The 55,537-nt window shown below is 67.9% G+C and carries 54 protein-coding genes (1 of these 54 cut by a window edge); 29 read left to right on the top strand and 25 right to left on the bottom strand.

The window, feature by feature from the left end; all coding sequences use genetic code 11:
- A protein-coding gene (locus DBV10_RS16205) for an SPFH domain-containing protein (RefSeq protein ID WP_124514643.1) crosses the window boundary here: on the bottom strand, window positions 1–298 show its 5' portion. The gene continues 1,052 nt to the left of window position 1, outside the view; the window shows 298 of its 1,350 coding nt (coding positions 1–298); its start codon is at window positions 296–298; its stop codon lies beyond the left edge, outside the window.
- Between the two features lie 229 nt (window positions 299–527).
- On the opposite strand from DBV10_RS16205, the gene DBV10_RS16200 reads away from it, so the two are divergent.
- Window positions 528–1,226, top strand: coding sequence for a response regulator transcription factor (locus DBV10_RS16200; protein WP_124514642.1), 699 nt, complete (start codon window positions 528–530; stop codon window positions 1,224–1,226).
- Complete coding sequence (locus DBV10_RS16195) at window positions 1,223–3,412, top strand: HAMP domain-containing sensor histidine kinase (protein ID WP_124514641.1); 2,190 nt, start codon at window positions 1,223–1,225, stop codon at window positions 3,410–3,412. The genes DBV10_RS16200 and DBV10_RS16195 overlap by 4 nt, the downstream gene beginning before the upstream one ends.
- A 35-nt stretch (window positions 3,413–3,447) precedes the next feature.
- Here DBV10_RS16195 and rpe read toward each other — a convergent pair whose 3' ends face one another.
- Entirely contained in the window at window positions 3,448–4,131 is a 684-nt protein-coding gene (rpe, locus tag DBV10_RS16190) for a ribulose-phosphate 3-epimerase (RefSeq protein WP_063462344.1), read from the bottom strand.
- An 87-nt stretch (window positions 4,132–4,218) separates the two neighbouring features.
- Between rpe and apaG the strand changes: the two genes are divergently transcribed.
- The 4 genes from apaG (at window position 4,219) to DBV10_RS16170 (ending at window position 9,180) form a co-directional block, all read left to right on the top strand.
- A complete protein-coding gene (apaG, locus tag DBV10_RS16185) occupies window positions 4,219–4,626 on the top strand; it encodes a Co2+/Mg2+ efflux protein ApaG (RefSeq protein ID WP_124514640.1) in 408 nt (135 codons plus the stop codon).
- Window positions 4,627–4,631: 5 nt separating this feature from the next.
- A complete protein-coding gene (locus tag DBV10_RS16180) occupies window positions 4,632–6,632 on the top strand; it encodes a site-specific recombinase (protein ID WP_124514773.1) in 2,001 nt (666 codons plus the stop codon).
- A gap of 174 nt (window positions 6,633–6,806) precedes the next feature.
- Window positions 6,807–8,066, top strand: coding sequence for a cation:proton antiporter (locus DBV10_RS16175; protein ID WP_124514639.1), 1,260 nt, complete (start codon window positions 6,807–6,809; stop codon window positions 8,064–8,066).
- Complete coding sequence (locus DBV10_RS16170) at window positions 8,056–9,180, top strand: YbdK family carboxylate-amine ligase (RefSeq protein WP_063462448.1); 1,125 nt, start codon at window positions 8,056–8,058, stop codon at window positions 9,178–9,180. Before DBV10_RS16175 ends, DBV10_RS16170 begins: the two co-directional genes overlap by 11 nt.
- 18 nt (window positions 9,181–9,198) lie before the next feature.
- Here DBV10_RS16170 and DBV10_RS16165 read toward each other — a convergent pair whose 3' ends face one another.
- Together DBV10_RS16165 and DBV10_RS16160 are read right to left on the bottom strand one after the other, a co-directional pair.
- Entirely contained in the window at window positions 9,199–9,597 is a 399-nt protein-coding gene (locus DBV10_RS16165) for a tautomerase family protein (protein WP_124514638.1), read from the bottom strand.
- Window positions 9,579–9,809 (bottom strand): hypothetical protein, encoded by a 231-nt coding sequence (locus tag DBV10_RS16160; RefSeq protein ID WP_124514637.1) that lies wholly within the window; start codon window positions 9,807–9,809, stop codon window positions 9,579–9,581. The genes DBV10_RS16165 and DBV10_RS16160 overlap by 19 nt, the downstream gene beginning before the upstream one ends.
- A gap of 150 nt (window positions 9,810–9,959) precedes the next feature.
- Between DBV10_RS16160 and DBV10_RS16155 the strand changes: the two genes are divergently transcribed.
- The 4 genes from DBV10_RS16155 to DBV10_RS16140 all read left to right on the top strand — a co-directional run bounded on the left by DBV10_RS16155 (window position 9,960) and on the right by DBV10_RS16140 (window position 12,816).
- The gene (locus DBV10_RS16155) at window positions 9,960–10,856 is read left to right on the top strand and encodes a LysR family transcriptional regulator (RefSeq protein ID WP_124514636.1); all 897 of its coding nucleotides are present in this window, start codon (window positions 9,960–9,962) and stop codon (window positions 10,854–10,856) included.
- Window positions 10,857–10,950: 94 nt separating this feature from the next.
- Window positions 10,951–11,925: a thiamine-phosphate kinase gene (thiL, locus tag DBV10_RS16150; RefSeq protein WP_124514635.1), complete on the top strand. Its 975-nt coding sequence runs from the start codon at window positions 10,951–10,953 to the stop codon at window positions 11,923–11,925.
- Between the two features lie 125 nt (window positions 11,926–12,050).
- A complete protein-coding gene (locus DBV10_RS16145; protein WP_010466405.1) occupies window positions 12,051–12,254 on the top strand; it encodes a DUF2892 domain-containing protein in 204 nt (67 codons plus the stop codon).
- A 10-nt stretch (window positions 12,255–12,264) separates the two neighbouring features.
- Window positions 12,265–12,816, top strand: coding sequence for an RNA polymerase sigma factor (locus tag DBV10_RS16140; RefSeq protein WP_124514634.1), 552 nt, complete (start codon window positions 12,265–12,267; stop codon window positions 12,814–12,816).
- Window positions 12,817–12,839: 23 nt separating this feature from the next.
- On the opposite strand, the gene DBV10_RS16135 is transcribed toward DBV10_RS16140, so the two are convergent.
- The 3 genes from DBV10_RS16135 to DBV10_RS16125 all read right to left on the bottom strand — a co-directional run bounded on the left by DBV10_RS16135 (window position 12,840) and on the right by DBV10_RS16125 (window position 16,574).
- Window positions 12,840–14,156: a ferric reductase-like transmembrane domain-containing protein gene (locus DBV10_RS16135; RefSeq protein ID WP_233589951.1), complete on the bottom strand. Its 1,317-nt coding sequence runs from the start codon at window positions 14,154–14,156 to the stop codon at window positions 12,840–12,842.
- 154 nt (window positions 14,157–14,310) lie between these two features.
- Window positions 14,311–15,498: a twin-arginine translocation pathway signal protein gene (locus DBV10_RS16130; RefSeq protein ID WP_124514632.1), complete on the bottom strand. Its 1,188-nt coding sequence runs from the start codon at window positions 15,496–15,498 to the stop codon at window positions 14,311–14,313.
- Window positions 15,499–15,533: 35 nt separating this feature from the next.
- Entirely contained in the window at window positions 15,534–16,574 is a 1,041-nt protein-coding gene (locus DBV10_RS16125) for an NAD-dependent epimerase/dehydratase family protein (protein WP_124514631.1), read from the bottom strand.
- A gap of 142 nt (window positions 16,575–16,716) precedes the next feature.
- Between DBV10_RS16125 and DBV10_RS16120 the strand changes: the two genes are divergently transcribed.
- From DBV10_RS16120 to DBV10_RS16090, 7 genes are all read left to right on the top strand, one after another.
- Window positions 16,717–17,601 (top strand): LysR family transcriptional regulator, encoded by an 885-nt coding sequence (locus DBV10_RS16120; protein ID WP_124514630.1) that lies wholly within the window; start codon window positions 16,717–16,719, stop codon window positions 17,599–17,601.
- A gap of 90 nt (window positions 17,602–17,691) precedes the next feature.
- The gene (locus DBV10_RS16115; RefSeq protein WP_124514629.1) at window positions 17,692–19,368 is read left to right on the top strand and encodes a DUF4139 domain-containing protein; all 1,677 of its coding nucleotides are present in this window, start codon (window positions 17,692–17,694) and stop codon (window positions 19,366–19,368) included.
- A 29-nt stretch (window positions 19,369–19,397) separates the two neighbouring features.
- A complete protein-coding gene (locus DBV10_RS16110) occupies window positions 19,398–19,931 on the top strand; it encodes a phosphatidylglycerophosphatase A (RefSeq protein ID WP_124514628.1) in 534 nt (177 codons plus the stop codon).
- Window positions 19,928–20,455: a CinA family protein gene (locus DBV10_RS16105; RefSeq protein WP_124514627.1), complete on the top strand. Its 528-nt coding sequence runs from the start codon at window positions 19,928–19,930 to the stop codon at window positions 20,453–20,455. Before DBV10_RS16110 ends, DBV10_RS16105 begins: the two co-directional genes overlap by 4 nt.
- Before the next feature lie 74 nt (window positions 20,456–20,529).
- On the top strand, window positions 20,530–21,432 hold the full coding sequence (locus DBV10_RS16100; RefSeq protein WP_124514626.1) for an alpha/beta fold hydrolase: 903 nt from the start codon (window positions 20,530–20,532) through the stop codon (window positions 21,430–21,432).
- A gap of 34 nt (window positions 21,433–21,466) precedes the next feature.
- The gene (locus DBV10_RS16095; protein ID WP_124514625.1) at window positions 21,467–21,955 is read left to right on the top strand and encodes a nuclear transport factor 2 family protein; all 489 of its coding nucleotides are present in this window, start codon (window positions 21,467–21,469) and stop codon (window positions 21,953–21,955) included.
- 165 nt (window positions 21,956–22,120) lie between these two features.
- The gene (locus DBV10_RS16090; RefSeq protein WP_124514624.1) at window positions 22,121–23,146 is read left to right on the top strand and encodes a phosphotransferase enzyme family protein; all 1,026 of its coding nucleotides are present in this window, start codon (window positions 22,121–22,123) and stop codon (window positions 23,144–23,146) included.
- 208 nt (window positions 23,147–23,354) lie between these two features.
- Here the strand turns inward: DBV10_RS16090 and DBV10_RS16085 are convergent, their stop codons facing one another.
- A complete protein-coding gene (locus DBV10_RS16085; RefSeq protein ID WP_124514623.1) occupies window positions 23,355–24,209 on the bottom strand; it encodes a YecA family protein in 855 nt (284 codons plus the stop codon).
- 227 nt (window positions 24,210–24,436) lie between these two features.
- Between DBV10_RS16085 and DBV10_RS16080 the strand changes: the two genes are divergently transcribed.
- Together DBV10_RS16080 and DBV10_RS16075 are read left to right on the top strand one after the other, a co-directional pair.
- A complete protein-coding gene (locus tag DBV10_RS16080; RefSeq protein ID WP_124514622.1) occupies window positions 24,437–26,179 on the top strand; it encodes an FMN-binding glutamate synthase family protein in 1,743 nt (580 codons plus the stop codon).
- The gene (locus DBV10_RS16075) at window positions 26,176–27,012 is read left to right on the top strand and encodes a hypothetical protein (protein WP_124514621.1); all 837 of its coding nucleotides are present in this window, start codon (window positions 26,176–26,178) and stop codon (window positions 27,010–27,012) included. Before DBV10_RS16080 ends, DBV10_RS16075 begins: the two co-directional genes overlap by 4 nt.
- 13 nt (window positions 27,013–27,025) lie before the next feature.
- On the opposite strand, the gene DBV10_RS16070 is transcribed toward DBV10_RS16075, so the two are convergent.
- From DBV10_RS16070 to DBV10_RS16050, 5 genes are read right to left on the bottom strand one after another with little or no spacing between them, the layout of a single operon-like run.
- Window positions 27,026–27,340 carry a CcdB family protein gene (locus DBV10_RS16070; RefSeq protein ID WP_124514620.1) on the bottom strand — a complete coding sequence of 105 codons (315 nt, stop codon included), beginning with the start codon at window positions 27,338–27,340 and terminating at the stop codon, window positions 27,026–27,028.
- A gap of 3 nt (window positions 27,341–27,343) precedes the next feature.
- Window positions 27,344–27,583: a type II toxin-antitoxin system CcdA family antitoxin gene (locus DBV10_RS16065; RefSeq protein WP_124514619.1), complete on the bottom strand. Its 240-nt coding sequence runs from the start codon at window positions 27,581–27,583 to the stop codon at window positions 27,344–27,346.
- Window positions 27,584–27,616: 33 nt separating this feature from the next.
- Window positions 27,617–28,096, bottom strand: a complete 480-nt coding sequence (locus tag DBV10_RS16060; RefSeq protein ID WP_124514618.1) for a putative toxin-antitoxin system toxin component, PIN family — start codon at window positions 28,094–28,096, stop codon at window positions 27,617–27,619.
- A complete protein-coding gene (locus tag DBV10_RS16055) occupies window positions 28,093–29,385 on the bottom strand; it encodes a class I SAM-dependent RNA methyltransferase (RefSeq protein WP_124514617.1) in 1,293 nt (430 codons plus the stop codon). Before DBV10_RS16055 ends, DBV10_RS16060 begins: the two co-directional genes overlap by 4 nt.
- Window positions 29,382–29,864 carry a thioesterase family protein gene (locus DBV10_RS16050; RefSeq protein ID WP_124514616.1) on the bottom strand — a complete coding sequence of 161 codons (483 nt, stop codon included), beginning with the start codon at window positions 29,862–29,864 and terminating at the stop codon, window positions 29,382–29,384. The genes DBV10_RS16055 and DBV10_RS16050 overlap by 4 nt, the downstream gene beginning before the upstream one ends.
- A 216-nt stretch (window positions 29,865–30,080) precedes the next feature.
- On the opposite strand from DBV10_RS16050, the gene DBV10_RS22790 reads away from it, so the two are divergent.
- Window positions 30,081–30,560, top strand: a complete 480-nt coding sequence (locus DBV10_RS22790; protein ID WP_158616826.1) for a glutaredoxin family protein — start codon at window positions 30,081–30,083, stop codon at window positions 30,558–30,560.
- Between the two features lie 56 nt (window positions 30,561–30,616).
- Here the strand turns inward: DBV10_RS22790 and DBV10_RS16040 are convergent, their stop codons facing one another.
- The 6 genes from DBV10_RS16040 to argS all read right to left on the bottom strand — a co-directional run bounded on the left by DBV10_RS16040 (window position 30,617) and on the right by argS (window position 36,885).
- On the bottom strand, window positions 30,617–32,212 hold the full coding sequence (locus DBV10_RS16040) for an RNA polymerase factor sigma-54 (RefSeq protein WP_124514614.1): 1,596 nt from the start codon (window positions 32,210–32,212) through the stop codon (window positions 30,617–30,619).
- Window positions 32,212–32,994, bottom strand: coding sequence for an LPS export ABC transporter ATP-binding protein (gene lptB / locus DBV10_RS16035; RefSeq protein WP_124514613.1), 783 nt, complete (start codon window positions 32,992–32,994; stop codon window positions 32,212–32,214). Before lptB ends, DBV10_RS16040 begins: the two co-directional genes overlap by 1 nt.
- The gene (lptA, locus tag DBV10_RS16030) at window positions 32,991–33,656 is read right to left on the bottom strand and encodes a lipopolysaccharide transport periplasmic protein LptA (RefSeq protein WP_124514612.1); all 666 of its coding nucleotides are present in this window, start codon (window positions 33,654–33,656) and stop codon (window positions 32,991–32,993) included. Before lptA ends, lptB begins: the two co-directional genes overlap by 4 nt.
- A 109-nt stretch (window positions 33,657–33,765) precedes the next feature.
- Window positions 33,766–34,422, bottom strand: coding sequence for a thiol:disulfide interchange protein DsbA/DsbL (locus DBV10_RS16025; protein ID WP_124514611.1), 657 nt, complete (start codon window positions 34,420–34,422; stop codon window positions 33,766–33,768).
- Window positions 34,423–34,500: 78 nt separating this feature from the next.
- Entirely contained in the window at window positions 34,501–35,160 is a 660-nt protein-coding gene (locus tag DBV10_RS16020; protein ID WP_124514610.1) for an SPOR domain-containing protein, read from the bottom strand.
- A 15-nt stretch (window positions 35,161–35,175) separates the two neighbouring features.
- Window positions 35,176–36,885, bottom strand: a complete 1,710-nt coding sequence (gene argS / locus DBV10_RS16015; RefSeq protein ID WP_124514609.1) for an arginine--tRNA ligase — start codon at window positions 36,883–36,885, stop codon at window positions 35,176–35,178.
- A 111-nt stretch (window positions 36,886–36,996) separates the two neighbouring features.
- On the opposite strand from argS, the gene DBV10_RS16010 reads away from it, so the two are divergent.
- Together DBV10_RS16010 and DBV10_RS16005 are read left to right on the top strand one after the other, a co-directional pair.
- Entirely contained in the window at window positions 36,997–37,521 is a 525-nt protein-coding gene (locus DBV10_RS16010) for a hypothetical protein (RefSeq protein WP_124514608.1), read from the top strand.
- A gap of 108 nt (window positions 37,522–37,629) precedes the next feature.
- Entirely contained in the window at window positions 37,630–37,923 is a 294-nt protein-coding gene (locus tag DBV10_RS16005) for a PsiF family protein (RefSeq protein WP_124514607.1), read from the top strand.
- A 126-nt stretch (window positions 37,924–38,049) separates the two neighbouring features.
- On the opposite strand, the gene DBV10_RS16000 is transcribed toward DBV10_RS16005, so the two are convergent.
- Window positions 38,050–38,496, bottom strand: coding sequence for a DUF2214 family protein (locus DBV10_RS16000; protein WP_124514606.1), 447 nt, complete (start codon window positions 38,494–38,496; stop codon window positions 38,050–38,052).
- Window positions 38,497–38,657: 161 nt separating this feature from the next.
- Window positions 38,658–40,031, bottom strand: coding sequence for a dicarboxylate/amino acid:cation symporter (locus DBV10_RS15995; protein WP_124514605.1), 1,374 nt, complete (start codon window positions 40,029–40,031; stop codon window positions 38,658–38,660).
- A gap of 267 nt (window positions 40,032–40,298) precedes the next feature.
- Between DBV10_RS15995 and DBV10_RS15990 the strand changes: the two genes are divergently transcribed.
- Both DBV10_RS15990 and DBV10_RS15985 read left to right on the top strand, forming a co-directional pair.
- Window positions 40,299–41,570 (top strand): ABC transporter substrate-binding protein, encoded by a 1,272-nt coding sequence (locus DBV10_RS15990; protein ID WP_124514604.1) that lies wholly within the window; start codon window positions 40,299–40,301, stop codon window positions 41,568–41,570.
- Window positions 41,571–41,878: 308 nt separating this feature from the next.
- Entirely contained in the window at window positions 41,879–44,557 is a 2,679-nt protein-coding gene (locus DBV10_RS15985) for a hybrid sensor histidine kinase/response regulator (RefSeq protein ID WP_124514772.1), read from the top strand.
- 49 nt (window positions 44,558–44,606) lie between these two features.
- Here DBV10_RS15985 and DBV10_RS15980 read toward each other — a convergent pair whose 3' ends face one another.
- From DBV10_RS15980 to DBV10_RS15965, 4 genes are all read right to left on the bottom strand, one after another.
- Complete coding sequence (locus DBV10_RS15980) at window positions 44,607–46,100, bottom strand: PIN domain-containing protein (protein ID WP_124514603.1); 1,494 nt, start codon at window positions 46,098–46,100, stop codon at window positions 44,607–44,609.
- Window positions 46,101–46,176: 76 nt separating this feature from the next.
- Window positions 46,177–46,821: a response regulator transcription factor gene (locus DBV10_RS15975; protein WP_124514602.1), complete on the bottom strand. Its 645-nt coding sequence runs from the start codon at window positions 46,819–46,821 to the stop codon at window positions 46,177–46,179.
- Window positions 46,822–46,850: 29 nt separating this feature from the next.
- Complete coding sequence (locus DBV10_RS15970) at window positions 46,851–47,783, bottom strand: LysR family transcriptional regulator (protein ID WP_124514601.1); 933 nt, start codon at window positions 47,781–47,783, stop codon at window positions 46,851–46,853.
- 151 nt (window positions 47,784–47,934) lie between these two features.
- Entirely contained in the window at window positions 47,935–49,860 is a 1,926-nt protein-coding gene (locus DBV10_RS15965) for an acyl CoA:acetate/3-ketoacid CoA transferase (protein ID WP_124514600.1), read from the bottom strand.
- A gap of 225 nt (window positions 49,861–50,085) precedes the next feature.
- Here DBV10_RS15965 and DBV10_RS15960 point away from each other — a divergent pair, with 225 nt between their 5' ends.
- From DBV10_RS15960 to DBV10_RS15940, 5 genes are all read left to right on the top strand, one after another.
- Window positions 50,086–52,296 (top strand): malate synthase G, encoded by a 2,211-nt coding sequence (locus DBV10_RS15960; protein ID WP_124514599.1) that lies wholly within the window; start codon window positions 50,086–50,088, stop codon window positions 52,294–52,296.
- A gap of 161 nt (window positions 52,297–52,457) precedes the next feature.
- Complete coding sequence (locus DBV10_RS15955; RefSeq protein WP_124514598.1) at window positions 52,458–52,709, top strand: cysteine-rich CWC family protein; 252 nt, start codon at window positions 52,458–52,460, stop codon at window positions 52,707–52,709.
- A gap of 36 nt (window positions 52,710–52,745) precedes the next feature.
- The gene (locus tag DBV10_RS15950) at window positions 52,746–52,934 is read left to right on the top strand and encodes a 4-oxalocrotonate tautomerase (protein WP_100408854.1); all 189 of its coding nucleotides are present in this window, start codon (window positions 52,746–52,748) and stop codon (window positions 52,932–52,934) included.
- 60 nt (window positions 52,935–52,994) lie between these two features.
- Window positions 52,995–54,452 carry an MFS transporter gene (locus DBV10_RS15945; RefSeq protein WP_124514597.1) on the top strand — a complete coding sequence of 486 codons (1,458 nt, stop codon included), beginning with the start codon at window positions 52,995–52,997 and terminating at the stop codon, window positions 54,450–54,452.
- Between the two features lie 97 nt (window positions 54,453–54,549).
- Window positions 54,550–55,317, top strand: coding sequence for a class II glutamine amidotransferase (locus DBV10_RS15940; RefSeq protein ID WP_124514596.1), 768 nt, complete (start codon window positions 54,550–54,552; stop codon window positions 55,315–55,317).
- Window positions 55,318–55,537: the final 220 nt, after the last annotated feature.

Raw genomic sequence — 55,537 nt, 5'->3', positions numbered from 1 at the left:
CGGTGAACTGGTTCAGGCGCACACCCAGGTCACCTTGCGCCAGGTGTTGCACCGGGGGGTTGCGGTAGACCATCAGGCCTGCGGCGGCCACCACAGCGCCAGCGGTCAGCCAGCGCACGGTGCGGGCGGTGGGCAGCAGGTAGGCCCAGTTCAGGCGAGGGGCATCGGCACCGCATGCATCGGCTGCCACAGGGCTTTGCGATTCAGCGTCCAGCACGGGGTCCGTGCCGGCTTCGGACAACGGGGTAGAGCGGCGGCCCTTCAGGGTCTGCACGATGCGGTTCCAGGTGGCTTTCATGGTGTTTCTCTCTCGGGTTGGTTCGGTGTTGTTGTCGGTTCTGAGCCGCCGCCGTGGCTGGCTCATTGAGGACCGATTGTTCGGATCCCCCCCGGAAGCAACAATGCAGCGCGGCCCCCAATGCGCTCACACCGCCCGCACGAACCTTCCGGCCCCGGAAGAAAAACTCACACCGCCCGGAACGGGCCGCCGGGATAATCCGCCCACCCCTCCACTGCCCCGCCAGCCCATGACCCGCATTGCCGTGATCGAAGACGACCTGCCCACCAGCAACCAGTTGGCCGGGTGGATACGCAGTGCGAAGAGCGGCATCGTCATCGACCAGTGGTTCACCCGCGACGAGGCCGAGGCCGCGCTGGCCCGCGAGCACTACGACGCCGTGGTGCTCGACATCGAACTGGGCCGCGAGCGCCATGCGGGCGTGGCCCTCATCAACGCCATCAACAAGCTGCGCCAGGGCACGCCGGTGCTGGTGGTGTCGGCCATGCCGGCGGCCATCTACCGCAGCATCATGAAGGCACTGGACGCGTGGGACTACCTGCAGAAAACCACGTTCGAAGAGGCAGACTTCATCGAGACCTTTCTCGACATCCTGCGTACCACACAGGCACAGGCCCCGGCCAGCGCAGCCCCCGCCCCGGTGGGCGATGCGCTGGTGCTGGACCCGCTGTGGCAGCGCACCCCCACCTGGCGCGGCGAGCGCATCAACCTGCCGCTCACGGCCCAGCGCATCCTGGCCACGCTGCACCAGCGCAGTGGCGAGGTGGTGTCTTACGACGAACTGTTCGAGGTGGTGAAAAGCGGGCGCAACCGCGACAACGTGCGCAAGCATGTGAGCACCATTCGCGAGGCCCTGCGTGAAGTCGATCCTGGCTTTGAGGGAATAGAAAACGTGCCCATGCGAGGCTTCCGCTGGGCCGGCAAATGAAGCGCCTGCTGCGCCCAGCGCTCGAAATCTCCCGTCTGGAGATGCCCCGCCTGGGCCTGCCCGCGTTCCGCCTGCGCATCCTGGTGCGCGGCGTGTTCGTACTGCTGGCCCTGGCCACGGTGGCACTGAGCGTGGTGGTGCTCAAGGACGAAAAAGAACGCGCCTGGCAGGCCTACCAGCATGGCTTTGTGCGCAGCCAGGCCGAGGTCATGGCACGGCTGCGCCACCCCTCGGGCCAGTTGGCGCTGCTCAACGCCAGCCACCTCGGCCAGGGCGTGACGCCGCTGGCGCCGCTGCTGCTGCCCTATGCCGCCATCGACTTTGACGATCCGCAAAAATCACAGCAGGCTGTGGAGATGGCGGGCTGCTCCGTGCAGTACCCCGATGGCGCCTCGGTGTGCGCCGCGATTGGCAACAACCCCTATGCGGGCGGCTTCATCTACCTGGTGGGCAGTTTTTATGCCGGCGAGCTGACGCCCCGCGAGCGCGGCGCGCTGGTGGCCGCTGAAGCGCACCGTGCGCGCATCAGCCTGGACATGCGGGGCACCACCTACCGCTGGATTGCGCCGTATGAGGCCATGCCCCCACAGGGCGGCGCGGCTGTGCGCGGGCGCCTGACGGGGTTTGTGGACAACGGCACGCCGCAGCTCGACGCCCGCGCGCGGCCGGTGCGCGACTTCCGCGGCTGGCTGTGGCAAAACGGCCAGTGCCGCGACCTGCCGCACCCATCGGCCCAACAGCCTTCTGGCGGGGCCGCCATCACCCCCGACTGCCTGCGCCGCACGCACTACTCCATCCGCCTGCCGGTCGAGCTGTTCCGCGAAGCCCTGTTTCGCAAGGACGAGCGCCTGGTCTGGCCGCCGGAAGACTTGGGGCAGATGCGTGTGCGGGTGGAGATGCTGGCGCCGGGCGAAGACGCCAAGCCCCTGTTTGACAGCGACGCGCCCGGCGCGCAGCTGGCCGCCTCGCTGAACGACCTCTCGCGCAGCCTGCTGCCGGGCGAGCGCGTACAGATCCGCAAGCTGGGCAGCGACGAGGCCAGCGCCATCACCCTCAAGGGCATTGAGGTACAGGCCGAGCCGTCCGCGCCCTGGCTGCTGCGCCTGATCCGCTGGCTGCCGCTGGAGGCCGCAGGCGTGGGCCCGGCAGCAGCCACGCCCGCCGCCCCCACGGCCCTGGACATTCTGGACACCCCCACCGGCAACTACGTGGTCAACTTCACCGGCCACCTGCGCGGCGTGGAGCAAGGCCTGGCCGCTGTGGCCACGCGCCTGTCGTGGTACCTGGGTGCCATGCTGGCCGCCATTGCGCTGGCCTGGCTGGTGGTCGAGGTGGGCCTGATCCGCCGCGTGACCGCCCTCACCCGCCGCGCCGCCGCCGTGTCGTACAACGTGCAGCCCGGCCACACCGGGCCCCGGCTGGGCGACCTGGATGTGTCGGACCTGCGCGGCTCGGACGAGCTGGGCATTCTGGCCGGGGGCCTGGCCGACCTGCTGCAGCGCGTGAAGGACGACCTGCAGCGCGAGCAACTGCGCGCCCAGCAAGAGCGCGACATGTGGCACGCCGTGGGGCACGAGATCATGTCGCCCCTGCAATCGCTGATGGCGCTGAACGGCCCGCAAGACCCCGGCCACCGCTATGTGCAGCGCATGCAGCAGGCCATCCATGTGCTGTATGGCACAGCATCGCCCGCCGAGGCACTGCAGGCCGCCAATGTGCCCGAGGGGCGGCTGGACCTGGATGCATTCCTGCGCAACGTGGCCGACAACGCCCACTTTGCGGGCATCCTGGATGTGGTGTATGCCCCAGGTTCAAGCAACGCAGGCCCGGTCATCGTGCGGGCCGACGAGTTTGCGCTCGAAGACGTGGTGACCCACATCCTGCGCAATGCCGACCGCTACCGCCCCATTGGCAGCCCCATCAGGCTGACGCTCACCGCGTCGGAATCCACCGCCAGCGCCACGCTGCACAACCAGGGTTCGACCATTGCCGAAGACCTGCTGGAGCGGATTTTTGAGCTGGGCGTATCAGACCCGGACAGCCCCACCCCGCTGGGCGAAGGCGAACACCGGGGCCAGGGCCTGTTTGTGGCCAAGACCTACATGGCCAAGATGGGCGGCACCATCAACGCCCGCAACACCGAGGGTGGCGTGGCGTTTGTACTCACCTTTCAACGGTTGGGGTAGCCCGCACCGGGGACGGTGCGACACCCCATCCGCCATCAAGCAGCCAGCTGCACGCGCATGGCGTCGATCACGCCCTTGTAGTCAGGCTTGCCAAAAATCGCGCTGCCCGCCACGAAGGTATCGGCGCCCGCATCGGCCACGCGGCGGATGTTGTCGGCCTTGATGCCGCCGTCCACCTCCAGGCGGATGTCCTTGCCCGAGGCGTCGATGCGCTTGCGCACGGCTTCGATCTTGCGCAGGGCCGAGTCGATGAAGCTCTGGCCGCCAAAGCCGGGGTTCACGCTCATGATCAGGATGAGGTCGATGTCGTCGATCACCCAGTCCAGCACATCCAGCGGCTCGGCCGGGTTGAACACCAGGCCGGGCTTGACGCCCTTGGAGCGGATGGCCTGGATGCTGCGGTGCACATGGCCCGAGGCATCGGGGTGGAAGCTGATGTAGTCCGCACCCGCGTCGGCAAACGCAGCGGCCAGGGCGTCCACCGGCTGGATCATCAGGTGCACGTCGATCGGCACGGCCACGCCTGCTGGCGTTTTGGCATGGGGCTTCAAGGCCTGGCACACCATGGGGCCGAAAGTGAGGTTGGGCACGTAATGGTTGTCCATCACGTCGAAGTGGATCCAGTCGGCGCCAGCGGCAATGACGTTGCGCACTTCTTCGCCCAGGCGGGCAAAGTCGGCAGAGAGGATCGAGGGGGCGATTTGGAAGGTGCGGCTCATCCCCCGATTGTCGCAAAGCGCAGAGCGCGTGGGGGTTTGGGGGCCGCAAGCCCCCATGAACGGGGACTGCGGCGTTACCATTCGCCCATGCCAAAGCACCAGTTTGACGTGGAAGTGCTGCCCGAATACCTGCCCGAGCAGTCCGCGCCGGACTCCGGGGTGTTCAGCTTCGCCTACACCATCACCATCACCAACGCCGGAGAGGCGCCCGCACAGCTGATCTCCCGGCACTGGATCATCAGCGACGCCCGGGGCCACACCGAAGAGGTCAAGGGCCTGGGCGTGGTGGGGCAGCAGCCCCTGCTCAAGCCGGGCGAGTCGTTCCAGTACACCAGCGGCTGCCGGTTGCGCACCGCCAGCGGCACCATGCACGGCACCTTCCACTGCGTGGCCGAAGACGGCGCGCCCTTCGACACCCCTGTGCCCCTGTTTGTGCTGGAGGCCCTGGGCCACGGCCCCTCGGGCAGCCCCCTGAGCGGGCGGGTGCTGCATTGAAAGCGATTTCCCCCGCGACCGACCTGGCCAGCCTGCTCACGGCCCTGGACCCATCGGCCGACCTGGCCCACCGCCACCTGTGGCTCATCCACCTGCTGGACTGGGTGCGTGGCCCGCGCGACTCGGTGCCTGCCTCGCTGGAGCGGGTGCAGCTGTTTCTGGACACGGTGGCTGCCCGCCCCGACACCCAGCAGCGGCTGCAGGCCTGGTGGTCCACGCTGGTGGACCAGGTGGACATCACCACCCTGCTGGCCGACTTCGGTTTTGCCCCCCGCACCGCACTGGTCAGCGAGGTGGCCGAACGGCTGCGCACCAAGCTGCTGCCCGGCAGCCCTGAGACCATCGACGCGTCCGAGCTGTTCATGCTGGCGCTACCCAGCGCCTTTGATGCCCAGTGGCTGGCCGCGCTCGACGAGGCTCAGCTCAACCGGCTGGTGGAGTTGCTGGCGCCCGCCGGTGGCGACGAAAGCCCGGGCGGTGCCACGCGCTGGCACCGGGCCTTGCTCGATGCCATCACCTACTGCGCGGGCCAGATCCTCTCGACCGGCTTTGCCCCCGAGCTGCGGCTGCGCATGAGCGAAGCCGCGCGCGCAGGCCAGCCCTTCCATGCGCTCATCCGCGACGTGGAAAGCCTGCACGTGGAGGTGCTGCACGCGCTGCGCACGCCGGACCGGCTCCACGAGTCCGCCCAGCGCCTGCGCGAGCGGCTGGAGGCCTGCCGCGCGGCCGCCGCCACCGTGTATGCGCACTTCGAAGACAACGGCATTTCGGTGGGCCTGGTGTTTCGCCTGCGGCAGCTGCGCGAGCGCATCCTGCGCGTGCGCGAGCTGCTCGACTGCCTGCTGTCCCCCAAGCCGGCGGTCACCGCCGCGCGCCTCATGGCGCGCCTGGTGATGGTGGGGCAGGAGCGGCGCAGCCTGCGCGCCTTGCTGGCGGCCAACTCTTCGCTGCTGGCCGCCAAGGTGGCCGAGCGCAGCGCCGAAACCGGCGAGCACTACATCACGCGCACCGGCAGCGAATACCGCGCCATGCTCCAAAAGGCGGCGGGCGGCGGCGCCCTGATGGCCTTCACCACGATGGCCAAGTTCGGCCTGTATGCGCTGGCACTGTCGGCGTTCTGGAGCGGGTTCGCGGCGGGCATCAACTACGCCGTGAGTTTTGTGCTGATCCAGCTGCTGCACTTCACCGTGGCCACCAAGCAGCCCGCCATGACGGCGCCCGCCATGGCGGCCAAGCTCAAGGAGCTGGGCACGGGCGATGCCATTGCATCGTTCGTGGACGAGATCACGCACCTGGTGCGCTCGCAGGTGGCGGCCGTGCTGGGCAATGTGCTGGTGGTGTTCCCGGCCGTGCTGGCGCTGGCCACGGCGATTGCGCTGGCCACCGGCGCCCCGGCCATCAGCGAGAAACAGGCCGAGCATGTGTTCGAGTCTCTGCACCTGCTCGGCCCTTCGCTGTTGTTTGCAGCCTTCACCGGGGTGCTGCTGTTTGCGTCGAGCATCATCGCGGGCTGGACGGAAAACTGGTTCGTTCTCAACCGCCTGGACTCGGCCATGCACTACAACCCGCGCATCACGCGGCTGCTGGGGGCCGGGCGCGCGGCGCGCTGGGCCCGCTTCCTGCGCGAGAACCTCTCGGGCTTTGCGGCCAACATTTCGCTCGGCTTCATGCTGGGCCTGGTGCCGGCCTTTGCCGCATTCTTCGGCCTGGGGCTGGACGTGCGCCACGTCACGCTGTCCACCGGCCAGGTGGGTGCAGCCAGTGCGGTGCTGGGCCTGCAGGTGCTGCACATGCCCGCCTTCTGGTGGGCCGTGGCCTCGCTGCCGTTCCTGGGGGCCCTGAATGTGTCGGTGAGCTTCTACCTCGCCTTCCGCCTGGCGCTGCGCGCTCAGAACGTGAGCGGCGTGGACCGCTCGCGCATCTATGCGGCCCTGCGCGCACGCGTGCGCACAGCACCGCTGAGCTTTTTCATGCCCGCGCGCACCACACCCACCAGCGCTTCCTAGCGGCCAGGCCAGCCACGGCAACCACCGCCCCTGTCCTACACGGGCGATGTGTTTCCGCCTGTAAATTCAAGGGACCGCCCCCAGCGCACCCCCTCCCATTGGCGGAGGGCTTGTGCGCCAGCCCCTTCACACCACCGGGCATCCGTTGCCCGCCTGACGCAGAGGTCCCAAGACATGAATGAAATCCTGAGCTTTTGGGCGCAGTGGCTGCGCCCCTCGGCCGGGCTGCCCACGGTGCAATGGTCGCTGCTGCTGGCCGTGGCCGCCATGGCCGGCTATCTCACCCAGCGCCACACCGGCCTGCCCAAGGTGGTCGGCTATTCGCTGGTGGGCACCGTGGCGGGCCTGGCGGGCTTCAGCGGCGCCGTGTGGCCGCTGCAGGGCATTGGCCTGTTCCTGCTGGAGCTGGGCGTGGCCATCGTGCTGTTTGAATGTGGCGGCCGCATCCCGCTGCGCTGGTTCCGCCACAACCCCATGGTGCTGGTGCAGAGCATTGCCGAATCGGTGCTGACCTACTTTGCCGTGTACTGGGTGCTGGTGTGGCTGCAGCTGCCCACGCAGGTGGCCGGCCCGCTGGCACTGGTGGCGCTGGCCGCATCGCCCGCCGTGCTCACCCGCGTGGTGGCCGACACCCGCGCCGCCGGGCCGGTGACGGAGCGCGCCATTGTGCTCACCACCTTGTCCACGCTGTATGCGCTCACGCTGGGCAGTGCCAAGGCCGAGCTCATCAACCGCCCGAGCCTCACGGTGCTTGAAACCGTCTCGCCCGTGGTGGTGGTGCTGGGCGTGTCGATCGTGGTGGCGGCTGTGCTGGCCCTGGTGCTGCGCATGGCGCTGCGCTTGATGAGCCCCACGAGCGAGAACACCGCCATGCTGTTCCTGGCCCTGGTGGCCGCCGGCACGGCCGTGGCAGCGCACATGGGCGGCTCGGCGCCGCTGGCCGCACTGCTGGCGGGCATGCTGCTTAAGCAGCTCAACCCGCGCCCCTGGGCCTGGCCACGCCAGCTGGGCAATGCGTCCTCGCTGCTCACCATGCTGATGTTCGTGCTGGTCTCCACGGTGGCCGCACAGGCCGACTGGAGCGCCCCCGTGGCCGGTGTGGTGCTGGCGCTGATTGCCGTGCGCCTGCTGGCCAAGGCCCTGGGCGTGGCGCTGGGCAATGTGGGCAGCGGCGCGAGCTGGAAGCAGGCGCTGTGGGTGGGCTGTGCGATGACGCCCATGTCCTCCATCGCGCTCTTGATCGCCTCGCAGTTCGTGCTGGCCTCGCCCTCCACCGGCCATGTGATTGCCGGGGTGGCGCTGCCCGCGATTTTGCTGATGGAGGTGTTTGGCGCCGTCATCGCCACCGTGGCCATCTACCGTGCGGGCGAAAGCTCCAAACCCTGGGCGCCGCTGACCCGTGCCAACCATGGAGACAACCACCGTGAGTCTTGAAGCCTTCAACCATTCCGAACCGCTGACGCTGGGCGTGGAGCTGGAGCTGCAGCTCGTCAACACCAACGACTACGACCTCGCGCCCTACGCCGAGGACATGCTGCGCCTCATGAAAAAAACCCCGCTGCCCGGCAGCGTGGTGCCCGAGATGACGAACAGCATGATCGAGATCTCCACCGGCATCTGCCATTCGGCCAGCGAGGTACTGGGCCAGCTCACACCGATCCGCGATGCGCTGGTGAAAAGCGCGGACAAGCTCAACATCGCCGTGGTGGGGGGCGGCACACACCCCTTCCAGCAGTGGCATGAGCGCCGCATCTACGACAAGCCGCGCTTTCGCGAGCTGTCGGAGCTGTATGGCTACCTGTCCAAGCAGTTCACCATCTTCGGCCAGCATGTGCACATTGGCTGCCCCGACGCGGACGCCGCGCTCTTGATGCTGCACCGCATGTCGCGCTACATCCCCCACTTCATCGCGCTGTCGGCCTCCAGCCCCTACGTGCAGGGGCAGGACACGGCGTTCGACTCGGCACGGCTGAACTCGGTGTTCGCGTTCCCGCTGTCAGGCCGCGCGCCCATGGCGCTCACCTGGACGGATTTCGAGGCCTACTTCGACAAGATGACGCGCACCGGGGTGGTGAAGAGCATGAAGGATTTCTACTGGGACATCCGCCCCAAGCCCGAGTTCGGCACCATCGAGATCCGCGTGTTCGACACGCCGCTCACCATCGAGCGCGCCGCAGCCCTCGCAGGCTATGTGCAGTCGCTGGGCGCCTGGTTCCTGGCCGACCAGCCCTTCATGCCCGAAGAGGACGACTACCTCGTCTACACCTACAACCGCTTCCAGGCCTGCCGCTTTGGCATGGACGCGGTGTATGTGGACCCGGCCACGGGCGATCACATGCCGCTGCGCGAACACATTCTGCGCACCATGGACAAGATTGCGGGCCACGCCGCCGTGCAGGGCGCTTCGAGCGCCATGCACATGCTGCGCACCGAGGTGGAAGCGGGCCAGAACGACGCACGCTGGCTGCGCCAGCGCCAGAGCGAAGAGCAGTTGCTGGCCGAGGTCAGCCGCCAGGCAGCGCAGCGCTTTCGCGGCGCGCCCGCCTGACCCAGCGGTTGCACACCATCACGCCGCCAGCGCCAGCTTGCGCGCCTGCTGCGTGCGCCCGCCGTAGCCCCAGTCGCTGGCGGGCAGCTCCCGCACCACCACGTAGCTGGCCGGGGCCAGCGCGCCGTCACCGGCCAGCTGACGCTGCAGTTCGGCAAACGCAGCGTGGATGAAGGCGGCCTTCTCTTCCGGCGTGTTCGTGCCCTGCGTGATGCTGATCTCCAGCAGCGCCGTGGGCTGCGCCACCGGTGCACCACCGATGTGCCAGCGTGCGCTGGGCAGGTCGTCGATGACCACCGCCGTCACCTCACGGCGTTTGCCGAGTAGCTGAACCGTGAGGTCGGTGAGCGCGCCGGCGAGTTGCCGGTAGCGCTCGGGGTTTTGCAGCGGGGCGAGTTTCAGAACGAGGGTTGGCATGGTGTTGGGGGATGGAGGGTGGATGAACGGGATGGCACGGCCTGGGGCCGGCCGAAACGAAGCAGGCCGGCCATCCGGCGCACGGCGCGCACCACCGCGCACGCCAGCCAGGCGGGGGCTTCGCGGATCGCCTGCTGGCGCAGTTCCAGTGCTTGCAGCTTGGCCAGCTCGCGCAGGCGCTGGTAGTCATCGGGGGGCATGTGGGGGTGCATGGCGGCTCCTTTCGAGGGTTGGACAAAGGGTGAAGCGACTGTAGGCAGCGCCCCGCCGCCCGGAAACCGCCCGCAGCGCAACAGCGTTTTGCGCCGATTGCAAGGGCGCCTCGTGCAGAGGCTCCCGGGCCCCGCCGTTACCATTGCCCGATGCGCGACATCCGCTTTGAAGACATGCACCTGTTCGCCCGCGTGGCCGACCTGGGTTCGCTGTCGGCCGTGGCGCGCGAGCGCAATGCGCCCGTGAGCCAGGTCTCGCGCACGCTGGCGCGCATCGAACAATCCTGCGGTGCGCGGCTGCTCCACCGCAGCACGCACGGGCTCACGCTCACGGCCGAGGGGCAGACCTTTCTGGACTACTGCCGCCGCATCACCGGCACGCTGGACGAGCTGGAAGGCGAGTTCGCCCAGCAAAGCGGCCAGCCCAGCGGCTGGGTGCGCGTGGCCTCCAGCTCGGTGGTGGCCGAGCACCTGCTGATCCCCAGCTTCGAGAGCCTGCAACACAAGCACCCGCAACTGCGCGTGGAACTGCTGGTGGACGACCGCATGGCCGACATGGTGCAGGGTGGCATCGACATCGCCATCCGCACCGGCCCGCCGCTGACCGACACCGTGGTGGCGCGCCCGCTGGGCACGCTGGCCCGCGCCCTGTATGCCACGCCGGGCTACCTGCAAGCGCATGGCGTGCCCCAGCGCCCCGACGATCTGCGCCAGCACCGGCTCATCACCAACAGCGCGGTGGCGTTTCTGAACCACTGGCCCTTCCTGATCGACGGTGCGCCGCATGTGCTGGTGGCCGACGGCCACTGGCGCTCGGGCAGCACCGCCATCACCGCGCGCATGGCGCTGCAGGGCCTGGGCATTGCACGCCTGGCCACCGTGGTGGCCGACCCCCTGGTGCGCCAGGGCCTGCTCGCGCCCGTGCTGGCCCCGTTCGTGGACCTGCAGCCCAGCCCCATCCACGCCATCACCCTCACCCGCAGGCACCGGCTGCCCAAGATCCAGGCCTGCATCGACCACTGGGCGCAGTGGTTTGACCCGCGCTAGCGCCCCGCCCGCTTCATTTTGCTGCTCCACATGTTTTCTGATTTTTGCTGCCCTTCGGCACACCGCACACACCCCGTCCCCACAAGGCACCGCCATGGGTGAGTTCGACCTGATCGCCCGCTACTTCACCCGCCCCGTGCGCAAGGCCGCCCTGGGCGTGGGCGACGACTGCGCGCTGCTGGCGCCCGCACCCGGCATGCAGCTGGCCGTCTCCAGCGACATGCTGGTGGAGGGCCGCCACTTCTTCGCCGATGTGGACCCCGAAGCCCTGGGCCACAAGGCGCTGGCCGTGAACCTGTCGGACCTGGCGGCCTGCGGTGCGCGCCCGCTCGCGTTCACCCTGGCCTTGTCATTGCCCCGGGTGGATGAGGCCTGGCTTGCAGGCTTCGCGCGCGGGCTGCTGGCGCTGGCCGACGCGCACGGCTGCGAGCTGGTGGGGGGCGACACCACGCAGGGCCCGCTCAACATTTGCATCACCGTGTTGGGCGAGGTGCCCCCTGGCCAGGCCCTGCTGCGCAGTGGCGCCCAGCCCGGCGACGACATCTACGTGAGCGGCACGCTGGGCGATGCTCGGCTGGCGCTGGAAGCCCTGCTGGGCCACACCCCATTGCCCGCCGACACGCTGGCCCGCGTGCGCCAGCGGCTGGAGCGCCCCACCCCCCGCGTGGCCCTGGGCCAGGCGCTGCGCGGCGTGGCCAGCAGCGCCATGGACCTCTCCGACGGCCTGCTGGGCGACCTGTCGCACATCCTCAAGGCCTCGGGCGTGGGCGCGCGCATCGACACCCACATCACTTCCAATTTGATAGCTGAGAGCGCTTATCCATCCAGCGCAACAGCCCTATTCGATGCGGAACTGATTCGCCAATGCACCCTGGCAGGGGGCGACGACTACGAGCTGGCCTTCACCGCCCCACCCGCGCGGCGTGACGCGGTGGCCGCCGTGTCGCAGGCCAGTGGCACGTCCGTCACCCGCATTGGCACGGTGCTGGCCGAGCCCGGCCTGCAGCTGGTGGATGCGCAGGGGCAGGCGGTGGAGCACCGCTATGCCTCGTTCGACCATTTCCGGTAACAGGCAGCAGTGACGGGCTGCGACTTTTTTCGCGAACCATGAATCCTTTTGCGCAACCCGTCGCTCTTGGTAGGGGAGGCGCCCTGTGCTGGCACCTCCTTCCCCCCACCAAGGAGCTATTCACCATGCTGTACCGCAAGAACATCACCCGCCCCGAAAGCCTGCTGCGCGTTGTTGGCGGGGTCGCCCTCATCGCCGCCGGCCTGTGGTGGCTGGCCGCTTCGCCCCTGGGCCTGGCGCTGGCCGCCTCGGGCGTTGGCAGCATCCTGAGCGGCGCGTTTGGCTACTGCCCCGCCTGCGCCATGGTGGGCCGCAAGCCTGTGGAATAAACGAACCCACATGACCGCAACCACTCCACCCCTCACCGTGGCCCAGTTGCTGCCCGCCGCGCGCAGCGGCGACGCCCAGGCCATGGAGCAGCTGCTGCGCCTGACCCGCCCCGACATCCGCCGCTATGCGCTGCGCCACTGCGCCGCCACCACGGCCACCGACGACGTGGTGCAGGAGGCGCTCATCATCGTCTACCGCCGCGTGGGCGCGCTGCGCGAGGTGGCGGCGTTTGGCGGCTGGGTGGTGCGCATCGTGCAGCGGCTGTGTATGCAGCCCATGCTGGCCTGGCTCAAGGGCGAGCCGCTGGCACAGGTGGAAGACAACCTCGCCTGGTCGCACCGCCCCGACCACGAACTGCGCCATGACCTGGCCCTGGCCATCGACTCGCTGCCGCCCCTGTACCGCGAGGCCCTGCTGCTGCGCGACTTCGAGGAGTTGACCATCGAAGAAATGGCGCAGCGGCTGGGCGTGACGCGCGAGGCCACCAAAAGCCGCCTGCACCGCGCGCGGGCGCTGGTGCGGGAGTACCTGGTGCCCACGGACCGCACCAGCACGGCATAAGGCGCTGGCGCCAGGCATCCGCCTCAGCGCATCTGGAACAGCTCTTGATGAAAGCGTGCAGGCGAGCGCCCCAGGCGCTGCATGCCCTGGCGCACCGCCTCGGCAAAGCCCTGCGGCCCGCAAAACCACACGCTCGCCGCCTCGCTGGTGCCTGCGAGCAGCGCTGCCGGCGTCACCGGCCCAGCGTCGTCGCTGTAGTGCATCTCCAGCGTCACGCTGGGCAGGCCGGCGCACAGCGCGGCCATGCGCTCGGCAAACACCGCTTCACCGGCATGGCGCACGCAGTAATGCAGGTGCACCCGGGGAGCCAAGGCGGGCGTGGCCTGCAGGGATTCGAGCCAGGCCATGAACGGCGTGGCGCCAATGCCGGCGGCCACCCACACCTGTTCGGGTGCGCTGTCGTGGCGGAAGTCGAAGCGGCCATAGGGGCCCTCAATGCTCACCGGCTGCCCCAGCTGGACTTGCAGGGGCAACTGGCCGGTGTGGTCGCCCAGCGCCTTGATCGCAAACCGCAGCGTGCCGTCGCCCTGGTCGGCATTGAGCAAGGTGAAGGGATGCGCGCCCTCGGCACGGCCAAAGGTGACAAACGCAAACTGCCCCGCCGTGTGCCGCCAGGCGCTGGCAGGGCGGACTTGGCACGCCACCTCCAGCACACCCGCCCCTTGCGGCACCACGCTCAGCACGCGGGCCGCATGGCGGCGGCTGCGCCCGATGGCCCCGGCCAGCGAGCGCACGGCGCACAACACCCCCACCAGCGTGCACAGCCCCACCAGCGCGCCCGCAGGCTGCGCCCACCAGGCGGGCGGCGTGAGCACCACGGCATGGAAGGCCAGCACCAGGTACACCCCGGCCAACAGCTTGTGCAGGTAGCGCCACAGGTGGTACGGAAAGCGCTGCCACAGCGTGATGACCAGCATGGCCGCGAGGAACCACACGGCCCACTCCCCCATCTCTTCGGCCAGATGGCGGAAGGTATTGAGCCACCAGTCCGCCCGGGGCGTGCGCACCGGGCGGCCCACCCACGCGGCCAGCAGGCTGCGCGACAGCTGCAGCCCGTAGTGCACCAGCCCCAGCACAATCGCGCCAATGCCCGCCCACTTGTGCAGGCGGTAGCCCTTGTCCAGCCCGCCCAGTGGCCGCTCCAGCCACTGCGGCCGCACGGCCAGCAGCATGATGAGCGACATCAGCGCCCAGGCCGCAACACCCGTGAGCAGGATCAGCTGGTTGCGCCACCACCAGAGGTTGCCCCATGCGGGCGCCGCGGGCTGGGGCACCCACAGTGCCAGCAGCCACGCCGCCCCTGCCAGCGCCAGGGAGCCCCCCAAAACCTTCTTCCACATCACCAGCCCCAACCATTTATTGCAATGCGGCAAATATAGAAAGCCACGATGAACGCCACCTGAACGGTGTGTGAAGCAACGGCAAAGCGCGGCGGCTTGTGGCCGGGGGTTGACCTGCATCAGCCCTCTGGGCGGGGGGCGGCCTTCCTCGGACTCAGGTTCGTACAAAGCGCGCCAGGGGCCGGCGGGGCGTGGCGGGCGCCATGTCCGGCGGATAGCCCATACGGCACAGCATCTGCACCGTGGCGTCGTGGGACGTGCGGGGCGCGGGCTGGCCCAGCACCAGCTGGTGCGCACGCTCGCAGTGCGGGGCCATCTCGGCAAACTCCTGCAGGGCCTGGCTCATGGGGTGCATGCCCACGCCCAGCGCCGTGGCCTGCAGCTGCAGGCGCACGTAGGCGCGCCCGGCCTGGACCTGGTCGCTGCGCGTGTTCGCGCCGGTGATCCACACAAAGCCCATGGCCGTGCGGCTGTGGCCTTCAAAGCGGCCCATGGCGCTTTTGTAGGCCGCGCTGCCTTCGGCGGGTGGCGCGCTGCGGTCGAACAGGCCCAGGGCCGCCACGGCGCGCACAAAAGGCGTGTTGATCGAAATGCCGTCGCGGTGCCGCAGGATCTCGGACGGGCCCACGCGGGTGAGGTGGATGCTTTCCATCATGGTGCGCGGCGTGAGCAGTTCGACCTGGGCCGACTCCCAGCACAGCGTGCGCAGCGCGGGCAACTGGTCGGCGGCCACGGTGCCGCCCACGCGCAACGGGGTCTGCCCGGAGGCTGGGGCGCTGGCCAGCAGGCGCGCCAGCAGCTCGGGGGCCACGGGGCGGGTGGTGTCGAAATCGGACTTGGGCGTGCGGCGCAACAGCACCTGGGCGAACAGCGGGTCGGGCTGGCCGCCGGGTTGGAGCCTGATGCGCGCCACGGGGCGGTCGTCCCATTCCCGCAGCGCCAGGGGCAACGCACCTTGGGGCCAGAGCTGCACCTCGCAGCCCATGCCCTGCTGCGCGAGCGCCATCACCAGCAGCTCCAGGAAGGCGCCATGGCCGATCAGGATTTGGCGCCCCCACGGGTCGGTGTGGGGCAGCACCCGCTCGCGGTCGGTGCGCAGGGTGATGACGCCCTCCTCACGCAGGTCCGCCAGCCAGGGCTGCAGGTTGTGCGGGTTGGGCGCCGTGATGGCGTAGGCCACGGCACGGCGGCGCGGGTCGGTCTCGCCCACGGGGCCTTTCCAGGCCTCCACGGCTTCGGCGGGGTAGTGGGAGCCTACGGCGCCGCACGCGGCCAGCGTGCCAGCGGTGGCGGCGGCGATGGTGCCGCCACCGGCCAATCGGATGAAGTTGCGTCGGTGCATGGTGAAGGTCCTTGCGGGGGGAGTGGAGCCAGGGTTCAGGCCAGGGCGGCGCGGGGTGCGTGCACCGCCAGCATCCCCAGGTCGGCCAGGGCCTGGCGCACGGCCTGGTCGAAGGGGGTGCGGGGCTCGTCGCCGATGAGGGCGCACAGGCGGGCGTTGTCCAGCCGGTGGGGTGTGGTCCACAGGTAGCGCATGGCCGCCAGCGCGGCAAACGTCGGGGCCACCAGGCCCGCCAGCCGCAGCAGCGGCCAGGGCAGCGCGCCCACCCGCAGCGCCCCCGCGTCCGGCAGCCAGCCCTGCTCCGCCGCGATGGCGGTGAAGCTGTGCAGCCATTGCTGCGCGGTGACCTGGTGCCCGGCGACATGCAGGCACTCGAACGCGGCCAGGCGCTCCCGCTCCTGCGCCACACGCACGAAGGTGCGCGCCAGATCGGGCAGGTAGGCCCAGGGCGTGGCCACATCCAGCGGGCCGGGCCAGGTGACGCGGCCCTGGGGCAGGTCCTTGGCGATGGCCTGGTCGAGCCAGCCGCCGGTGCCGCTGCCGAAAAAGTCGCCGGCGCGCAGCACCACGGCGCGCAGGCCGCCGTCCTGCGTGGCCGCCTGCAGGCGCTGCTCCAGCTGCACCCGCAGGCGGCCCTTGAAGCCCGTGGCGGCCTGGGGCGTGTCTTCGCGCAGCACGGCGGGCATGTGTTCGCCAAAGTTGTAGACGTTGCCGGGCAGCATCAGCGTGGCGTGCAGCGCGCGGGCCACGGCAATGGCGGCCTCCATCAGCGCGGGGGCCTGCTCGCGCCAGGCCCTGTGGGTGTAGGGCGGGTTGAGCGCATGCACCACCACCTGCGCGCCCTGCGCCTGGGCGGCCAGCGCAGCGGTGTCGTCCACCGCCACGGGCATCCACCACACACCCTGTATTGCCGGCAATGCAGCGGCCCGCGCGCCCGGCCGCACCTGGGCCAGCACCTGCCAGCCGGCCTGGGCAAAGGCCCGTGCGGCCGCCAGGCCCAGCCGGCCCCGGGCACCCAGGATCAGCACGGTGGAGGGCTTGTCGGTACCGGTGGGGAGAAAGGAATGCGGGGTCATGTCAGGGCTCCATGCAAAAGGGATGGAGTGATTGTGAAAACGCAGGCACCGTTACACAATTGCCTAACCATTCATATCAGCAATGCAAATTTGAATACCTCTTCACCCCTGGTCTGCGCCTTGCCGCAGGCACACCGCCCCCATGAACCACCCCTTTGACTGGAGCCTGGTGCAGTCCTTCCTGGCCGCGCTCGACCAGGGCAGCCTGCTGGGCGCAGCGCGGGTGCTGAAGGCCAGCCAGCCCACCATCGGCCGCCACATTGCCGAGCTGGAATCGCAGCTGGGCGTGGTGCTGTTCGAGCGCACGGGGCGCGGCCTGCTGCCCACGGCCACCGCGCTGCGGCTGGCCGAGTCGGCCCGCGCGATGGAGGCCGGCGCCCACCAGCTGGCGCGCAGCGTGTCGGGCGCCGAGGCGGGCGTGAGCGGCACGGTGCGCATCACCGCCAGCCAGCCCGTGGCCTGCATGCTGCTGCCGCCGGTGCTGGCGCGCATGCGCGAGGTGCTGCCCGAGGTGCAAGTGGAGCTGGTGGCCAGCAACGAGGTCACCAACCTGCTGCGCCGCGAGGCCGACATCGCCCTGCGCATGGTGCGCCCCAGCCAGGCCAGCCTGGTGGCCAAACGCATCGGCGTGGTGACGCTGTGCGCCTGCGCCCACCGCGACTACCTGCGCCGCAAGGGCACGCCCCAGCAGCCGCCCGACCTGCTGCTGCACGAGCTGGTGGGCAACGACCGGCACGAGGACATCGTGCAAGGCTTTGCTGCCATGGGCTACCCCGTGGAACGCCAGCACTTTGCGTTTCGCACCGACGACCTCATGGCGTACTGGGCGGCGGTGCGCGCGGGCCTGGGCATTGGTTTTGTGGGCCACTACATGGCCCGCACCGACCCCGGCGTGGTGCCCGTGCTGCCCATGCTGCCCCTGCCCGAGCTGCCCATCTGGCTCACCGTGCACCGCGAGATCCGCACCAGCCGCAAGATTCGCGCGGTGTATGACTTTCTGGCGGCAGAGGTGCCAGGGGCGCTGTAAAGAGCCTGTTCAAGACACCCCCCGGGGGCAAGGCAGGCCACGCGGCTGCTAGCATCCCAGTCCCGTTGTCCACCGCGCCCAAGGAGCCCCATGCGCCCCGCGAGCCCCACACCAGTCCTCCCCCTTTTGCGCACGCCCCCTGCCCTGCGGGCGCTGGGCTTGGCAAGCCTGGCCATCCTGGCCCCCTTGTCCACGGCCGCCCAGGAAACCTCCCGCATCGCCCGCGTCACCGTCTACCCCGGCAGCGCCACGGTGGAGCGCGTGGCCAAGGTGGCTGCGGGCGCGCGCAGCCTCACGCTCGGTTGCCTGCCCGCATCGCTGGATGCGCAAAGCCTGCAGATCAGCGCGGACCCCGCTGTGCGCGTGGGCGAGTTCAACGTGCTCACCGAAGACCGCGATGTGGTGAGCGCCTGTGCCAGCCCGCTTGACGGCCGCATCCGCGAGCTGGAGGACCAGATCGCGGGCGTGAAGGCCGAGGCCTCGGCCCTGCAGCTGGTGGATGGCTACCTGCGCAGCGTGGCCCGCGCCACCCCCGGGGACGATGCGCCCCAGGCCCGCCCCGCCAGCCCCACGCCCGCGCAGATCACGGCCACGGCCGAGGTGCTGCGCAAGTCCGGGCAGGACGCCTTCACCCGCACCCATCAGCTGCAGCGCAAGCAGGAGGCCCTGGAGCTGGCCCTCAAACCCCTGGTGGCCGAGCGCGACCGCGTGGCCAGCCAGCGCGCGCGGGTGGTGTCCGTCACCATCCACCTGGCCACCGAGCGCGAGGCCGAACTGCGCCTGTCCTACCAGGTGCGCGGCCCGGGCTGGCAACCCAGCTACCGCGCCACGCTGGATGCGACCCAGGCCACGGTGCTGCTCGAGCGCCAGGCGCTGGTGGCACAGAACAGCGGCGAGGACTGGAGCGGCGTGCAGCTCACGCTGTCCACCGGCCAGCCGGGCCACGCCACGCAGGGGCCGCTGCCGCGCCCCTGGTGGCTGAATGTGGCGCCACCGCCGCAAGGAGCGGGCACACAGGCCGCCGCCATGGCCATGGCGCCCGCACCAGCGCCAGCCATGGCACCGCTGTCCCGGTCCCGCCATACCGCCGAGGAGGCCATGCCCACGTTCGACGTGAGCACCCTCGACAAGGGCTTTGCCTCCGAGTTCGCCGTGCCCCAGCGCATCACCGTGCCATCGAGCGGCCAGCGCGTGACACTGGCACTGGGCAGCCACAGGGCCCCCGCCACGCTGATCACGCGCACAGCGCCGGCCATGGAAGAGGCCGCCTACCTGGTGGCCCACATCGCCCCGCCACCCGGCGTGTGGCCTGCAGGCACAGCGGGCCTGTACCGCGACGGCGCCTTTGTGGGCAACGGCCGCATCGACTTTGGCGCGCCCAGTGCAGGCGCCCCGGCGGGCAGCACCAGCCTGTCGTTTGGCCGCGATGAACGGGTCACCGTGCGGGCCGAACCCGCGCAGGACCTGACGGGCAGCGCAGGCTTTACCGGCTCCCGCACCGAGCGCAAGACGCGCCGCACCTACAGCGTGGAAAACCGCCACGCCACCGCCATCACGCTGCAGGTGCTGCATGCAGCGCCGGTGTCGCGCCACGAGAAGATCGAGGTCGAATCGCGCTACCAGCCCCACCCCGCCGACCTGGCCTGGAACCGCAGCCCCGGCACCGTCGCCTGGCAACAGCCGGTGGCGGCGGGTGCCACGGCACAGTTCAGCGCCGAACACACCATCCGCCATCCCAAAGACATTGAACTGCTGGAAAGGCAGTAGGCAGCGCCCCCTGAGCCGCTTCGCGCCCCATGACACCCGTTCCTCCCCCCTCCCCCACCGACTCCGCCCCCCGCGGCCCCACGGTGGCATTCCTGCTTGCCCACCCAGCCCACTTCATCGCCCTGGGCTTTGGCGCCGGCCTGTCGCGCGTGGCGCCCGGCACCATGGGCACGCTGTGGGCCTGGCTGGCCTATCTGGCGCTGCAGCAATGGCTGTCGCCCCTGCACCTGGGCCTGCTGATCGCGGCCAGTACCGTGATGGGCTGGTGGGCCTGCACCACCACCGCGCGCCACCTGCGCGTGGCCGACCCCGGCTGCATCGTGTGGGACGAGGTCGTGGCCTTCTGGCTGGTGCTGTGGCTGGCCATGCCCATGGGCTTTTGGGGCCAGCTCACGGCGTTTGCGCTGTTCCGCTTCTTCGACGCGGCCAAGCCCGGCCCCGTGGGCTGGGCCGACAGCCTGTTCAAGGGCTTTGGCTGGCGCGGCGGCTGGGGTATCTTGTGGGACGACTTTGTGGCAGCCTTCTGCACCTTGCTGGTCATTGCACTGTGGAGGTTTTTATGACAACCGCGTCGCTATCAAACAAAGAGCTGCTAGCGCTTGATACATCTGCGCTAGAGGCCAATTTGACCCAGATTTCTCTGGAGCTGCTCAAACACCGGCACCTGCTGGCCACCGCCGAAAGCTGCACGGGCGGCATGATCGCGGCGGCCTGCACCGACCTCGCGGGCGCCAGCGACTGGTTCGAGCGCGGCTTCGTCACCTACTCCAACACCGCCAAGACCGAGATGCTGGGCGTGCCCGCCACACTCATCGAACAGGAAGGCGCCGTGAGCGAGGCCGTGGCCCGCGCCATGGCCGACGGGGCGCTGGCCCACTCCCAAGCCCACGTCAGCCTGGCCGTGACCGGCGTGGCCGGCCCCACGGGCGGCAGCGATGCCAAGCCCGTGGGCACCGTGTGGTTTGCCTGGTGCGTCAATGGCGAAACCCACAGCGAGATGCAGCACTTTGTGGGCGACCGCACTGCCATCCGCGCGGCCACGCAGCGCTATGCGCTGCAGCGGCTGCTGGGCCACCTGCTCGCCTGAACCCCGCCTTGTCGGCGCCAGCGCAAGCAGCACCGCAAGCTTGCCGCGCCCCACCACCCACACACCTCTTGCCCATGACCGCCACCGCCTGGTTTGAAGGCTTCACCCCCCACCGCATCGCCACCACGGGCGCCGAGATTTTTGTGCGCACCGGCGGCACCGTGGGCGCGCCGCCGCTGCTCCTGCTGCACGGATTTCCACAAACCCACGCACTGTGGCACCGCGTGGCGCAGCAGTTGGCGCGCGACTACTTCCTGGTGCTGCCGGATTTGCGTGGCTATGGCGACTCGTCCCACGCGCCCGGCCTGCCCGACCACAGCAACTACAGCAAACGCGCCATGGCCCAGGACATGGCCGAAGTGATGACCGCGCTGGGGCACGACAGCTTCTACCTCTGCGGCCACGACCGGGGCGGCCGCGTGGCCCACCGCCTGGCGCTGGACCACGCCGCACGCGTGAAGAGGCTGTGCGTGATCGACATCGCCCCCACGCTCGACATGTACGCGCGCACCGACATGGACTTCGCGCGCGCCTACTACCACTGGTTCCACCTGATCCAGCCCGCCCCGCTGCCCGAGACCATGATCGGCGGCAACGCACTTGCCTACCTGCACGCCAAGCTGGGCGGCTGGGGCAGCGCCGGCCTGGCCCACATCGAGCCCCTGGCCCTGGCCGACTACGAGCGCTGCTTTTGCACGCCCGAAGCCATCCACACCGCCTGCGAGGACTACCGCGCCAGCGCCGGCATCGACCTGGACCACGACCGCGAAAGCCGCGCGCGCGGCGAGAAAATCGCCTGCGATACCCTGGTGATCTGGGGCGCACACGGCGTGGTGCACCGGCTGTTTGACCCAATGGCGCTGTGGCAGGCGCAGTGCGCAGGCGTGGTGACCGGGCAGGCGGTGCCTGCGGGGCATTTCATCCCCGAGCAGTTGCCTGGCGAGACCGCCGATGCGCTGCGCGGCTTTATGTGCTGACCTCCCCGTTTCATCCACCTTACCGGACGCCTTCATGCACCCCAACGCCCAGACCCTGCAGCGCTTCTACACCGCGTTTGCGCAACTCGACCACGCCACCATGGCCGCCTGCTACGCGCCCGATGCCACGTTCGACGACGAGGCGTTTTCGCTCAAGGGCCGGGACGAGGTGGGCGGCATGTGGCGCATGCTGTGCACCGCGACGAAGAAGCCCGGCGCCGCCGAGCACTGGAAGCTGGAGTTCAGCGGCATCGACGCCGATGCCCAGGGCGGCAAGGCGCACTGGGAGGCGCACTACCGCTTCAGCGCCACGGGGCGCCAGGTGCACAACATCATCGACGGCACATTCACCTTCACGCCCGACGGGCTGATCGCCACGCACCGCGACCGCTTCAACTTCTGGCGCTGGTCTCGCCAGGCGCTGGGCGCGCCGGGGCTGCTGCTGGGCTGGTCGCCCTCGCTCAAGCGCAAGGTGCGCAGCACGGCAGCGGGGAATTTGAAGAAGTTTTTGGCGCAGGGATGATGCGGAGTCTTGTCGGGAGCCATGGATGCCATGGTGCTGGGGCGGCGCTGACAGCTCAACGCATTTGGAACTTCATTTTTTGACCAGAAGCGGGCGTTTGTCTGCCCCACAATCTCAATACCTCTGGCGCGTGGTCAGTCTGCATGCGCTGTGTCCTAGCCATTTATGACCATCCAACCGGCGATAGACCCGGGTCTGATCCACGCCCACACAACCGCAGCACCTTCATCGGTGATTCACTGGATGAAGCAGCACTACGGCTTGAATGTGCAGCGGTGCCACCTGATCCGGCGCGGCTTGAATGACAACTACGCCCTGCTCGGTTCCGACGGTACCCGGTATGTGGCAAGGCTGTACTCCATACGCCCACGTGGCGAGTTCAACATCGACTTTGAGACGTCGCTACTTGAACACCTTGCAGCCAGACAGATTGGTGTGGCGGCACCGCTGAGGTCCGTCGACGGCTCAAGCCATGCGCGACTCCAGTTTCCGGAAGGATTACGGGCGTTGGCAGTCTTCTGCCATGCGGACGGCGTCGCGCCAGAAACGCTGGACGAATTCGAATTGACCGGACGCACACTCGCACTGATTCACGTGGCATCGCGTGACTACGCGGGGCCTGCGAGCCGCTATACCCTGAATGGTCACCATCTCGTTGGAAGGACGTGGAAGTATTTGCAGGACTATCCGGAGTTGGAAATAGAGTTGCTGGATGCCTACCAACAGCGAATACAGGCCCTCCAGGAAGAACTGTCCAGCCTAGAGAGCGACCTGACCAAGGTGATCTGCCACGGCGATACCCATGGGTTCAACAACCACGTGTATGCAAATACCGCAGGCGACAAAAAAGCCGTTTTCTTTGACTTTGACGACGCGGGCCCGGGATATCTGGCCTACGACATGAGCGTGATGCCTTGGTCATACCTGGCGCGGAAGATGCTCAAGGAGCCGGACGACGTGCTCCAGGATCGGTGGAAGCACTATTTGCACGGCTATCGCGCAGGTGGCGGCGAGATCAGCGAGGCCGACCTCGTGTCATTGCCAATGTTCCTGCAACTGCGACACCTATGGAATCTGGGTGAAGCCGTCGGTCGATTGAATCATTGGGGTACAAGCATGGCTCCTGCGGACTGGCTCCACAAGCAGATCGACAGAATGGAACCATGGAAAAAGCTCGACCTGCGCGCCTAAAAGGCGAGCGGCCACGCCTACGACTTCTGCTTAGATGTCGGGTATGGGCCCAACGCGCCCATCACGGCACTCGACAAACGGTAGGCAGCCACCGGCCCTGAGCATCGCCCACATCTGCTGCGGGCAGCTGCAAACAATCAAACCAAACTGACCTATAGCGCTTAACCCATAAGCGCTAGCAGCTATCAAATTAGTAGTATTTACTACCTCACGCCCCGTGGCACTTCTTGTACTTCTTGCCGCTGCCGCAGTGGCAAGGGTCATTGCGCCCCGGCTCGGGCGCCTTGCGCACCGTCTCCACGCGCGGGCCCATGCTCTTCCAGAGCTGGCGCAGGTCGTACACGGCCCAGATGGCTTCGCCAAAGGCCTCGACACGCGCCTGGCTGGTGCTGGGGGCGCCGTCTTCGTCGTACATGCAGACTTCGGGCTTGCCGGTGTCGTCTTCGGTCAGGGCGACGATGCTGTCCAGTGCATCGTCCAGCCACTTGGCGGCTTCCTTGTCGCGCGGGGCGGCCCAGTCTTCGGGCCAGTTTTCAACCGCGAACATGAAGCCCAGCGCCCACACCTGGCCGAAGGACGGGATCTCCTGGTCGTCGCCCATCTCGGCGCGCTGCTCGTCGGTCAGGCTGGCCACGGCGCCGCGCATGTCCATGGCTTCGGGCTGGAAGGTACGGTCATCGTCCAGCGTCTTCACGTCGGTGTCGAGCTGGGCCACGATCTCGTTCCAGCGGCGCATCCACAGGTCCATGAAGCGGGCTTGCTGGGCAGCGTCGGCAAACGCGGGCAGCGGGGGCAAGGGCGCGCCGTCGGCCACCTCCAGCTCGGCGCCGTCGCCCAGCAGCATGGGCAGGTATTCGGCGGGGGCGATGGGGCGGCGGCTGCAGATCAGCGCGGTCATGAAGCCGTCGCAGAACTCCCACTGCGGGATTTCCTCGCCGCGCGCGCGCAGGTCGTCGAGGATGTTGTCCATCTCCTCCAGCTCATCGGGGCCCAGCGCGGCAGCCGGGGCCGCGGTGGGGTCGAGATCGTCGGTGGCGGGGGTGGGCGATGTGGATTCGGTCATGGGGGCTCCGGTCGTCAAGCGAGAAAGCGGGGGGCTGGGAAGCAAAGTTTTACTTTTATGATGCGCAGGCCTTGTGCCATGGCGATGTCACGGCAGCGGCACTGCGACGGCCTCGCGGCCATGGGCAGATAGATGCTGCGCAAAACGCGCTGCCCACCACCCGGCAACCCGATAAAAAGGCGGTCAGTGTAGCCCTCTCTCGCACAGCCCCCCAAACAAGGACCCCCATGCTCCACCAACTGAACTCCCTGTACCCGGTGCGCTACACGGCCTTTGCACTGTGCGTGTTCGGGCTGCTGCTGTCGCTGTTTGCGCTGGTGGCCTTTGGTGTGGGGCTGCCCGTGGTGCTGGTGTTTGCGGCGCTGGTGGGCCTGGGCGTGTACGACCTGCAGCAGTCGCGCCACGCGATTTTGCGCAACTACCCAGTCATAGGGCATATCCGCTTCATGCTCGAATATGTGCGGCCCGAGGTGCGCCAGTATTTCATCGAGAGCGACAGCGAAGCCGCACCGTTCTCGCGCGCGCAGCGCTCGCTGGTGTACCAGCGCGCCAAGGGCGACCCGGACAACCGCCCGTTTGGCACGCACCTGGATGTGGGCGCGCATGGCTATGAGTGGGTGAACCACTCGCTCGCGCCCACAGAGCTGCCGTCGCACGATTTCCGCGTGTGGATCGGGGGCAGCCCCGGCGCACCCTCGCCGTCCGTTGCGCCCTGCACCCAGCCCTACCACGCGAGCGTGTTCAACATCTCGGCCATGAGCTTTGGCGCGCTCTCGGCCCACGCCATCCTGGCATTGAACCTGGGCGCCCACAAAGGCGGCTTTGCGCACGACACGGGCGAGGGCAGCATCAGCCAGCACCACCGGGTGCATGGCGGCGACTTGATCTGGGAGATCGGCTCGGGCTACTTTGGCTGCCGCAACCCGGACGGCAGCTTCAGCGAAGAACGCTTTGCGGCCAACGCCACCGACCCGCAGGTCAAGATGATCGAGCTCAAGCTCAGCCAGGGCGCCAAGCCCGGCCATGGCGGCGTGCTGCCGGGCGCCAAGGTGACGGCGGAGATTGCGGCCGCGCGCGGGGTGAAGCAGGGCGAGGCCTGCATCTCGCCCGCCAGCCACAGCGCGTTTCGCACGCCGGTGGAGATGATGCAGTTCATCGCCAGGCTGCGCCAGCTGTCGGGCGGCAAGCCCACGGGCTTCAAGTTCTGCCTGGGCCACCCGTGGGAGTGGTTTGCCATCGTCAAGGCCATGCTGGTGACCGGCATCACGCCCGATTTCATCGTGGTCGATGGCGCCGAGGGCGGCACGGGCGCGGCGCCCGTGGAGTTCAGCGACCATGTGGGCGCCCCCCTGCAAGAGGGCTTGCTGCTGGTGCACAACACGCTGGTGGGCGTGAACCTGCGCGACCGCGTGCGCATCGGCTGCGCGGGCAAGGTCATCAGCGCCTTCGACATCGCGCGCATGATGGCGCTGGGCGCCGACTGGTGCAACGCGGGGCGCGGCTTCATGATGGCGCTGGGCTGCATCCAGGCGCAAAGCTGCCACACCGGCCACTGCCCCACGGGCGTGACCACGCAGGACCCACTGCGCCAGCAGGCCCTGGTGGTGCCCGACAAGGCCACGCGCGTGGCGCAGTTCCACCGCAGCACCCTGCACGCGCTGCAGGAGCTGGTGCAGGCCGCCGGGCTGCACCACCCCAAGGACATCACGGCCCACCACATCGTGCGCCGCATCACCGACACCGAGGTGCGCCTCTTGTCCAACCTCATCACGCGCATGCAGCCCGGCGCGCTGCTGGGGCCGCTGGACGCACAGCACAACGTGTTCCGCCTGTACTGGCCACTGGCCAACGCCCACAGCTTCCAGGCCAGTGAGCCGGCGCTGGAGCCCTCCATCCCCCACCATGTCGAGCTGGTGCATGCGGCGGCGGCCGGCACTGCGGCCGGGGTGGCGGGAGACGCCGACGTATGACGATGGACAACAACACCCCAGCCCCCCAGCCCCTCGCGCCCACCCCGGACTACAGCGCCTTCCTGCAGCAAAAGCTGGCCACGCAGCCCCACAACGTGATGAGCCATGTGCTGGGCCACGAGCAGATCTGGGTCAAGCGCGCGGGCGCGCCGCATGGCATGGGCCGCTACCGCGCCATGGCGGTGCTGGCCGGCCTGCTGCGGCTGCCGGTGCTGGCCCCGGTGCCCAACCCCGGCGGCCCGGTCGCCATCGCCACCGAGGTGCGCCGCCTCCAGGACCTGGCCGCACGCGGCGTGCGTGTGCCCGAGGTGCTGGCCGTGCGGGACAACGGCTTTGCCATGCGCCACCTGGGCCGCGTGGGCGAAGAGGCCCATTCCCTGGGCAATGCGATCGACCGGACCTTGCGTGCGAACGACCCCGCCGCCGTGCTGTCGCTGTGGCAGCAGGGGCTGGATGCGCTGACCCATGTGCACCGCCAGGGCACCTGCCTGAGCCAGGCGTTTGCACGCAACATGGTGCGCGACCCCAGCGGGGCCGTGGTCTGCATCGATTTTGAAGACGACCCCGCCGCCGTGCTGCCGCTGCCGCTGTGCCACGTGCGCGATGCGCTGTGCTACGCGCACTCCACGGCCCTCTACCTGCAAGAGAGCGGCCGATGGCCCGAGGCGCGCGCGCGCTGGGCCGCCTGGGTGGCGCAGGGCAGTGCAGAGATGCAGGCCCACTTGGCCGTCAGCATCCGCCGGATGGGCTGGATGCAATACCTGCCCGCGAGCCGCAGGCTGGGGCGGGATTTGCAGCGGGTGCGGGCGGCGTATGACCTACTGGTTTCGTAACAGCTTTTGAGCTTCAGTACGAGCCAAACAACGCATCAAGGGCATTGGTGATCCAGTCTGCCTGCGCCCGCAGATTCGCCACCGGGGTTTTCAAAAAAGACACCGGAACGGCAGCAATGGCCGCCGTGTCGAGGATGACTGCGATGCCATCGACTTCCAGCGCGGGATTGAGATCGCGCAGCGGTATCGTCACCCGCTCTGCACTGCGCAAGGGCAACACGACCCGTGTCTGCAAACCGCTGATGTACTCGTTTTGCACATCCAGCACAAAGGGCGTGGTGGCACGCTGCGCAGCGTCGGGGTGCCGATAGACGTCAAAACGCGCCATCGGTCAAAAGCTCCGGTACTGGGCCAGTGGCAAGCCTTCGCTTTCGATACGCGCGTTGTAGGCCGCGATGGCGTCCTGATTGGTGCGGTTCCAGCGCTCCCAGTAGCGGCGCTGGACTTCGGCGGCCAGCAACTCATCCACCGTCTGGGAGAGGTTCATGCCCATGTCCCGCGCGGCCTCCAGCACCTTGCTGTTGAGCGACAGGTTGGTGGACTTCTTGGGGGCGTTGTCAAAACGAAGCATGGCGGCATCTCCAGCAGAACGTATGCGCATATTTTATGCGCATACCCCATCCACCTCCAGCACCAATGCCGTCGCCACATCCGCCCCCAGGCCCAGCAGCCGCTTGCGCATGCAGATCACCGCTTTGTCCTTGCTCAGCAAGATCGCCCGGTGCGCGGCCGCCAGGTCGATGAACTTCTGGTCGTCCGCGTCCTTGCACACATAGGCCACCTTGGGCGCAACCTCCACCCGCCGCACCTGGGCGTCAAACGCGGCCAGCACCTGCGCTGCATCCACGCGGTAGTAGTCCATGCGCTCCACGATGTGCGGGTAGGCCAGCACGCGCTCCAGCTCGTCGCGCATGACCTGGGTGGCGATCCAGGCCAGGCGCCCCTGGGCCAGCAGCGTGCGCAGCGGGGCGGTGCGCGGGTCGCTGAAGATCAGCAGGTCCAGCGCGACGTTGGTGTCAACCACCACAGGGCGTGCGGGCTCGCCCGTCGGGGCGTCGGCGGGCAGGCGCAGCTCCACCTTCATGGTGCACCGTGGCCGGGGTTCGGCGACGGCGCCTTGGCGGCCCGGTCGCGCACCGCGCCCTTGATCATGTCGAAGCGGAACATGCGGCATTCGATGGGGCCGTTCCACATCGGCACGCGGCGCGATTCCTTCAGGCGCATCTTGCTGGGCAGCTTGAGGTCGGGCGTGAGCATCCAGGCCGTCCAGCCGCTGTAGTTCTTCTTCCAGTGCGTGGCCAGCTGGCTGAAGAACTCGCCGCCGTCTTCGGTCTGCGCTTCTTCGCGGCCCACGGCCATGCCCTGGACGCGGTCGGCGGCGCGCTCGCTGGCGTTGCGGCCTGCGCTACCTGCGGCAGCAATGCGCTCGCCGTAGGGCGGGTTCAGCAGCATCACGCCGGGCTGCTCGCACGGCGGCATGCGCTGCAGCGCATCGCCACCGCGCAGTTGCACGGCGTCGGCCACGCCCGCGCGCTCGGCATTGCGCTGGGCAAAATCGACCATGCGGAAGGCGACATCACTGCCAAAAATGGGTACAGCGCTGGTCTGGATTGCGCTTTCAGCTTCGTTTTTAATAGCGCCCCAGACATGGGCCTGGAAGGGCAGCAGCTTCTCGAACGCAAAGCGGCGCAGCATGCCCGCCGGGATGCGGCAGGCGATCTGCGCGGCCTCGACGGCGATGGTGCCGCTGCCGCAGCAGGGGTCGTACAGGGGCTGGGGGTTGTCGCCATGCGGGTCCCAGCCGCTGGCGGCGATCATGGCGGCGGCCAAGGTTTCCTTCAGCGGGGCGTCGCCCTTGTCCTCGCGCCAGCCGCGCTTGAACAGCGGCTCGCCACTGGTGTCGATGTAGATCGTGGCCTCATCGGTGGTCAGGTGCAGGTGGATGCGCACGTCGGGCCACTGGGTGTTCACATCGGGGCGCACGCCGCTCTTGTGGCGGAAGCGGTCGGCCACGGCGTCTTTCACCTTGAGGCCCGCGAAATTCAGGCTCTGCAGCGGGCTGTGCTGGGCGGTCACCTCGACCTTGAAGGTCTGGCGCGTGGTGAACCAGATCTCCCAGGCCACGTCGCCGGCCATGGCATAGAGATCGTTTTCAGAGCGGTACGGGCGGTGCGCCAGCTGCACCAGCACGCGCTGCGCCAGGCGGCTGTGCAGGTTGAGCAGCAGCGCATGGCGCCACGAGGCGCGCAGCAGCACGCCGCCCCGGCCCACCAGCAGGTCTTGCCCCGTGAGGCCGGTGATGCCATGCACTTCGTCGGCCAGAAAGCCCTCGACACCGGCGGCGCAAGGGAGGAAAAGTTGGAGTTGGTTCATGTCGATGGAGAGGATACGCGCTCGGGCAATGCGGGGGAACCGGGCGCCCCCGCACGGGCCAGCAGCAGCTGGCGGATGGACTCGGGGATCGCCGCCACCTTGCGGTCGGCCTTGCCGATGAAGACGATGCCGATCTTGCCGCGCGCCACTTCGCGGCCGGAGGTTTTGTCCGTCATGCAGAACACGAGGTCGAAGCCGTAGCGGTTGAAGTCTGCCGGCGCCATTTCCACCCGCATGGTTTCGCCGTGGAAACCCTCGGACTTGTACTGCGCCACGATGTCGCCGACCACGATGGACAGGCCGCCCACATCCGCCTCGGGGTAGCCCAGCGACTGGAAGAACCGCACGCGCGCCTCGGACACCAGGCTGAGCAGTTGCGCGTTGTCCAGGTGCCCGCCCTGGTTCACATGGCTGATGTAGATCTGCAGCTCGGTGGCAAAGCCGAAGTGCGCGGGGAGGTCAAAAACGATGCGGGCCATGGGACAGACAGGGGTAGGAAAAAAGCAAGCGAAGAGCGGAAACCCGTGCGGTGGTGGTGCGCGGCGAGCGCCGCTGGATGCTTGCGGGGCCCCGGTCGTGGGGCAAGGCACGCCAAGGGGCCATGGATCGCGGCACGGGGGTGCGGCACACAGCCCCTGCGGGCCAGGCCCCTGGTCTCGTATGCTCTCGGGCAGTGGATTTTACCGGAGCCCCTTATGAGCCCTTGCCATCGGACCCTGCTGACAGCACTGGCGCTGGCCGCGATGCCCTGGGGGGCCAGCGCCCAGACGCTCTACAAATCGGTGGGGGCGGATGGCCAGATCGTGTACAGCGACAAGCCCCCTGTGACCGGCGCTGTGGAAAAGACGATGAAGCTGGAGAACCTGCCGGTGAGCGTGGTGCCAGGCGCGTCGCCCGCGCCCCCGGCCACATCCCCCGACGCCCCGCAGGCTGCGACCCCCCGGGGCGATGTGGTGCTCTACATGGCCACCTGGTGCGGCTACTGCAAGGCCGCCAAGGCCTATCTGGGCCAGAAGGGCATCGCCTACCGCGAGCTGGACATCGACACCCCTGCGGGCAAGGCCGCTTTTGCGCAGGTCGGGGGGCGGGGCGTGCCCGTGCTGCTGGCACAGGGACAGCGGGTCACGGGCTTCACGCCGCAGGCCTATGACGCGGTGTTCGTGGCGAAAAAGTAGCCAGGGCATGGCCGCACACGGCGGCCGCCCCCTGCCGCACAGCTCCCGCCCACAACTCAGAGCGCCTTGCGCAGGTTGGCCGGCGCGATCTTGAGCGCCTCGCGGTACTTGGCCACGGTGCGGCGCGCGCACTCGATGCCCTGCTCCTTGAGCATCTCGGCGATCTGGCTGTCCGACAGGGGCTTGGTGGGGCTTTCGGCGGCCACGAACTGCTTGATGAGGGCGCGCACGGCGGTGCTCGATGCGTTGCCGCCGGTCTCCGTGCCCAGGCCCGATCCGAAGAAATATTTCAGCTCGTAGGTGCCGATGGGCGTGGCCATGTACTTGGCCGTGGTCACGCGGCTGATGGTGGATTCGTGCAGGCCCAGCTCGTCGGCAATGTCGCGCAGCACCAGCGGGCGCATGGCCAGCTCGCCATGGGTGAAGAAGTTCTTCTGCCGCTCCACGATGGCGCGCGAGACGCGCAGGATGGTGTCAAAGCGCTGCTGGATGTTCTTGATGAACCAGCGCGCTTCCTGCAGGCGCTGCTGCATGCCCTGGTGGCCTTCGCCCCCCTTGTGGCCGCGCAGCGCACCGGCGTAGATGTCGTGCACGCGCAGGCGCGGCATCACGTCGGGGTTGAGCTGCACGATGAAGTTGTGCTGCCCATCGCGACCATTGGCGCGCCCGGCTTTGCGCACGATCACGTCGGGCACGATGATGTTGCGCTCCACATCGGCAAAGCGGCGGCCGGGGCGGGGCTCCAGGCGGGCGATCAGCGCCATGGCTGCGCGGGTGCGCTCCTCGCCGCTCACGCCGCCTTCACTGCACAGCGGCGTCAGGCGGCGGATGTCGCGGCGCGCCAGCATCTCCAGCGGCTGCTGGCAGATCCGCAGCGCGGTCTGCAGGGTGTCGGGGTCGCCTTCCTCGTCGGCATCCAGGGCCTTGAGCTGCAGCGTGAGGCATTCACCCAGGTTGCGCGCCCCCACACCCACAGGCTCCAGGCTCTGCAGCAGGCGCAGGGCCACGGTAAAGCGGTGCACCAGCTCTTCGATCTGCTCCAGAACGTCCGGGCCGGCCAGGGCGGCGGCGAGTTCTTCGAGCGGATCTTCGAGGTAGCCGTCGTCGTTGAGCGATTCGATGAGGAAGCGCAGCGCGGCGCAATCCACATCCGACAGGCGCAATGACAGGGCCTGACGGTGCAAAAAGGCGGTCAGCGATTCGTGCGAGCGGGCCAGCTCGGTGGCATCGGCCTCGTCGCCCTCGGCGTCGTTGCGGTTGCGCGCGGGCGCATCGCCGCCCCACTCGGCATCGCTCGGCGCCATCTCCACGGTGCCGTCGCCGCTCCAATCGGGCTCGTCGGCGCCCGCGCTCGACACCTCGGCATCATTTTGGCCATCAGCGCTTGTGGAGCTTGCGCTGGCAGCTCCTGAAAAAATAGCATCGTCCGCACTGTAGTCGTCAGCCTGGGCGGGGGTGTTCTCGGCCTCCAGGCCAAACTCCTCGCGCGGCGCCTCGTCGGCCGTGCGTTCAAGGAACGGGTTCTCGTCGAGCATCTGCTCGACTTCCTGCGAGAGTTCAAGCGTGGACAGCTGCAACAGCCGGATGGATTGCTGGAGCTGGGGGGTCAGCGCAAGGTGCTGCGAGACGCGCAGCGAGAGGCCAGGCTTCATCACATGCGGAAATGTTCGCCCAGGTACACCCGGCGCACTTCAGCGTTGTCCACGATCTCGGAGGGCGTGCCCTGCGCCAGCACCTGGCCGTCGCTGATGATGAAGGCGTGGTCGCAGATGCCCAGCGTCTCGCGCACGTTGTGGTCGGTGATGAGCACGCCGATGCCACGCGCCTTGAGGAAGCCGATGATGCGCTGGATCTCGATCACCGCGATGGGGTCGATGCCGGCAAAGGGTTCGTCCAGCAGGATGAAGCGCGGCTGCGTGGCCAGGGCCCGGGCGATTTCGACGCGGCGGCGCTCGCCGCCCGACAGCGCCATGGCGGGCGAGGCGCGCAGATGCTGGACGCGCAGCTCTTCCAGCAAGGCCGTGAGGCGCTCTTCAATAGCATCGCGCGAGAGCGGCTGGCCGTCGTCGCCGCGCTGCAGCTCCAGCACGGCGCGCACGTTTTCCTCGACCGAGAGCTTGCGAAAAATCGAGGCTTCCTGCGGCAGGTACGACAGGCCCAGGCGCGAGCGGCGGTGGATGGGCATGTGGGCCACGGACTGGCCGTCGATGCGGATGTCGCCCGCATCGCTGCGCACCAGGCCCACGATCATGTAGAACGAGGTGGTCTTGCCTGCGCCGTTGGGGCCCAGCAGCCCCACGACCTCGCCCTTTTGCACGACGAGCGACACGTCCTTGACCACCTTGCGGCTGCCATACGATTTGGCCAGGTGCTGCACCTCGAGCCGGCTGCCGGCCTGGGTGTCTGGGCCAGAATGGGCGGGCAACGCGCTCACTTCGCGTCGCCACCCAGGCTGGTGCTGGGCCGCAGCACGGGGGCCGGCGAAGGCGCGGCGGGCGCTGCTGCTGCGGCGGCTGGCGTGCCAGGCTTGGGGTCCTTGGGCGCCAGCACCGCGCGCACGCGGTTGCCGGGGGCCGGGGCATCGCCGGCCGCGTTGGTGGCGGGGGCGCGCTGGCCGTCCACGGTGAACACGTCGGTGAGGTTGTTGTAGACGATCACGGCACCGGTGATCTCGTCGCTGAGTGCAGCGCCCCGGTAGCGGCGCAGCTCGGCCCGGGTGATGAAACGCACGTTGTCGGCCTTGCCGTCGTACTCGATGACCTCGCTCTCGCCTTCGATGTACTCGTCGGGCGCGCCAGGCACGGTGTCGCGCTTCTGGCGGAAGAAGGCGCGCTTGCCGGCGTCGGCAGTCACCACGCCAAACTGGTAGCCGTCGGCATCCTGGCGCACGTCCAGCCGCGCGCCACGCAGCACGATGGTGCCCTTGGTCATGACCACGCGGCCCGAGAACACGCTGGTTTGCTTGAGCTCATCGTGGCGCAGGGTGTCGGCCTCGATGTTCATGGGCTTGGCCCGGTCCGCCTTTTCGGCGTGCGCCACGCCCACGGGACCAGCCAGGGCGGCGAGCAAGAGGAGGGGGAGGATGCGGTGGTTCATAGGGCACGAATCTTGCAATCATTGTAGCCACCCGTTTGCGTCCTCCATGAAAAAAGCCCGCTTGTGCGGGCTTTTGGCGGGGTGTCAGCAGGCAGGCGGCAGCTTGCCGTCAGCCTTTTCGGCCCGTGGTGACCAGGTACTCGACCACCTGCAGCACGGTCTGCATGCTGCCCGCCATGGTGCCGTCGGTGTAGAACTTGCCGGCCACGCCCATCGAGGGCACGCCTTCCACGCCATAGGCGTCCTGCAGCTGCGATGCGCGGCGCACCTGGTTGGACACGCTGAAGGAGCTGTAGACCTCCTTGAACTTGGCGGCGTCCACCCCTTGCTGGGTCACCCAGGCCAGGATTTCGTCGTCCTTGGCGAGCTTGAGCTTTTCCACATGGATGGCGCGGAACACCTTGGCATGCAGGGCGTCGAGCTTGCCCATGCCTTCCAGGGCGTAGTAGAGCTTTTGCTGGGGAACAAAGCTCGCGTTGAAAGCCACGGGCACGCGGCGGATGGAGAGGTCCTTGGGTGCGGCCTTGACCCAGGCGTCCAGCGAAGGCTCGAAGGCGTTGCAGTGCGGGCAGCTGTACCAGAAGAACTCGATCACATCGACCTTGCCAGCGGGCGCATCGGGCGCCACGGGCTTGTCCAGGCGCTTGTAGTCCTTGCCCTCCTTGAACTGGCGGGCTTGGGCCAGCGCGGGGGTGGCGACGGGCAGCGTCAGGGCGGAAGCGGCCACGGCCGAAGCAGCGGACAAAGAAAACTCACGGCGTTTCATGACAAAGACTCTCCTGTTTCAGGTATGGGGGATGTGAGCCATGCCCCCGCAAAAAGTTCAGCGGGAGCGTGCCACAGGTCAGCGTTGCACGCGCACCAGCGCGGACTCCAGCCCGGCGCCGTCGAGCTTTTCCTTGAGCTGCTCGGCGTCGTCGCGCTTGGTGAACGGGCCCACCCGCACCCGGAAGACGGCCCGGCCGTTTTGCTCGCGCTCGCTCACACGGGCTTCCCAGCCCAGCATGGCCAGCTTAGCGCGCTGGGCATCGGCATCGGCCTGGGTGCGGAAGGCACCGGCCTGCACGAAGTAGTCGAACGGGTCCACATTGCCCTTGGCAGCGGCCTTGGCCACGGCCAGGTCGCCCAGCGGGTCGGCGCCGGGCTTGCTCTCGGCCTTGGCGGCCTCGGGCTTGCTGGCGCTCGCCTTGGGCGCCGAGGCGGCGGCACGCACCTCGGGGGCCGATGCGGGCGCTGCGGCCGAAGCGGGGGCCGATGCCGCCGCAGCCACGGCCGGCGTGGTGGGACGGGCCGGGTTCTTGCCATACAGCGGCGAGTTCGGGTCCCAGTTCTTGTTCTTCTGGGTCTCGGCGGCGTCCATGTCCGCCCCCCGGCCATTGCCCTTGTTCAGGAAGGGCACGGGCACCTTGGTCACATACACCGCCACGGCCAGCGCCGCCCCCAGGCCCACGATGACACCGACGATAAAGCCGATGATGGTCCCGCCCGTCTGTTGTTTCTTCATAGATGTAGTAACTGCTTACATTCTGGCCGGAGCCGACACGCCCAGCACCGCCAGGCCATTGTGCAATACCTGTGCAGTGGCCGCGACGAGGGCCAGGCGGGCCTTCTTCACCGCCTCGTCGTCCACCAGGATGCGCTCGGCATCGTAGTAGCTGTGGTAGCTGGCGGCCAGGTCGCGCAGGTAGAAGGTCACGTCGTGCGGCGCCTCGCCGTCAGCGGCGGCCGTCAGCATCTCGGGGTACTTGGCCAGCTGCAGCATCAGCGCCTGGGCCTGCGGGCCTTCGAGGGCCGACAGATCCACCTCCTTGAGCGAGGCCACATCGCTGCCGCCCGCTTCCTGCCAGGCCCGCAGCACCGAGCAGATGCGCGCATGCGCGTACTGCACGTAGTACACGGGGTTGTCGTTGTTCTGCGCCACGGCCAGGTCCACGTCGAAGGTGTACTCGGTGTCGGGCTTGCGGCTCAGGAGGAAGAAGCGCACCGCGTCCTTGCTGGTCCATTCGATCAGGTCGCGCAGCGTGACGTAGCTGCCCGCGCGCTTGCTGATCTTGACCTCTTCGCCGCCCTTGACCACGCGCACCATGGTGTGCAGCACATAGTCGGGGTAGCCCTGCGGGATGCCCACGTCGGCCGCCTGCAGGCCGGCGCGCACGCGCGCGATGGTGCCGTGGTGGTCCGTGCCCTGGATGTTCACGACCTTGCTGTAGCCGCGCTCCCACTTGGCGATGTGGTAGGCCACGTCGGGCACGAAGTAGGTAAACGTGCCGTCCTGCTTGCGCATGACGCGGTCCTTGTCGTCACCGTAGTCGGTGGACTTGAGCCACAGCGCGCCGTCCTGCTCGTAGGTCTTGCCGTTGGCCACCAGCTTGCCCACCGTGGCCTCGACGCGGCCGCTGGTGTACAGGCTCGATTCGAGGTAGTACTCGTCAAACTGGAGGTTGAAGGCCTGCAGGTCCTTGTCCTGCTCGTTGCGCAGGTAGGCCACGGCAAACTGGCGGATGTTGTCGTAATCCTCCACATCGCCGTTGGCCGTGAACTCGCGGTCGTCGGCCTTGACGGTGGCACGGGCCTTGAAGGCCTCGGCAATGTCGGCGATGTAGTCGCCGTTGTAGAAGTTCTTGGCCAGCGGGTTGTCGCTGTCGGTGGGCCAGCAGTCGTCACCGGGCTTGAAGCCCTTGGCGCGCAGTTGCGTGCTTTTGGTCAGCGTGTCGATCTGCACGCCCGCATCGTTGTAATAGAACTCGCGGTGCACCTTCCAGCCCTGGGTGCTGAACAGGTTGCAGATCGCATCGCCCAGGGCCGCCTGGCGGCCGTGGCCCACGTGCAGCGGGCCGGTGGGGTTGGCCGACACGAACTCGACCAGCACCTGCTGGCCGTTGCTGGCACGGTAGCCGAAACGCTCGCCCGCAGACAGCACCTCGCGCACCACTTCCTGCTTGGCGGCGGGTTGGAGGCGGATGTTCAGAAAGCCCGGCCCCGCGATTTCAATGGCGGACACCCAGCGCTGGAAAGCGGGCGTGGCCTCGAGCGCCGCCTTGAGCTGTTCGCCCAGCGCACGCGGATTGAGCTTGAGCGGCTTGGCCAGCTGCATGGCAGCGGTGCAGGCGAAATCGCCATGGGCCGCCACCTTGGGGGATTCAAACGCCGCCTTGGCGCCAGCGCCGGGGGACAGGGTTTCCAGCTCGGCTGCCAGCGCAGCGAGCAATTCATTTTTGGCAGTAAGCATCGGCGGATTTTACGGGGCCGCCAGCAGCGGGGCGCCAGACATGCCGCCGCAGGCTGCCTCCGCGGCCACGGGCACAATGGGCGACAGTGCCCATTCCACAGGAGATTGCTTATGCAGCCTGAGCCCATCCTGCTCTACCGACGCCGCTGGACATTGGTGTTTCAGGTGCCTTTCACCTTGCTGATGCTGCTGTGCCTGGCTTTCTCACTGTATGGGGCCTCGGTGTCGAACGAACGGCTGCTCACAGCGCTCCTCTTGTGCGCTGCGTTCGTAGCGTTCTGTGTCGGCGGAACCCTGGGCCGGGCCGCCCTGGAAGCCTACCGGGTGCGAGACCCCGCCGTGGTCATTGACGCCACTGGCATCACCGACCTGCGCCAGGACGACCCGCACACCGTGCCCTGGGAGGCCATGGAACGGGTGCAACTGGACGGCTATGAGGACGTGATTCTGATCAAGCTGCGCCCTGGCCAGAAGGACTCTGCGTTGCGTGTGATCGCCAAGGCGCTGCAGCGCTGGCAGCGGCGGGGCGACGTGGTTTTTGCCCTGGGCGGCCTGGCCTACGACACGCGGCAGATCCAGAACGCGCTCAAGGCCTTCCACACCGCAGCCGTGCCGCGGGCCCCAGCGTCCCGATAAGCGTGCCGGGGACGCGCCTTTTCATGGCTTGCCCGCGTTGTCGCTCGCCGGGTTCTATGGTGCAATGCCGCCGGGACCCCCCATAACGCATCCACTCCAGGAGATTCCATGAAAAAGCTGATTTCCCTGACTGCACTTGGCCTGGCCCTGTCGCTGGGCATGAGCGCCCATGCAGCCGAGGACACCAAGGCGCCCACCAAGCAACAATCCAAGATGGCGACCTGCAACAAGGAAGCGGGAGACCAGAAGGGCGACGAACGCAAGGCGTTCATGAAGACCTGCCTGAGCAACAAGCCCGCCACCCAGCAAGACAAGATGAAGACCTGCAACGCCGATGCCAAGGCCAAAACGCTCAAGGGTGACGAGCGCAAGGCTTTCATGAGCGATTGCCTGAAGAAGTAAGAGCAGCGCCCTTCAAAGGCTCTGCCCCCCCAAAAAGCCCGCCAGTTCCTTGCCTGGCGGGCTTTTTCGTCTGGTGCTCCGTTTTTTGACTCGGCGCGCGCCGACCGCAACGCCGTCTGCCGGCCCCTACCAGCCGCGGGCCCAGAACACCGCAATCACGGCCACGACCGGCAGCACATGCGACTGGACCATCACCAGGCGGCGCACCTTGGCCACCTCCTGCGCCCCCGGCAGCGCCCCCGTGCTGCGCAGGTTGTGGCGCCAGCGGCGGAATGCGGCCGAGGGCACAAACGACAGCAGGACCATGGCCAGCACGATGGTGATCTTGATGTGGAACAGCGGCTGCGACAGGTACCACGATGCGCCCTTGACGCCCCAGAGCACCCGCGCCAGGCCGCTGCCAATCAGCACCACGCCCGCCACGCCATAGATCACATCCAGCCGGGCCAGGCGCTCCACCACGGCGGCATTGAGCCATTCGATGCGGCACAGCGCGGCCTGGCTCGATAGAAAGACCACAAAGGTCAGGATGGCCACCAGGTGCAAGGCGGCCAGGACGGCTTCGAGAGTCATGACGGGGATTCCTTGTAATGCCCCGCGCCAGCCTGCAGACTGGCACCGGGCGGGGCCCCATTGTCCACGGTGCGTCCATGGCCCCACCCCGCCACCCCATAAAAAACGCGGCGCAGACCCCAGGGCCTGCGCCGCGTTGCGCGAAGTCCGGCGGGGCCGGGTCAGGCCGCCGTGCGGGCCACCGAGCCCACGGGCGCCTCGGCGGCCACCACCGGGGCGACTGCCACAGCCACAGGGGCGGCGGGCAAGGGGTGGCCGTTCAGCGCGGCGTCCAGGCGCTCGCGGTCCAGTGCGTTTTCCCAGCGCGAAACCACCACGGTGGCCACGGCATTGCCGATGAAGTTGGTCAGCGAGCGGCACTCGCTCATGAAACGGTCCACGCCCAGGATCAGCGCCATGCCGGCCACGGGCACTTCAGGCACCACGGCCAGGGTGGCGGCCAGGGTGATGAAGCCCGCACCCGTCACGCCCGCCGCGCCCTTGGACGACAGCATCGCCACCAGCAGCAGCGCCACCTGGTGGCCCAGCGTGAGTTCGGTGTTCGTGGCCTGGGCGATGAACAGCGCGGCCAGCGTCATGTAGATGTTGGTGCCGTCCAGGTTGAAGGAATAGCCCGTGGGCACCACGAGGCCGACCACCGACTTGCTGCAACCGGCCTTTTCCATCTTCTCCATCAGCGACGGCAGGGCGGATTCCGACGACGAGGTGCCCAGCACCAGCATCAGCTCGGCCTTGAGGTAGCGGCACAGCTTGAACACCGAGAAGCCGCACAGGCGCGCCACAAAGCCCAAGATCACCACCACAAACAGCAACGAGGTGATGTAGAACGAGCCCACCAGCCAGGCCAGGTTCACCAGCGAGCCCAGGCCGAACTTGCCGATGGTGAACGCCATGGCGCCAAACGCACCGATGGGCGCGGCCTTCATCACAATGCCCACCACCTTGAACACGGGGGTCGTGAGCGCATCCAGAAAGTTCAGCACCGGCCGGCCGGGCTCGCCCACCATCGCCAGGCCAATGCCGAACAGCACGGCCACCAGCAGCACCTGCAGGATGTTGTCGCCCACGAAGGGGCTCACCAGCGTCTTGGGGATGATGTCCAGCGCAAAGCCGGTGAGCGTCATCTCGTGCGACTTGGCCACGTAGCCCTTGACGGCCGTCTGGTCCAGGTCAGCGGGGTTGATGTTCATGCCGGCGCCGGGCTGCACCACGTTGGCCACCACCAGGCCCACCACCAGGGCCAGCGTGGAGAAGAACAGAAAGTACGCCATCGCCTTGCCAAACACGCGGCCCACGGTGGACAGCTGCGACATGCCCGCGATGCCGGTCACGATGGTCAGGAAGATCACCGGCGCGATGATCATCTTCACCAGCTTGATGAAGGCATCGCCCAGCGGCTTCAGCGCCTCGCCATAGGCGGGCTCGAAATGGCCCAGCAGCACGCCCAGGACGATGGCAGCCACCACCTGGAAATACAGTTGCCGATAAAAAGGCAGCCGCACGGGGTGGGCTGTGGGGGCGGTCATGGCGTGCATGGGATGTCTCCTGAAATCACGGGGGACGGCACCAGCGGGGTGCGTCGAGGGTGCCGTTTGTACCGCTACACTTTGTTTCAGCCGATAACCTATTGGTATTAGTCGGTGGCACCGCCCAAGGCAGCCACCCATCCAGACAAGGGTAAATACCTAGGGCATGCGCCCCAGCCTCTTTCCTGATGAGCCCCATCAGAAAGTGTGATTGGCCCGGACCGGGGCGACTCCCTACCCTCCTCCTGCGTTCAGTCCGAAACTCCAGGAGACCCCATGTCTGCTCGCCTTCACGCCCTGGCTGCCGCCGCCATCGCCACCGCCACGGGTTTCGCGCACTCCGGCACCGTGACCATCGTCACCTCCTTTCCCAAGGAGCTCACGGACACCTATCGCAAGGCGTTCGAGGCCAGGCATCCCGGCATCCAGCTGGAAATCCTGAGCAAGAACACGAAAGCCGGCATCGCCTACCTGCGCGAGACACCGGTCGGCCAGCGCCCCGATGTCTTCTGGGTCTCCGACCCGGGCGCCTTCGAGGTCCTGGGCCGTGAGCGGCTGCTTCAAAAGGTCCCTGAAGCCCGCAATCCGCTGGTCCCCGCCAAAATCGGCAACCATCCGGTCAACGACCCGGATGGCCTGTATTTCGGCCAGGCCCTGTCTGGCTACGGGATCATGACCAACAAGCGCTACCTGCAGACCCACAAGCTGCCCACGCCCAAGCAATGGGCCGACCTGGCCCGCCCCGCATACCACGGGCATGTTGCGATCTCCGCGCCGTCCCGCTCCGGCACCACCCACCTCACCGTCGAGACGATCCTGCAGGGCGAAGGCTGGGACAAGGGCTGGCGCCAGCTGCTGCAAATCGGCGGCAACCTGGCGGCGGTGACCGACCGCAGCACCAGCGTGCCCGAAGGCGTCAACAGCGGCCAGTACGGCATCGGCATCGTGGTGGACTTCTTCGGCCTGGCCGGCCGGTATTCCGGGTTCCCCGTCGACTTCGTCTACCCCTCGGTCACGGCGGTCGTGCCGGCCAGCATTGGCCTGGTCGCAGGCGCCAGGAACGCGGACGAGGGCAAGAAATTCATCGCCTACACCCTGTCGCAGGAAGGCCAGGAATTGCTGTTCGACCCGAAGGTGAGCCGCATGCCCGTGCTGCCCTACTCCGTGGCCGGGCTGAAGGTGCCGGCCGACTTTCCCAACATCTACAAGGTCGCGCGCCAGGCCAAGGTGCAGTTCAACGCCGAACTCTCGGAGGCGCGCTATCCCCTGGTCACCGCCCTGTTCGACCAGATGATCACGCTGCGCCTCAAGGACCTGCAAGCGGCGACGCTCGCGATCCACGAGGCCGAGACGAAGCTGGCCTCCAGGCCCCATGCGCGCGGCACCGAACTCCTCCACCAGGCGCGCCACCTGGCCTACACGCCCCTGGTGGGAGACGCCACCGTCAAGCACTCCCCCGGCGTGGAAGAAGCGTGGGGCGCCAAGGCCCGGGCGAACTATGCCCGCGCCGAAGAACTCGCCAAGGAAGCCCTGGCGCTGGCCCGCTAGGGCGTGTCACCCTTCAATTCCCCCACGCGCTGGCCGCGCAATGCGGATGGATGCGCGAAGGGGGGCGCAGCCAATAGCCGGGCTATTGGCAAGCCGCCCGACAAAGCAGACGCCGCATTGCGCAGCCAGCCCGAAGGGAAAGCCATCCAGGCCGCGCATTGCGTCGTTGCCCTTCGCTTGTGTAGCCAGCTACACGGCACTCAGGGCGCCTAGCATTGCACGGCCTGGATGGCTTTCGCATGGGGGAATTGAAGGGTGACACGCCCTAGTTTTCTGGCGCGGCGCCCAATGCGGCACACTTGCCCGCCATGCCCACGCTGCGCCTTCGCAAATTCTGGACCTTGCTGATCCTGCTCGCGGGCACGGTGGGCAGCATGTTCGCGGTGGGGCAATGGGCCTGGCAGCGGTCGCTGCACTACGAAAGCGACAGCGTGCAACGGCAACTGGCCCTGTACGGCCAGACGCTGGCCCAGCGCATCGACCGCTACCGCACCCTGCCCGAGGTGCTGGCGCTGGACGCGCAGCTGCAGGGCGCCCTGACCCGCCCGCTGCGCCCGGCCGAGGTGGAACAGCTCAACCTCAAGCTCGAACAGGCTAACGGCGCCAGCCAGTCGTCCACCCTCACCCTGCTCAACCGCGACGGCCTGGCCATCGCGGCCAGCAACTGGCGCACCGCCACCAGCAACGTGGGCGTGGACTACAGCTTTCGCCCCTATGTGCAGCAGGCGCTGGCACAGGGGCGCGGCAGCTTCTACGGCATCGGCGTGACCACGGGCGAGCCAGGCTACTTTTTGTCGCAGGCCATCCGCGACGCCAGCGGCCACACCCTGGGCCTGGTGGCCATCAAGATCGCGCTGCAGGAGCTGGAGCGCGAATGGCTGCAGACGCCCGACATCGTGCTGGCGTCGGACGCGCACGGCGTGGTCTTTCTCGCCAGCCAGGACGCCTGGCGCTACCGCCTGCTGGAGCCCCTGTCCGACGCAGAGCGCCGCGAGCTGAACGCCACGCGGCAATACTCCGACCAGCCGCTGCGCCCACTGGCCTGGCAGGTGGACGACCACATGGACAACGGCGGCCGCCTGGTGCGCGTGCAGCCCTCGCCCGGCCTGCCCGCCCTGCCCGGCCGCGTGCTGTGGCACACCCAGCCACTGCCCGGAACGCCCTGGCAGCTGCACCTGGTGCACGAAACCCACAGCAGCGTGTCGGACAGCCGCTGGGCTGCGGCCGCCGGTGCGGGCGGCTGGCTGGCGCTGGCGCTGCTGGTGCTGTTCGTGCGCCAGCGCCAGCGCCTGGCCCGCCTGCGCCAGCGCAGCCGCCAGGAGCTGGAAACCGTGCTGCAACAGCACGCCCAGGAGCTGCGCACCGCGCAGGACGGCATCGTGCAGGCCGCGCAGCAGGCCGCGCAACAGACCGACACGGGCCTCTCGCGCAGCCTGGAGCACCTGCCCCAGGGCGTGGTCATCATCGACGCCGGGCTGCACCTGGTGGCCTGGAACTCGCGCTACGTGCAGCTGTTTCGCTACCCCAGCGACCTGATGCAGGTGGGCCGGCCCATCGAAGACCTGCTGCGCCACAACGCCCGCCGGGGGCTGCTGGGGCCGGGCCCGGTGGAAGAAGCCATCGCGCGGCGCCTGGCGCACCTGCGCAGCGGCCAGCCCCACCTGCACGAAAGCGCCAAGGGCGACGGCACGGTGCTGGAGATCCGGGGCAACCCGCTGCCCGAAGGCGGCTTTGTGACCAGCTACGCCGACATCACCAGCTACAAGAACGCCGCGCGCGAGCTGAGATCGCTGGCCGACGCACTGGAGCAGCGTGTGGCCGACCGCACGCGCGACCTGGACGCCGCGCGGCGCGAGGCCGAGCAGGCCAACCGCTCCAAGACCCGCTTTGTGGCCGCCGCCGTGCATGACCTGCTGCAGCCCCTGAACGCCGCGCGCATGTTCACCTCGCTGCTGCGCAGCCATCTGCCGGGCGACGCCGAGCGCCACGCGGTGGACAGCATCGACGGCGCGCTGGCCGCGCAGGACGCGATCCTGAACAGCCTGCTCGACATCTCGCGCATGGAGTCGGGCCAGCTGGATGTGCACATCCACGACGTGGCCCTGGGCCCGCTGCTGCAGGTGCTGGCCCACAACTTCGGTGTGCTGGCCGAAAGCCAGGGCCTGAAGCTCCGCTGCGTGCCCACGCGCGCCGTGGTGCGCACCGACGAAAACCTGCTGCGCCGCATTCTGCAGAATTTCGTTTCCAACGCCATCCGCTACAGCCGGCGTGGGCGCATCGTGGTGGGCTGCCGCAGGGCCGGTGACCACCTGCGCATCGAGGTGCACGACCAGGGCCCGGGCATCCCCGAGGCGCTGCAGCGCGAGATTTTTGAAGAGTTCCGCCGCCTGGACGAGGGCCGCGCCGACGACCGGGGCGCTGGCCTGGGCCTGGCCATCGTCGAGCGCCTGGGCCGCCTGCTGGGCCACGAGATCGGGCTGCGCTCGCAGCTGGGGCGCGGCAGCGTGTTCTGGGTGTGCGTGCCGCTGGGCGACCCGGCTGCCGCGCAGCAGGCCGCCGCCCCCGCCACCGCGCTACAGCCCGGCGACGATGCGCCCCTGCAAGGCAGCAGCGCCTGGGTGATCGAAGACGACGGGCCCACCTGCACCGCCACCCAGGCCCTGCTGGAGCGCTGGGGCTGCGCGGTGCCGCTGGCGGGTGACGCGCCCGAGGCCCTGGCCGCCGCCCAGCCCGGCCAGGCACCCCAGCTGGTGCTGCTGGACGTGCACCTGGGCAGCCACCACCATGGCCCCGATGTCTATGTCCAGTTGTGTGAGCGCTGGGGCCAGGCCCCCGCCGTGATCCTGGTCACCGCCGAGCGCGACGCCACGCTGCGCCGCCAGGCCGCCGAGCGCGGCTGGGGCTTTCTGGCCAAGCCGGTGCGCGCGCCTGCGCTGCGGGCGCTGGTGAGCCAGACGTTGTTGAGGTTGCAGCAGGGTACGCCTTAAAGCTACATTTTTGATAGCTTTAAGCGCTTGATGGACAAGCGCCGTGCACTTATTTCAATGACAAATAGGTGATCCCTTTGCCATCCGACGCGGTGGCCACATCCCTGCGCGCCTCCAGCAAGCTCAGCACACGCTGCGACATGGCCGCCGGGTCTTCTGCCCGCGCGGCGTGAGTTTGGATGAGCTTGAGCAAGCCTGAGCGTTGCCGAGGCTTGTTCTTGGTCATCTTCAGAAGGCTGGCCAGCACCGCCCGCGCCACCTGGGCTCCGGTGGGGGGTTGCGTAGCCTTTGCAGAAGTCTTGCCAACGGCCGGGACGGGTGCCTTGGGCGGGGCTAAAGCGGCGGATTTCCTCGGCACTGGCGGTTGTGCGGGCGCTTTGGAAGCGGATGCTTTCTTTGCAGTCCCCGCCTTTGAAGGAGCAGTCTTAGCGGCGGAGGTTTTCGCCACAGGCTGGGCCGCCGCCACGGGCGGATAGGACACCGCCTCGCCCTTGACCACCACCCGCTTTCGAGCTTGCAACTGGGCCAAGGCGTGCGATGTGCGCGGCGACCGGGCACTGGACTCGCCCAACCAGCTTTGCAGTAGCACCAACAACGCATCCTTCTGCGCGGGGCGGTGGGGTGAAGCCAGCCCATCCAGTTGGGCCAGCAGTTGCTGCATGTCTGCCCGCGTGGTCTGGGTGCGGACCGGCGCAGCTTTTGCTGTGGTCTTGACCGTCGCCTCCACCGCTGGGGTTGCCGCCGATGGAGGCTCTGGCTGCGGCAAGGGCGCGGACTTCAGCGCTATGGATGCGGCGGGCGGCGTCGGCATCCTGCGGAACCCACACCGCTGCGCATCAAACCCCAACTCTCTTGCATGCTCCAACATGGGTTCATAACCCAGGTCGTTGGAGACGACCACAAACGTGCCCTCCGGCTGACGGGCCGAGATGTATCCAACGTAGTAAGCCAGTTGAAAATCCAGCGCGTTCCTGCCCGCACCCGTTCTCGGGACCTGCGTCACCTGCTCTGACCCGTAAACCTGCTGGTGTCCCGCAGGGTCCACCGTCTGATGTGGGCCATGGAACAGCCACACATCCGTGCCCTGCGGCACCAGTGCCTTGAGTTCATCGCCCTTGGGCTGCACGTTTTCCCAATCAACGAGCAGGTGCACTCTAGGGGTCGTAGGGGTTGTGGGGGCACATATGCCGGCCACGATGGCAGCGGGTATGGGAGGCTCCATTTCCGGGTGCTTGGGTGGGTGTTCGAGCGTCTTTGCACGCAGCGTGTGCTCCACGGCTTCTGGAAGGTCCACCCCTGCGTGGTCTGCCAGTTGCAACAGGCAAAGCAGCACGTCGGCAATCCCATGGGCCACGCGCTCTTTGTGGGCGGGATCGCGCACAACACCCCGCGATTCGCTCAGCGTCGTCCACTGGAACATCTCCAGCAGCCCCGCCGACTCCACCGTCAGCGCCATGGCCAGGTTCTTGGGTGTGTGGCGAGACTGCCAATCCCGGGCTGCGGCAAAACTGCGCAGCCTGGCTTGCAGCGCTGGGTAATCCATTCCCTCACTCCTCTTTTCATAGCTGCTTGCGCTTATCTAATATGCGCTAGAGCCTATTTTTCTCAAAATCGCCCCCTCAATCCGGCTCCACCCCTTCCGCCTCCAGGCTCTTGACCAGCACCGCCGCCTGCGTGCGGCTGTAGCAAGCGAGCTTTTTCAGGATGGCCGTGACATGCACCTTCACCGTGTTCTCGGCCAGGCCCAGCGCGGCGGCGATCTGCTTGTTCAGCAAGCCATCGGCCAGGCATAGCAGCACGCGGAACTGCTGGGGCGTGAGCTGGGCCAGGCGCGCAGCCAGCTCGGCGTCGGCCTCGGAGCGCTCGGCCGCCATGGGCGGGAACCAGCTGCCGCCGTCGAGCACGGCCTCGATCGCCTCGCCCATGGCCTCGGCGGGCGCGGACTTGGGGATGAAGCCCGCCGCACCAAACTGCTGCGCGCGGCGGATGACGCGCGGGTGGTCGTTGGACGAGATGATGACCACGGGCAGCTCGGGGTATTCGCCGCGCACATGCAAGAGGGCCGAGAAGCCGCGCGTGCCGGGCATGCTCAGGTCCAGCAGCACGAGTTCGATCTCCGGGTGCTCCTGCAGCATCTGGCCCAAGGTGGCAGCGCTGGCGGCCTCCAGCGTGCGGAACTGCGGCAGACGCCCCTGCAGCACATGCAGCACGGCGGCGCGGAACAGGGGGTGGTCGTCAGCGACCAGGAGCGTGGGCTCGGACATGGAGTGTGCAGTCTGCCAAGGCGTGATGGTCAACCGCCCTGGGGGCCTTTCCAGAACGCGGGCTGCGCGTACTGGTGCTTGAGGTGCTCGATCCACAGCCGCACGCGCAGCGGCAGGTGTTTGCGCTGGGGGAACACCACGTAGATGCCGTTGGGCGGGGCGGCAAAGTCTTCCAGCACTGGGACCAGGCGGCCGGCGGCGATCTCGGCCTCGACCTCCCAGGTGCTGCGCCAGGCAATGCCCCAGCCGCCCAGGCACCAGTCGTGCAGCACCTGGCCGTCGGAGCAGTCGAGCGGGCCGCCGGGCTTGAGGTGCATCACCTCGGTGGAGCCATCGGCGTGCGGCACCCTGAACGCCCAGCCGCGCGTTTGCGATGCGTCGCTGGACAGCGTGAGGCAGTCGTGCTGCACCAGCTCGGCCGGGGCGCGCGGGGTGCCGCGCCGGGCCAGGTATTCGGGCGTGGCCACACACAGGCGGCGGTTGTCGGCAATGCGCACGCTCACCAGCGACGAATCCGGCAAATCGCCCACGCGCACGGCGCAGTCAAAGCCTTCGCCCGCGAGGTCCACCACGCGGTCGCTGAGGTTCAGCGAGATGGTCACGTCGGGGTGCGCGGAGCGAAAACGCGGCACCAGCGGCGCCACGTGGCGGCGGCCAAAACCCGCCGGGGCGGTGATGCGCAAATGGCCCGTGGCCTTGACGCCGCCCTCCGACACGCTGGCCTCGGCATTGGCCACATCGGACAGCAGGCGCTGGCAGTCTTCCAAAAATGCGCTGCCCTCATGCGTGAGGCTGATGCGGCGCGTGGTGCGCACCAGCAGCTTCACACCCAGGTGTTCTTCCAGCGCATCGAGCCGCCGGCCCATGATGGCCGGCGCCACGCCCTCGGCCTTGGCCGCAGCGGTGAGGCTGCCGCGTGTTGCCACCGACACAAACGATTCGAAGGCCTTGAGTTTGTCCATGGGCGCTGATTATGGGGATAAAGCGGCGAAGGGCCTGGCGGCGCACTCTGGCACGGCCTGTGATCGGTTTTAGAGCCAAACAGGCCGCATGCGCTAGTGGAATATGCTTGAGCAGCTACATAAATGATAGTGAGCCAGCATCACCCCCACTTCACACCAGGCGCGACTTGAGGAACCCCACGGTGCCATAGCGCTTGACCTCGGTGTAAAGGTCGCGCGTGAGGCCCTGCACCATGGCGGTGTAGGCGTCGGCCAGGTCGGGGGCGATGGTGAAGTGGTCGTAGTTCACGATCACGCCCACGCGCTCGCCCTGTGCGGCGAGCGGAGCGAGCAGGCGGCGCACCTCCTGCTCGATGGCGTCGATGGTGCTGGCGGTGTTGATCTGCAGCCCCGAGAAGTCGATGTGCAGCAGCTGGCGCGCGGCGTCCAGCTCAAAGCGCTGCACCAGCGGGCGGTTGAGCAACTGCTCGCGCAGGCCCAGCGGGCCGGGCTCGAACAGGCGCAGGTCCATGGTCTGCAGGCCAGGGCTGATGCGCGGCGTGAATGCCATGTGGGCCAGCACGTCGCGGTGCAGGTCGATGCCGGGCGCCAACTCGATCAGCTCCAGCGCACCGCCGCCATCCACCTCGCCCGATGGCACCAGGCGGAACACGCAGCGCTCGGTCACATACAACACGCGCTGGCCGCGCCGCAGGGCTTCGGCGCCGCTGAAGGTGCGGTGCTCGACTTCGCGCACCAGCTTGCGCGCGCCGCCTTCGTGCAGGATGTGCAGGTGGCCGTCCACCGCCTCCACCTGCAGCGCGCCCGCCGTGAAGGTGCCGACAAACACCACGGTCTTGGCGTTCTGGCTGATGTTGATGAAGCCGCCCGCACCCGCCAGGCGCGGCCCAAACTTGCTCACGTTGAGGTTGCCGTGCTGGTCGGCCTGCGCCAGGCCCAGGATCGCGATGTCCAGGCCACCGCCGTCGTAGAAGTCGAACTGGTTGGGCTGGTCGATGATGGCCTGCGGGTTCACGGCGGCGCCGAAGTTCAGGCCGCCTGCGGGGATGCCGCCGATCACGCCGGGCTCGGCCGTGAGCGTGACGAGGTCGATGATGCGCTCTTCAGCCGCTACGTTGGCCACGCCCTCGGGCATGCCGATCCCCAGATTCACCACCTGGTGCGGGCGCAGCTCCAGCGCCGCGCGGCGGGCGATGATCTTGCGCTCGGTGAGCGGCATCGCCTCCAGTGTGTCCATGGGCACGCGCAGCTCGCCCGCAAACGCGGCGCTGTAGGGCTCGGCAAAGGTCTGGTGGTGGTGCGCGGGCTCGGTGGCCAGCACCACGGCGTCCACCAGCACGCCGGGCACCTTCACCTGCCGGGGGTTGAGCGTGCCGCGCTCGGCGATGCGCTCGACCTGCGCGATGACCACGCCGCCCGAGTTGCGCGCGGCCATGGCGATGGCCAGCGCTTCGAGCGTGAGCGCCTCGCGCTCCATGGTGAGGTTGCCGTCGGCGTCGGCCGTGGTCGCGCGGATGATGCCCACGTGGATCGGAAAGGCCTTGTAGAACAGGTAGTCCTGCCCGTCGATGGGCAGGATGCGGACCAGGTCTTCGGTGGTGCGCGCGTTGAGCTTGCCGCCGCCGTGGCGCGGGTCCACAAAGGTGTCCAGGCCCACGCGCGTGAGCGTGCCGGGCTTGCCTGCAGCGATGTCGCGAAACAAATGCGTGATCACGCCCTGGGGCAGGTTCCAGGCCTCGATCTGGTTGTCCACCGCCAGCTTCTGGATGCGCGGCACCAGGCTCCAGTGCCCGCCAATCACGCGCTTGAGCAAACCGGCGTGGCCCAGGTGGTTGAGGCCGCGCTGCTTGCCGTCGCCCTGGCCTGCGGCATAGACCAGGGTGAGGTCGCGCGGGGTTTGTGTGGATTCCCAGCGCTGGGCCAGCGCCACCGCAATGCTCTCGGCAAAGCCGATGCCCACAAAGCCGCCCGTGGCCACGGTGTCGCCGTCGTGGATGAGCTGCACCGCGTCGGCGGCGCTGACGATCTTGTTCTTGTAGGCAGCGTTCAGCGTGCTGGTGGCCAGGGGTGCCTGCATGGGGTTGTCTCCCGAGGGTTGTTGTGCGCGCAGCGTAGTGGCTTATGGGCGCCAGCACCACTACGGGCGAGTACGGATGGCGGGGGTGGGTGCCATCGGCACTTTTGCTTAAAAGTCACTGGTTTAGAGATTTTCAGCGTATTTATGTGCGCAGATATTTGCAATACAGTCTGTCCATCATCGCCCCGCAGTGGCTTTTTTTTCTCTTTTTCAGCGAGTTTTTCCATGACCGATCGCACCACCGCCCACGGCCTGCAAGTGGCCACCTCCCTGTTCCGCTTTGTCGAAGACAAGGTGCTGCCCGGCACGGGCGTGGGCAGCGAAGCATTTTGGAAAGGTTTTGGCGCCATCGTGGCCGACCTGGCCCCGCGCAACATCGCCCTGCTGGCCGAGCGCGACCGCCTGCAGACCGAGCTGGACACCTGGCACCAGGCCAACCCCGGCCCCATCCAGGACATGGTGGCCTACCGCAGCTTCCTTGAAAAGATCGGCTACCTGGTGCCCCAGCCCGCTGACGTGAAGGCCACCACCGCCAATGTGGACGACGAGCTGGCCACGCAGGCCGGCCCGCAGCTGGTGGTGCCCATCCTGAACGCCCGCTATGCACTCAACGCCGCCAACGCGCGCTGGGGCAGCCTGTACGACGCGCTGTATGGCACCGATGCCATTAGCGAAGAAGGCGGCGCGGAAAAGGGCAAGGGCTACAACCCCGTGCGCGGCGCCAAGGTGATCGCGTTTGCACGCCAGGTGCTGGACGACACGGCGCCACTGGCCACGGGCTCGCACAAGGATTCGACCGGCTACCGCGTCGAAGGCGGCCAACTGGTGGTGGCACTCGCCAACGGCAGCACCACGGGCCTCAAGGACCCCTCGCAGTTCAAGGGCTACCAGGGCAATGCCGCAGCGCCTTCGTCGGTGCTGCTGCAGCACAACGGCCTGCACCTCGATATCCAGATCGACCGCAGCACGCCCATCGGCCAATCTGACGCTGCAGGCGTGAGCGACCTGGTGCTGGAAGCCGCGCTGTCCACCATCCTCGACCTGGAAGACTCCGTGGCTGCTGTGGACGCCGAGGACAAGGTGCTGGGCTACAGCAACTGGCTGGGCATCATCCAGGCCACGCTGACCGAGCAGGTCGCCAAGGGCGGCAAGACCATCACGCGCGGGCTGAACCCTGACCGCGTCTATACCGCCCCCCAGGGCGGCGAGGTGCGCCTGCATGGCCGCTCGCTGATGTTCCTGCGCAATGTGGGCCACCTGATGACCAACCCGGCCATCCTGTGGACCGACGCGCAAGGCAAGGAGCGCGAGATCCCTGAAGGCATCATGGACGCGGTGGTGACGACTGCTATCGCACTGCACGACCTGCAAGGCAATGGCGCCAACGGTATCCGCAACTCGCGCAAGGGCAGCGTCTACATCGTCAAGCCCAAGATGCACGGCCCCGCCGAAGTGGGCTTTGCCGCCGAGCTGTTTGGCCGCGTCGAGAAGCTGCTGGGACTGCCTGACAGCACCGTCAAGCTGGGCATCATGGACGAGGAGCGCCGCACGTCCGTCAATCTGAAGGCCTGCATTGCCGCTGCCAGCAGCCGCGTGGCCTTCATCAACACCGGCTTCCTGGACCGCACGGGCGACGAAATGCACACCGCCATGCATGCGGGCCCCATGATCCGCAAGGGCGACATGAAGACCAGCGCCTGGATCCAGTCGTACGAGAAGAACAACGTGCTGGTGGGCCTGTCGTGCGGCTTGCGCGGCAAGGCACAGATCGGCAAGGGCATGTGGGCCATGCCCGACCTGATGGCCGAAATGCTCAAGCAGAAGATCGCCCACCCCAAGGCCGGCGCCAACACCGCCTGGGTGCCCAGCCCCACGGGCGCCACGCTGCACGCCCTGCACTACCACCAGGTCAAGGTGAGCGACATCCAGATCGAGCTGGAAAAGACCGACGCCAACGCCGAGCGCGACAACCTGCTGACCGGCCTGCTCACCGTGCCCGTGGCCGCCGCCCCGAACTGGAGCGACGCCGAGAAGCAGCAGGAACTGGACAACAACGCCCAGGGCATCCTGGGCTACGTGGTGCGCTGGGTGGACCAGGGCGTGGGCTGCTCCAAGGTGCCCGACATCCACAACGTGGGCCTGATGGAAGACCGCGCCACGCTGCGCATCAGCAGCCAGCACCTGGCCAACTGGCTGCACCATGGCGTGGTGACCGAGGCGCAGGTGCGCGCCACGTTCGAGCGCATGGCCGCGGTGGTGGACGGCCAGAATGCGGGCGACCCGCTGTACCAACCCATGGCCGGCCACTTTGACACCAGCATGGCCTACAAGGCGGCCTGCGACCTGGTCTTCAAGGGCATGGAGCAGCCCAGCGGCTACACCGAGCCGCTGCTGCACGCCTGGCGCCTGAAGCTGAAGGCTGCGCAAGCAGCCTGATTCTGGCCGGCCCGGAGCGCAATCTAACGCTCCCCTATTGATAGCTGCCAGCGCTTGATAGTTAAGCGCTGGCAGCTATTTTTGCTTGGGGCCTGCGGGAGCCCGCCCGTTCGACGGGGCCCCGCCTTACACTGGCTGGCAGCGCTCCAGCCACCGGCCCTATGTCCACAGAGAATCCCCCTTCGCCGTCCCCGTCCTGCTGCCCGCTGTGCGGAAGGGCCAATCAGTGCGCCATGGCGGCCGGGCGCCCTCCCGAGAGCTGCTGGTGCATGACAACCCCCATCACCCCCGCCGCCCTGGCCGCCGTGCCCGAGGCGCAGCGCGGCCAGGTGTGCGTCTGTGCGGCCTGCGGCGCCGCCCCCGCACCGGCCCATCAACCCTTTGCGCATCGCCCCCCGCCCGCGCCGATATGATTTCCGCTTTTCGCTATACAGCCCAAGGAGCCTGAGATGCCCACGTACCACGTTGAAATGATGGAAGGCCGCACGGTCGAACAAAAGCGCAAGCTGGTGGAAGAGATCACCCGCGTGAGCGTCGAAATCCTGGGCGGCTCGCCCGAATCGGTGGACATCCTGATCACCGATGTGAAGCGCGAGAACTGGGCCACGGGCGGCAAGCTCTGGCTGGAGCGGTCCTGATCTGAAGCGCGGCCTGGCCGTGCTGGATCTCTCGCCCCTGGTGCCCCCGTTGATTCGCCCATGACCGCCTCCCCAGGCTCCCTGTCGGTGCTGCGTGAGCGCTATGGCGAGCGCTATCGCTGGTTGTTGCTGCTGTCGGTCATGGTGGGCACGATGGCGTCGATCATGTCCTCGACCATCGTGAACGTGGCCATCCCGGACATGAGCCACTACTTCACGCTGGGGCAGGAGCGCGCGCAGTGGGTCACCTCGGGTTTCATGGTGGCCACCACCGTGTCGATGCTCACCACGCCCTGGCTGCTGTCGCGTTATGGCTACCGCGCCACCTATGTGGGCGCGATGCTGCTGCTGCTCGCCGGCGGCATCGGCGGCGGGCTGGCGCGCGATTTTGGCCTGGTGCTGGCCGCGCGCGTGGCCGAGGGCTTGGCGGCCGGGGTCGTTCAGCCCATTCCCGCCGTCATCATCCTGTACGCCTTCCAACCGCACGAGCAGGGCCGCGCCAGCGGTATCTTTGGCATGGGGGTGGTGCTCGCCCCGGCAATCGGCCCCAGCATCGGGGGCCTGCTGGTGGACTGGTTTGGCTGGCGCTCCATCTTCTTCATGGTCGTGCCGCTGTGCCTGGCCTCGATCTGGCTCGCCTACAAGTTTGTGCCCGTGACCGCCCCCGGGGGCGTGGAAGCCAATCGGCAAGGCGAGGCGCTGGACTGGCGCGGGCTGCTGTTGGGCACGGTGGGCACGCTGTGCCTGCTCAATGGCCTGGTGTCGCTGCACGGCGGCTCCCTGGCGGAAGCCAGCGCATTGCTGGTGGGCGCAGCGCTCGCAGTCGCGGGTTTCATTGCCTGGCAACGCCGGCAGATCCACAGCGGCCGCAAGCCGCTCATGGATCTGCGGCTGTTCCAATACCGGCAATTTGCGATGGGCAGCGTGGTGGCCTTCATCTATGGCACGGCCCTGTTTGGCTCGACCTACCTGCTGCCGGTGTTCATGCAGCTGGGGCTCCAGTTATCGGCCTCGCATGTGGGCACGCTCATGCTGCCCGCTGGCTTTGTGCTAGCGGTCACCATTGCCTTTGTGGGCCGGCTCGCAGACCGCCAGCCCACGCATTTTCTGGTCAGCACGGGCCTGGGCCTGCTGGCGCTTTCTTTCGGGCTCATGGTGTTTGTAGGCCTGGGCTCGCCGCTGTGGATGCTGGTGGCTTTCGCCATCCTGGGGCGGATCGGCCTCGGGTTCATCCTGCCCTCGCTGAATCTGGGGGCCATGCGACCGCTGGACAAGTCGCTGATCTCCCAGGGCTCCAGCGCCATTGGCTTCCTGCGCATGCTGGGGGGTGCGGCTGGCGTGAGCCTGTGCGGCATCGTTCTGGAGTGGCGGCTGGGTGCCCATGGGGCGTCGCTGGCAGCTGGCGACAACAACCCTGCCCGCATCGCAGCCTTCGGTGAAACCTTTTTAATGCTGACCTTGCTGTGCCTGCTGGCGCTGGTGGCAGCGTGGCAACTGCGCGAAGCCAAGCCCCGCTGAGGCTTACGGCGCCCGCACCCCTTATCCTGGCCAGGTGGGCGCGGGCCGCGCCACCCCGCCAAGCTCTGTACGACACCGAAGAAATGGAACCCCCACCATGTGCCAACTGCTCGGCATGAACTGCAATGTCCCCACCGATGTGACCTTCAGCTTCACAGGGTTCGCGCAACGCGGGGGCAAGACCGATCACCACAGCGATGGCTGGGGAATCGCCTTTTTTGAAGACAAGGGCCTTCGGCACTTTGTGGACCACCAGGCAGCGGTGGATTCCCCCGTGGCCGAGCTGATCCGCCGCTACCCCATCAAGAGCCAGAACGTCATCGCCCATATCCGCAAGGCGACCCAAGGCGTGGTCAGTTTGCAGAACTGCCACCCCTTTGTGCGGGAGCTATGGGGGCGCTACTGGGTGTTTGCCCACAACGGAGACCTCAAGGATTTCCGCCCCCGCCTGCACGCACATTTTCGCCCCGTGGGCGACACCGACAGCGAGCATGCGTTTTGCTGGATCATGCAGGAACTGGCCAAGTCCCACGCCACGGTGCCGTCCATCCCGGAGTTGACCTTGACGCTGAAAGAGCTTGCAGCGCGCATCAGTCCCCACGGCACCTTCAACTTCTTGCTATCCAATGGCCAGGCACTGTGGTCCCACGCAACAACCCACCTGTACTACCTGGAGAGACGGCACCCGTTTGGCGAGGCACGCCTGAGCGACGAGGATGTAAGGCTGGACTTCTCGCGCGAAACCAGTGAGACGGACGAAGTGGCAGTGATCGTGACCAGTCCGCTGACCACCAATGAAACATGGACAGCGTTTGGCAAAGGGGAGCTGCTGGTGTTTTGCGAAGGCAGAAGGCTGGAAATCTAGGTTGATTCCCGCCAGATGCGGGTGAGGAAGCAAACAAATCCAGCTGTCAGCAGAGGCGTTGTTTCGCTTTCAGAGCCTTGGAGAGCAGGCCCTTGACGACATCCGGTTCATAAACAACCGGGTCACATTCCCTTATCTCGAAAGAGCAGCTTTTCATCAGCGAAAAGCAAAAAACCCCAGTCATGAACGACTGGGGTTTTCTGGGCTGTAAGAGCCTGAC

This window comes from Acidovorax sp. FJL06, assembly GCF_003852545.1.
GTDB lineage: Bacteria > Pseudomonadota > Gammaproteobacteria > Burkholderiales > Burkholderiaceae_C > Acidovorax.
The sequence above is the reverse complement of the archived record's forward strand: the minus strand, read 5'-3'. Positions and strand labels throughout refer to the sequence as shown.

Coding starts and splice junctions, on each gene's coding strand:
- DBV10_RS16200 (WP_124514642.1), top strand. CDS start 528: ATGACCCGCATTGCCGTGATCGAAGACGACCTGCCCACCAGCAACCAG.
- DBV10_RS16195 (WP_124514641.1), top strand. CDS start 1,223: ATGAAGCGCCTGCTGCGCCCAGCGCTCGAAATCTCCCGTCTGGAGATG.
- rpe (WP_063462344.1), bottom strand. CDS start 4,131: ATGAGCCGCACCTTCCAAATCGCCCCCTCGATCCTCTCTGCCGACTTT.
- apaG (WP_124514640.1), top strand. CDS start 4,219: ATGCCAAAGCACCAGTTTGACGTGGAAGTGCTGCCCGAATACCTGCCC.
- DBV10_RS16175 (WP_124514639.1), top strand. CDS start 6,807: ATGAATGAAATCCTGAGCTTTTGGGCGCAGTGGCTGCGCCCCTCGGCC.
- DBV10_RS16165 (WP_124514638.1), bottom strand. CDS start 9,597: ATGCCAACCCTCGTTCTGAAACTCGCCCCGCTGCAAAACCCCGAGCGC.
- DBV10_RS16160 (WP_124514637.1), bottom strand. CDS start 9,809: ATGCACCCCCACATGCCCCCCGATGACTACCAGCGCCTGCGCGAGCTG.
- DBV10_RS16155 (WP_124514636.1), top strand. CDS start 9,960: ATGCGCGACATCCGCTTTGAAGACATGCACCTGTTCGCCCGCGTGGCC.
- thiL (WP_124514635.1), top strand. CDS start 10,951: ATGGGTGAGTTCGACCTGATCGCCCGCTACTTCACCCGCCCCGTGCGC.
- DBV10_RS16145 (WP_010466405.1), top strand. CDS start 12,051: ATGCTGTACCGCAAGAACATCACCCGCCCCGAAAGCCTGCTGCGCGTT.
- DBV10_RS16140 (WP_124514634.1), top strand. CDS start 12,265: ATGACCGCAACCACTCCACCCCTCACCGTGGCCCAGTTGCTGCCCGCC.
- DBV10_RS16135 (WP_233589951.1), bottom strand. CDS start 14,156: ATGTGGAAGAAGGTTTTGGGGGGCTCCCTGGCGCTGGCAGGGGCGGCG.
- DBV10_RS16130 (WP_124514632.1), bottom strand. CDS start 15,498: ATGCACCGACGCAACTTCATCCGATTGGCCGGTGGCGGCACCATCGCC.
- DBV10_RS16125 (WP_124514631.1), bottom strand. CDS start 16,574: ATGACCCCGCATTCCTTTCTCCCCACCGGTACCGACAAGCCCTCCACC.
- DBV10_RS16120 (WP_124514630.1), top strand. CDS start 16,717: ATGAACCACCCCTTTGACTGGAGCCTGGTGCAGTCCTTCCTGGCCGCG.
- DBV10_RS16115 (WP_124514629.1), top strand. CDS start 17,692: ATGCGCCCCGCGAGCCCCACACCAGTCCTCCCCCTTTTGCGCACGCCC.
- DBV10_RS16110 (WP_124514628.1), top strand. CDS start 19,398: ATGACACCCGTTCCTCCCCCCTCCCCCACCGACTCCGCCCCCCGCGGC.
- DBV10_RS16105 (WP_124514627.1), top strand. CDS start 19,928: ATGACAACCGCGTCGCTATCAAACAAAGAGCTGCTAGCGCTTGATACA.
- DBV10_RS16100 (WP_124514626.1), top strand. CDS start 20,530: ATGACCGCCACCGCCTGGTTTGAAGGCTTCACCCCCCACCGCATCGCC.
- DBV10_RS16095 (WP_124514625.1), top strand. CDS start 21,467: ATGCACCCCAACGCCCAGACCCTGCAGCGCTTCTACACCGCGTTTGCG.
- DBV10_RS16090 (WP_124514624.1), top strand. CDS start 22,121: ATGACCATCCAACCGGCGATAGACCCGGGTCTGATCCACGCCCACACA.
- DBV10_RS16085 (WP_124514623.1), bottom strand. CDS start 24,209: ATGACCGAATCCACATCGCCCACCCCCGCCACCGACGATCTCGACCCC.
- DBV10_RS16080 (WP_124514622.1), top strand. CDS start 24,437: ATGCTCCACCAACTGAACTCCCTGTACCCGGTGCGCTACACGGCCTTT.
- DBV10_RS16075 (WP_124514621.1), top strand. CDS start 26,176: ATGACGATGGACAACAACACCCCAGCCCCCCAGCCCCTCGCGCCCACC.
- DBV10_RS16070 (WP_124514620.1), bottom strand. CDS start 27,340: ATGGCGCGTTTTGACGTCTATCGGCACCCCGACGCTGCGCAGCGTGCC.
- DBV10_RS16065 (WP_124514619.1), bottom strand. CDS start 27,583: ATGCTTCGTTTTGACAACGCCCCCAAGAAGTCCACCAACCTGTCGCTC.
- DBV10_RS16060 (WP_124514618.1), bottom strand. CDS start 28,096: ATGAAGGTGGAGCTGCGCCTGCCCGCCGACGCCCCGACGGGCGAGCCC.
- DBV10_RS16055 (WP_124514617.1), bottom strand. CDS start 29,385: ATGAACCAACTCCAACTTTTCCTCCCTTGCGCCGCCGGTGTCGAGGGC.
- DBV10_RS16050 (WP_124514616.1), bottom strand. CDS start 29,864: ATGGCCCGCATCGTTTTTGACCTCCCCGCGCACTTCGGCTTTGCCACC.
- DBV10_RS22790 (WP_158616826.1), top strand. CDS start 30,081: ATGAGCCCTTGCCATCGGACCCTGCTGACAGCACTGGCGCTGGCCGCG.
- DBV10_RS16040 (WP_124514614.1), bottom strand. CDS start 32,212: ATGAAGCCTGGCCTCTCGCTGCGCGTCTCGCAGCACCTTGCGCTGACC.
- lptA (WP_124514612.1), bottom strand. CDS start 33,656: ATGAACCACCGCATCCTCCCCCTCCTCTTGCTCGCCGCCCTGGCTGGT.
- DBV10_RS16025 (WP_124514611.1), bottom strand. CDS start 34,422: ATGAAACGCCGTGAGTTTTCTTTGTCCGCTGCTTCGGCCGTGGCCGCT.
- DBV10_RS16020 (WP_124514610.1), bottom strand. CDS start 35,160: ATGAAGAAACAACAGACGGGCGGGACCATCATCGGCTTTATCGTCGGT.
- argS (WP_124514609.1), bottom strand. CDS start 36,885: ATGCTTACTGCCAAAAATGAATTGCTCGCTGCGCTGGCAGCCGAGCTG.
- DBV10_RS16010 (WP_124514608.1), top strand. CDS start 36,997: ATGCAGCCTGAGCCCATCCTGCTCTACCGACGCCGCTGGACATTGGTG.
- DBV10_RS16005 (WP_124514607.1), top strand. CDS start 37,630: ATGAAAAAGCTGATTTCCCTGACTGCACTTGGCCTGGCCCTGTCGCTG.
- DBV10_RS16000 (WP_124514606.1), bottom strand. CDS start 38,496: ATGACTCTCGAAGCCGTCCTGGCCGCCTTGCACCTGGTGGCCATCCTG.
- DBV10_RS15995 (WP_124514605.1), bottom strand. CDS start 40,031: ATGCACGCCATGACCGCCCCCACAGCCCACCCCGTGCGGCTGCCTTTT.
- DBV10_RS15990 (WP_124514604.1), top strand. CDS start 40,299: ATGTCTGCTCGCCTTCACGCCCTGGCTGCCGCCGCCATCGCCACCGCC.
- DBV10_RS15985 (WP_124514772.1), top strand. CDS start 41,879: ATGCCCACGCTGCGCCTTCGCAAATTCTGGACCTTGCTGATCCTGCTC.
- DBV10_RS15980 (WP_124514603.1), bottom strand. CDS start 46,100: ATGGATTACCCAGCGCTGCAAGCCAGGCTGCGCAGTTTTGCCGCAGCC.
- DBV10_RS15975 (WP_124514602.1), bottom strand. CDS start 46,821: ATGTCCGAGCCCACGCTCCTGGTCGCTGACGACCACCCCCTGTTCCGC.
- DBV10_RS15970 (WP_124514601.1), bottom strand. CDS start 47,783: ATGGACAAACTCAAGGCCTTCGAATCGTTTGTGTCGGTGGCAACACGC.
- DBV10_RS15965 (WP_124514600.1), bottom strand. CDS start 49,860: ATGCAGGCACCCCTGGCCACCAGCACGCTGAACGCTGCCTACAAGAAC.
- DBV10_RS15960 (WP_124514599.1), top strand. CDS start 50,086: ATGACCGATCGCACCACCGCCCACGGCCTGCAAGTGGCCACCTCCCTG.
- DBV10_RS15955 (WP_124514598.1), top strand. CDS start 52,458: ATGTCCACAGAGAATCCCCCTTCGCCGTCCCCGTCCTGCTGCCCGCTG.
- DBV10_RS15950 (WP_100408854.1), top strand. CDS start 52,746: ATGCCCACGTACCACGTTGAAATGATGGAAGGCCGCACGGTCGAACAA.
- DBV10_RS15945 (WP_124514597.1), top strand. CDS start 52,995: ATGACCGCCTCCCCAGGCTCCCTGTCGGTGCTGCGTGAGCGCTATGGC.
- DBV10_RS15940 (WP_124514596.1), top strand. CDS start 54,550: ATGTGCCAACTGCTCGGCATGAACTGCAATGTCCCCACCGATGTGACC.